Annotated in this window: 60 protein-coding genes (1 of these 60 running past the window's edge); 36 read left to right on the top strand and 24 right to left on the bottom strand. The window is 40.1% G+C overall.

Annotated elements, in window-relative coordinates; translation table 11 throughout:
- The 3 genes from RFX69_RS17005 to RFX69_RS16995 form a co-directional block, all read left to right on the top strand.
- Nucleotides 1-78, top strand: the end of a protein-coding gene (locus tag RFX69_RS17005; RefSeq protein ID WP_002045665.1) for an amino acid ABC transporter ATP-binding protein. It extends 654 nt beyond the left edge of the window; the window shows 78 of its 732 coding nt (coding positions 655-732); the start codon falls outside the window, past its left edge; it ends in the stop codon at nt 76-78.
- A 30-nt stretch (nt 79-108) separates the two neighbouring features.
- The gene (locus RFX69_RS17000; RefSeq protein ID WP_215763618.1) at nt 109-969 is read left to right on the top strand and encodes a transporter substrate-binding domain-containing protein; all 861 of its coding nucleotides are present in this window, start codon (nt 109-111) and stop codon (nt 967-969) included.
- A gap of 83 nt (nt 970-1052) precedes the next feature.
- Nucleotides 1053-1919, top strand: coding sequence for a cysteine ABC transporter substrate-binding protein (locus tag RFX69_RS16995; RefSeq protein WP_000209982.1), 867 nt, complete (start codon nt 1053-1055; stop codon nt 1917-1919).
- Between the two features lie 50 nt (nt 1920-1969).
- Here RFX69_RS16995 and RFX69_RS16990 read toward each other — a convergent pair whose 3' ends face one another.
- Together RFX69_RS16990 and RFX69_RS16985 are read right to left on the bottom strand one after the other, a co-directional pair.
- The gene (locus tag RFX69_RS16990) at nt 1970-2089 is read right to left on the bottom strand and encodes a hypothetical protein (RefSeq protein ID WP_002114211.1); all 120 of its coding nucleotides are present in this window, start codon (nt 2087-2089) and stop codon (nt 1970-1972) included.
- A gap of 75 nt (nt 2090-2164) precedes the next feature.
- Nucleotides 2165-3100: a LysR family transcriptional regulator gene (locus tag RFX69_RS16985; RefSeq protein ID WP_215763617.1), complete on the bottom strand. Its 936-nt coding sequence runs from the start codon at nt 3098-3100 to the stop codon at nt 2165-2167.
- Nucleotides 3101-3191: 91 nt separating this feature from the next.
- Here RFX69_RS16985 and RFX69_RS16980 point away from each other — a divergent pair, with 91 nt between their 5' ends.
- The gene (locus RFX69_RS16980) at nt 3192-3830 is read left to right on the top strand and encodes a LysE family translocator (protein ID WP_289332396.1); all 639 of its coding nucleotides are present in this window, start codon (nt 3192-3194) and stop codon (nt 3828-3830) included.
- 462 nt (nt 3831-4292) lie between these two features.
- Here the strand turns inward: RFX69_RS16980 and RFX69_RS16975 are convergent, their stop codons facing one another.
- The 5 genes from RFX69_RS16975 to RFX69_RS16955 form a co-directional block, all read right to left on the bottom strand.
- The gene (locus RFX69_RS16975; RefSeq protein WP_289332395.1) at nt 4293-6254 is read right to left on the bottom strand and encodes a family 2A encapsulin nanocompartment cargo protein cysteine desulfurase; all 1962 of its coding nucleotides are present in this window, start codon (nt 6252-6254) and stop codon (nt 4293-4295) included.
- Entirely contained in the window at nt 6229-7161 is a 933-nt protein-coding gene (locus tag RFX69_RS16970; RefSeq protein WP_001107594.1) for a family 2A encapsulin nanocompartment shell protein, read from the bottom strand. The genes RFX69_RS16975 and RFX69_RS16970 overlap by 26 nt, the downstream gene beginning before the upstream one ends.
- A 240-nt stretch (nt 7162-7401) precedes the next feature.
- Entirely contained in the window at nt 7402-8343 is a 942-nt protein-coding gene (gene epsC / locus RFX69_RS16965; RefSeq protein WP_086230959.1) for a serine O-acetyltransferase EpsC, read from the bottom strand.
- 18 nt (nt 8344-8361) lie between these two features.
- A complete protein-coding gene (locus RFX69_RS16960; protein ID WP_215763614.1) occupies nt 8362-8871 on the bottom strand; it encodes a rhodanese-like domain-containing protein in 510 nt (169 codons plus the stop codon).
- 238 nt (nt 8872-9109) lie between these two features.
- Entirely contained in the window at nt 9110-9847 is a 738-nt protein-coding gene (locus RFX69_RS16955; protein ID WP_215763521.1) for an SDR family oxidoreductase, read from the bottom strand.
- Between the two features lie 125 nt (nt 9848-9972).
- Here RFX69_RS16955 and RFX69_RS16950 point away from each other — a divergent pair, with 125 nt between their 5' ends.
- Entirely contained in the window at nt 9973-10893 is a 921-nt protein-coding gene (locus tag RFX69_RS16950) for a LysR family transcriptional regulator (RefSeq protein ID WP_289332418.1), read from the top strand.
- 37 nt (nt 10894-10930) lie between these two features.
- On the opposite strand, the gene yghU is transcribed toward RFX69_RS16950, so the two are convergent.
- The 3 genes from yghU to RFX69_RS16935 all read right to left on the bottom strand — a co-directional run bounded on the left by yghU (nt 10931) and on the right by RFX69_RS16935 (nt 13476).
- Nucleotides 10931-11791, bottom strand: a complete 861-nt coding sequence (yghU, locus tag RFX69_RS16945) for a glutathione-dependent disulfide-bond oxidoreductase (protein ID WP_031993581.1) — start codon at nt 11789-11791, stop codon at nt 10931-10933.
- Nucleotides 11792-11824: 33 nt separating this feature from the next.
- A complete protein-coding gene (gene yfcF, locus RFX69_RS16940) occupies nt 11825-12451 on the bottom strand; it encodes a glutathione transferase (RefSeq protein WP_289332419.1) in 627 nt (208 codons plus the stop codon).
- Nucleotides 12452-12570: 119 nt separating this feature from the next.
- Nucleotides 12571-13476, bottom strand: coding sequence for a LysR family transcriptional regulator (locus RFX69_RS16935; protein WP_000949916.1), 906 nt, complete (start codon nt 13474-13476; stop codon nt 12571-12573).
- Between the two features lie 110 nt (nt 13477-13586).
- Between RFX69_RS16935 and RFX69_RS16930 the strand changes: the two genes are divergently transcribed.
- Nucleotides 13587-14018, top strand: coding sequence for a CidA/LrgA family protein (locus RFX69_RS16930; protein ID WP_289332420.1), 432 nt, complete (start codon nt 13587-13589; stop codon nt 14016-14018).
- A gap of 13 nt (nt 14019-14031) precedes the next feature.
- The gene (locus tag RFX69_RS16925; RefSeq protein WP_001028713.1) at nt 14032-14721 is read left to right on the top strand and encodes an LrgB family protein; all 690 of its coding nucleotides are present in this window, start codon (nt 14032-14034) and stop codon (nt 14719-14721) included.
- A gap of 7 nt (nt 14722-14728) precedes the next feature.
- Here RFX69_RS16925 and RFX69_RS16920 read toward each other — a convergent pair whose 3' ends face one another.
- Nucleotides 14729-16219: a PLP-dependent aminotransferase family protein gene (locus RFX69_RS16920; RefSeq protein ID WP_289332421.1), complete on the bottom strand. Its 1491-nt coding sequence runs from the start codon at nt 16217-16219 to the stop codon at nt 14729-14731.
- Nucleotides 16220-16333: 114 nt separating this feature from the next.
- Between RFX69_RS16920 and RFX69_RS16915 the strand changes: the two genes are divergently transcribed.
- Both RFX69_RS16915 and RFX69_RS16910 read left to right on the top strand, forming a co-directional pair.
- On the top strand, nt 16334-16969 hold the full coding sequence (locus tag RFX69_RS16915; protein WP_078209019.1) for an FMN-binding negative transcriptional regulator: 636 nt from the start codon (nt 16334-16336) through the stop codon (nt 16967-16969).
- Nucleotides 16970-17011: 42 nt separating this feature from the next.
- Complete coding sequence (locus RFX69_RS16910; protein ID WP_280041196.1) at nt 17012-17605, top strand: GNAT family N-acetyltransferase; 594 nt, start codon at nt 17012-17014, stop codon at nt 17603-17605.
- A gap of 7 nt (nt 17606-17612) precedes the next feature.
- On the opposite strand, the gene RFX69_RS16905 is transcribed toward RFX69_RS16910, so the two are convergent.
- Nucleotides 17613-18800, bottom strand: a complete 1188-nt coding sequence (locus tag RFX69_RS16905) for an MFS transporter (protein ID WP_289332422.1) — start codon at nt 18798-18800, stop codon at nt 17613-17615.
- A 9-nt stretch (nt 18801-18809) separates the two neighbouring features.
- Nucleotides 18810-19484, bottom strand: a complete 675-nt coding sequence (locus RFX69_RS16900) for a cupin domain-containing protein (protein WP_272242024.1) — start codon at nt 19482-19484, stop codon at nt 18810-18812.
- 184 nt (nt 19485-19668) lie between these two features.
- Between RFX69_RS16900 and gcvA the strand changes: the two genes are divergently transcribed.
- The 10 genes from gcvA to madM all read left to right on the top strand — a co-directional run bounded on the left by gcvA (nt 19669) and on the right by madM (nt 27997).
- Nucleotides 19669-20583, top strand: a complete 915-nt coding sequence (gene gcvA, locus RFX69_RS16895; protein ID WP_289332423.1) for a transcriptional regulator GcvA — start codon at nt 19669-19671, stop codon at nt 20581-20583.
- 108 nt (nt 20584-20691) lie between these two features.
- Nucleotides 20692-22371: a malonate decarboxylase subunit alpha gene (gene mdcA / locus RFX69_RS16890; RefSeq protein WP_031963802.1), complete on the top strand. Its 1680-nt coding sequence runs from the start codon at nt 20692-20694 to the stop codon at nt 22369-22371.
- Nucleotides 22371-23255, top strand: a complete 885-nt coding sequence (locus tag RFX69_RS16885; RefSeq protein WP_215763513.1) for a triphosphoribosyl-dephospho-CoA synthase — start codon at nt 22371-22373, stop codon at nt 23253-23255. The genes mdcA and RFX69_RS16885 overlap by 1 nt, the downstream gene beginning before the upstream one ends.
- Before the next feature lie 2 nt (nt 23256-23257).
- Nucleotides 23258-23557, top strand: coding sequence for a malonate decarboxylase subunit delta (locus RFX69_RS16880; RefSeq protein WP_215763512.1), 300 nt, complete (start codon nt 23258-23260; stop codon nt 23555-23557).
- Nucleotides 23550-24401, top strand: coding sequence for a biotin-independent malonate decarboxylase subunit beta (locus RFX69_RS16875; protein WP_215763511.1), 852 nt, complete (start codon nt 23550-23552; stop codon nt 24399-24401). The genes RFX69_RS16880 and RFX69_RS16875 overlap by 8 nt, the downstream gene beginning before the upstream one ends.
- On the top strand, nt 24398-25225 hold the full coding sequence (mdcE, locus tag RFX69_RS16870) for a biotin-independent malonate decarboxylase subunit gamma (RefSeq protein WP_289332424.1): 828 nt from the start codon (nt 24398-24400) through the stop codon (nt 25223-25225). The genes RFX69_RS16875 and mdcE overlap by 4 nt, the downstream gene beginning before the upstream one ends.
- Entirely contained in the window at nt 25216-25824 is a 609-nt protein-coding gene (locus RFX69_RS16865; protein WP_272355203.1) for a malonate decarboxylase holo-ACP synthase, read from the top strand. Before mdcE ends, RFX69_RS16865 begins: the two co-directional genes overlap by 10 nt.
- Nucleotides 25825-25837: 13 nt before the next feature.
- A complete protein-coding gene (mdcH, locus tag RFX69_RS16860; protein ID WP_289332425.1) occupies nt 25838-26767 on the top strand; it encodes a malonate decarboxylase subunit epsilon in 930 nt (309 codons plus the stop codon).
- A 56-nt stretch (nt 26768-26823) separates the two neighbouring features.
- The gene (madL, locus tag RFX69_RS16855; RefSeq protein WP_224991694.1) at nt 26824-27240 is read left to right on the top strand and encodes a malonate transporter subunit MadL; all 417 of its coding nucleotides are present in this window, start codon (nt 26824-26826) and stop codon (nt 27238-27240) included.
- Nucleotides 27233-27997, top strand: coding sequence for a malonate transporter subunit MadM (gene madM / locus RFX69_RS16850; RefSeq protein ID WP_289332426.1), 765 nt, complete (start codon nt 27233-27235; stop codon nt 27995-27997). Before madL ends, madM begins: the two co-directional genes overlap by 8 nt.
- A 37-nt stretch (nt 27998-28034) precedes the next feature.
- On the opposite strand, the gene RFX69_RS16845 is transcribed toward madM, so the two are convergent.
- From RFX69_RS16845 to RFX69_RS16825, 5 genes are all read right to left on the bottom strand, one after another.
- Complete coding sequence (locus RFX69_RS16845) at nt 28035-28967, bottom strand: LysR family transcriptional regulator (RefSeq protein ID WP_289332427.1); 933 nt, start codon at nt 28965-28967, stop codon at nt 28035-28037.
- Between the two features lie 97 nt (nt 28968-29064).
- Nucleotides 29065-30483: a PLP-dependent aminotransferase family protein gene (locus RFX69_RS16840; protein WP_289332428.1), complete on the bottom strand. Its 1419-nt coding sequence runs from the start codon at nt 30481-30483 to the stop codon at nt 29065-29067.
- A gap of 98 nt (nt 30484-30581) precedes the next feature.
- Nucleotides 30582-30716 (bottom strand): hypothetical protein, encoded by a 135-nt coding sequence (locus tag RFX69_RS16835; RefSeq protein ID WP_000749814.1) that lies wholly within the window; start codon nt 30714-30716, stop codon nt 30582-30584.
- A 14-nt stretch (nt 30717-30730) separates the two neighbouring features.
- Nucleotides 30731-31735, bottom strand: coding sequence for a cytochrome d ubiquinol oxidase subunit II (gene cydB / locus RFX69_RS16830; RefSeq protein ID WP_000566431.1), 1005 nt, complete (start codon nt 31733-31735; stop codon nt 30731-30733).
- Nucleotides 31728-33173: a cytochrome ubiquinol oxidase subunit I gene (locus RFX69_RS16825; RefSeq protein ID WP_289332429.1), complete on the bottom strand. Its 1446-nt coding sequence runs from the start codon at nt 33171-33173 to the stop codon at nt 31728-31730. The genes cydB and RFX69_RS16825 overlap by 8 nt, the downstream gene beginning before the upstream one ends.
- Nucleotides 33174-33826: 653 nt before the next feature.
- On the opposite strand from RFX69_RS16825, the gene RFX69_RS16820 reads away from it, so the two are divergent.
- The 4 genes from RFX69_RS16820 to RFX69_RS16805 all read left to right on the top strand — a co-directional run bounded on the left by RFX69_RS16820 (nt 33827) and on the right by RFX69_RS16805 (nt 39290).
- Nucleotides 33827-34645, top strand: a complete 819-nt coding sequence (locus tag RFX69_RS16820) for a hypothetical protein (protein ID WP_289332430.1) — start codon at nt 33827-33829, stop codon at nt 34643-34645.
- A 118-nt stretch (nt 34646-34763) separates the two neighbouring features.
- Nucleotides 34764-36059 (top strand): acyl-CoA dehydrogenase family protein, encoded by a 1296-nt coding sequence (locus tag RFX69_RS16815; protein WP_289332431.1) that lies wholly within the window; start codon nt 34764-34766, stop codon nt 36057-36059.
- Between the two features lie 178 nt (nt 36060-36237).
- Nucleotides 36238-37629, top strand: a complete 1392-nt coding sequence (locus tag RFX69_RS16810; protein WP_079548475.1) for an LLM class flavin-dependent oxidoreductase — start codon at nt 36238-36240, stop codon at nt 37627-37629.
- A 194-nt stretch (nt 37630-37823) separates the two neighbouring features.
- Nucleotides 37824-39290: an MFS transporter gene (locus RFX69_RS16805; RefSeq protein WP_000107054.1), complete on the top strand. Its 1467-nt coding sequence runs from the start codon at nt 37824-37826 to the stop codon at nt 39288-39290.
- Between the two features lie 61 nt (nt 39291-39351).
- Here the strand turns inward: RFX69_RS16805 and RFX69_RS16800 are convergent, their stop codons facing one another.
- On the bottom strand, nt 39352-40536 hold the full coding sequence (locus tag RFX69_RS16800) for a hypothetical protein (RefSeq protein ID WP_228414285.1): 1185 nt from the start codon (nt 40534-40536) through the stop codon (nt 39352-39354).
- A gap of 442 nt (nt 40537-40978) precedes the next feature.
- Between RFX69_RS16800 and tauA the strand changes: the two genes are divergently transcribed.
- From tauA to tauD, 4 genes are read left to right on the top strand one after another with little or no spacing between them, the layout of a single operon-like run.
- Nucleotides 40979-42019, top strand: coding sequence for a taurine ABC transporter substrate-binding protein (gene tauA, locus RFX69_RS16795; protein ID WP_000651495.1), 1041 nt, complete (start codon nt 40979-40981; stop codon nt 42017-42019).
- 9 nt (nt 42020-42028) lie between these two features.
- Entirely contained in the window at nt 42029-42823 is a 795-nt protein-coding gene (locus RFX69_RS16790) for a taurine ABC transporter ATP-binding protein (RefSeq protein WP_000114471.1), read from the top strand.
- Complete coding sequence (gene tauC / locus RFX69_RS16785; protein ID WP_001092652.1) at nt 42820-43689, top strand: taurine ABC transporter permease TauC; 870 nt, start codon at nt 42820-42822, stop codon at nt 43687-43689. Before RFX69_RS16790 ends, tauC begins: the two co-directional genes overlap by 4 nt.
- An 8-nt stretch (nt 43690-43697) precedes the next feature.
- A complete protein-coding gene (tauD, locus tag RFX69_RS16780; RefSeq protein ID WP_289332432.1) occupies nt 43698-44579 on the top strand; it encodes a taurine dioxygenase in 882 nt (293 codons plus the stop codon).
- Nucleotides 44580-44644: 65 nt separating this feature from the next.
- Here the strand turns inward: tauD and RFX69_RS16775 are convergent, their stop codons facing one another.
- Together RFX69_RS16775 and RFX69_RS16770 are read right to left on the bottom strand one after the other, a co-directional pair.
- Entirely contained in the window at nt 44645-45379 is a 735-nt protein-coding gene (locus tag RFX69_RS16775; RefSeq protein ID WP_289332433.1) for an aspartate/glutamate racemase family protein, read from the bottom strand.
- Nucleotides 45376-46845: an NCS1 family nucleobase:cation symporter-1 gene (locus tag RFX69_RS16770; RefSeq protein WP_289332434.1), complete on the bottom strand. Its 1470-nt coding sequence runs from the start codon at nt 46843-46845 to the stop codon at nt 45376-45378. Before RFX69_RS16770 ends, RFX69_RS16775 begins: the two co-directional genes overlap by 4 nt.
- Nucleotides 46846-47242: 397 nt before the next feature.
- On the opposite strand from RFX69_RS16770, the gene RFX69_RS16765 reads away from it, so the two are divergent.
- A complete protein-coding gene (locus RFX69_RS16765; protein WP_289332435.1) occupies nt 47243-47992 on the top strand; it encodes a GntR family transcriptional regulator in 750 nt (249 codons plus the stop codon).
- 38 nt (nt 47993-48030) lie between these two features.
- On the opposite strand, the gene RFX69_RS16760 is transcribed toward RFX69_RS16765, so the two are convergent.
- Entirely contained in the window at nt 48031-48921 is an 891-nt protein-coding gene (locus RFX69_RS16760; RefSeq protein ID WP_000375416.1) for a LysR family transcriptional regulator, read from the bottom strand.
- A gap of 195 nt (nt 48922-49116) precedes the next feature.
- Here RFX69_RS16760 and RFX69_RS16755 point away from each other — a divergent pair, with 195 nt between their 5' ends.
- From RFX69_RS16755 to RFX69_RS16745, 3 genes are all read left to right on the top strand, one after another.
- Complete coding sequence (locus tag RFX69_RS16755; RefSeq protein WP_001043291.1) at nt 49117-49803, top strand: hydrolase; 687 nt, start codon at nt 49117-49119, stop codon at nt 49801-49803.
- A gap of 109 nt (nt 49804-49912) precedes the next feature.
- On the top strand, nt 49913-51787 hold the full coding sequence (locus tag RFX69_RS16750) for an amidohydrolase (protein WP_289332436.1): 1875 nt from the start codon (nt 49913-49915) through the stop codon (nt 51785-51787).
- 56 nt (nt 51788-51843) lie between these two features.
- Entirely contained in the window at nt 51844-52005 is a 162-nt protein-coding gene (locus RFX69_RS16745) for a DUF1427 family protein (RefSeq protein ID WP_000784879.1), read from the top strand.
- A gap of 69 nt (nt 52006-52074) precedes the next feature.
- Here the strand turns inward: RFX69_RS16745 and arsC are convergent, their stop codons facing one another.
- Complete coding sequence (gene arsC, locus RFX69_RS16740) at nt 52075-52503, bottom strand: arsenate reductase (glutaredoxin) (RefSeq protein ID WP_289332437.1); 429 nt, start codon at nt 52501-52503, stop codon at nt 52075-52077.
- 84 nt (nt 52504-52587) lie between these two features.
- On the opposite strand from arsC, the gene RFX69_RS16735 reads away from it, so the two are divergent.
- Nucleotides 52588-52917, top strand: a complete 330-nt coding sequence (locus RFX69_RS16735; RefSeq protein WP_000610147.1) for a metalloregulator ArsR/SmtB family transcription factor — start codon at nt 52588-52590, stop codon at nt 52915-52917.
- Between the two features lie 104 nt (nt 52918-53021).
- Nucleotides 53022-54056, top strand: coding sequence for an ACR3 family arsenite efflux transporter (gene arsB, locus RFX69_RS16730; protein WP_289332438.1), 1035 nt, complete (start codon nt 53022-53024; stop codon nt 54054-54056).
- Nucleotides 54057-54146: 90 nt separating this feature from the next.
- Here the strand turns inward: arsB and RFX69_RS16725 are convergent, their stop codons facing one another.
- Nucleotides 54147-55049, bottom strand: coding sequence for a LysR family transcriptional regulator (locus RFX69_RS16725; RefSeq protein WP_000886383.1), 903 nt, complete (start codon nt 55047-55049; stop codon nt 54147-54149).
- Between the two features lie 101 nt (nt 55050-55150).
- On the opposite strand from RFX69_RS16725, the gene RFX69_RS16720 reads away from it, so the two are divergent.
- The 3 genes from RFX69_RS16720 to ahpF form a co-directional block, all read left to right on the top strand.
- Nucleotides 55151-55711: a chromate transporter gene (locus RFX69_RS16720; RefSeq protein WP_215763564.1), complete on the top strand. Its 561-nt coding sequence runs from the start codon at nt 55151-55153 to the stop codon at nt 55709-55711.
- Nucleotides 55711-56232: a chromate transporter gene (locus RFX69_RS16715; RefSeq protein WP_000501458.1), complete on the top strand. Its 522-nt coding sequence runs from the start codon at nt 55711-55713 to the stop codon at nt 56230-56232. Before RFX69_RS16720 ends, RFX69_RS16715 begins: the two co-directional genes overlap by 1 nt.
- A 176-nt stretch (nt 56233-56408) precedes the next feature.
- Nucleotides 56409-57671, top strand: a 1263-nt coding sequence (gene ahpF, locus RFX69_RS16710) for an alkyl hydroperoxide reductase subunit F (RefSeq protein ID WP_309169486.1), incomplete at its 3' end; no start/stop codon positions are given.

Raw genomic sequence — 57671 nt, 5'->3', positions numbered from 1 at the left:
CAGGCTTCACCAGAAGAATTTTTTGAACAGCCGAAGACAGAACGAGCGAAAGCCTTTCTAAATATTTTGTCGTACTAAATTTTTATTATTTGAATCATGAGGAAGTGAATGTTTAAACGTAATTCAATAAAAATATTAAGCAGTCTTGCCGTTGCTGCGGTTTTATTAACTGCATGTAGTAAAACACCATCAACTGAACAGGCAAGTAATAGTCAAGAAGACCATTCTTTAGAACAAGTCAAAAAAAATGGAGTTCTACGCGTTGCTGTTTTTGCCGATGATCCGCCGTTTGGTTATGTAGACAGTGCTGGTAATAATCAGGGCTTTGATGTGGCTCTAGCAAAACGGGTGACTAAAGACTTGCTTGGTGATGAAAAGAAAGTTGAGTTTATTGTGACTGAAGCTTCAAATCGGGTGGAGTTTTTAAAATCAAATCGTGCCGATGTGGTGTTCGCGACATTTACGGTAACTCCTGAACGCAAAGAGGTTGTTGATTTTGCCGAGCCTTATTTAAAAGGTGCTTTTGGGATTGTCTCGCCTAAAGCCAAGCCGATTACAGACATTGCCCAGTTAGAAGGTAAGACCTTAATTGTAAATAAAGGCACAAGTTCGGATACCTACTTTACCAAGCATTATCCAAAAGTGAATTTACTCAAGTTTGAAAGAAACTCGGATGCCTTTAAAGCCTTAACAGATGGTCGTGGTGACGCGATTTCACAAGATAGTACCTATGCTTTGGCATGGGCCGCGAAAAACCCAAGTTATGTTGCAGGTATACAGTCTATTGGTGATCAAGAGTTTATTGCACCGGCAGTTAAAAAGGGCAATACCCAATTATTGAATTGGCTCAATACTGAAATTAAGCAGCTCAGAACAAGCGGTGAAATCAAGAAAATTTATGATGAAACCTTGAAACCAATTTACGGTGACTCGGTCAATCCAAATGTGTTTTTAGATGTAGGCCAATAGTTTTCGATATCGCTAGAGCAGTGGCTAAAAGTAGGCGTTGCTATTTTTAAATAAGACTTTTACAAGAACGATAGGGTGAAATAATGACAACATTAACATTTCAAAACGTGAAGCATATTTTAGCTGCCTCTTTACTGAGTTTAGGTTTAGTTGCATGTGATAAAGGAACTCAATCTACTGAAAAAACGGCCGATACCACACAAACTACGTCAAGTATTGAACAGATCAAAAAGAATGGTGTGGTACGAATTGGCGTATTTAGTGATAAACCGCCGTTTGGATATTTAGATGCTCAAGGTAAAAACCAAGGCTTTGATGTAGAGATTGCCAAGCATGTTGCTAAAGATCTGCTGGGTGATGAAAACAAAGTTGAGTTTGTTTTAACTGAAGCGGCTAATCGTGTTGAATATTTAAAAGCAAATAAAGTGGATATAATTTTTGCAAACTTTACCGTTACACCTGAACGTAAAGAAGTGGTCGATTTTGCTAAGCCTTACCTAAAGGTTGCTTTGGGCGTAGTTTCTCCTAAAAGCCATCCGATTACTGATGTGGCTCAACTTAAAGATAAAACTTTGTTGGTAAATAAAGGTACAACGGCTGATTCATTCTTCACCAAGACTCATCCTGAAATTAAACTACAAAAGTATGAACAAAACACTGAAACTTTTGATGCTTTAAAAGATGGTCGTGGTGCTGCGCTTGCCCATGATAACTTGCTGGTTTTAGCATGGGCTAAAGAAAATCCAAATTACACCGTTGGCATTACCAATTTAGGTGAGCAGGACTTAATTGCACCAGCAGTGAAAAAAGGCGATAAAGAGTTACTGGACTGGTTGAACCAAGACTTAGAGAAACTGGCAAAAGAAGGCGTGATTCATCAGGCTTATGAAAAAACCTTAAAACCAGTCTATGGCGATACGATTAATCCAAAAGATCTATTGGTTGAGTAATCGTGCTAATAACCTCTAAAGATCAGGACTCTAGATAGTATTTACTCGAGCTAAGATTCATCTACAGCCTGCCCATAATTTATAAAGATAATGTTTTTGCAATATTTTTTATAGATGTAAACAGTGGTCAGGTTCTGTAGATGAGAAAGTTTTTTGGTTACTTTTTTCAAAAAAAGTAACAGAATTAGCTGATTGCTTTAGAGATTAAAGGTAGGATTCCATCGTGCTAATTCTTTGACTTTATATTACTTTAAATTAAATAAAGTCGGCTCTGCTGCTAATTTATCTGCCAAATATTGAATCAACACACTTAATTTAGGCGGGACATGCCGCGTCGGTGGATAAAGTAACCACAGCCCGCCACTATAATAGGTCTTAAAATACCAATCTGGTAAAACCTGAACTAAGGTACCTTGTTGTAGAGCATGGCGTGCAACGAAGTACGGCAAGCTCGCAATACCTAAATGCTGTAATGCAGCACTCAAACGCACACCCGTATGATTTGCTGCATAACGCCCACGCACAGCCACACTGATCGATTTGTTTCCTTGCTGAAATTTCCATTTTGAGTCACTGGCTTGTTCACCCAAGTAAATACATTCATGCTGCTTTAAATCATGAGGATGGTTCGGTGTGCCATGCTTGGACAAATATTCAGGTGTAGCACAAACCAAGTGATCAATATCAATCAGCTTTCGACCCATAAGGCCACCCGGTGGTTGTTCTGTAATTCGAAGTGCTAAATCTACTCCATCATCAATCAGGTCTACATAGCGATCTTCTAAAAGCATTTGTATATCAATTTTCGGGTAGCGTTCTAAAAACTCGGGTAAATGCGGATGAATCATAAAATGTCCCACAGCTTTCGGAACACTCAAGCGAATAACACCTTCGGGTTCGACATGAAATTGGACCGAACTTTCCATGACTGCTTGTGCAGCATTCACCATATCTAAACAACGTTGATAAACCTGTTGTCCGCTTTCACTTAAGCGAAGTTTCCGCGTAGTTCGATAGAGTAAGCGGGTGCCTAAAGCACGTTCTAATCGAGCAATCGCGCGGCTCACAGCAGAAGGTGTTGTACCAAGCTGGCGTGCAGTTTCAGAAAAGCTTTCCGACTCGACAACCTTAACGAAAGTCGCCATTTCATTTAACAGAACCAGACTTTGATTTGTGCTCATGAGGCAAAAGTTATTTGGATTTTGATTGGATTATCGCGTCTAAAAAATCGCAATACAATCTTTTAAGTGATTTTCAGGAAACTAAATTGTTATGTGGCAGTTGTATGGACATGAGTTTTTAACGCTAGCTCTTATTCACTTTATGGCGGTGATTTTACCGGGACCAGATTTTGTGATTACGGTAAGGCAAAGTGTACGTTATGGCTATTTAATTGGATGTCTGACTGCAATTGGTATTGGTGTCGGAATTTCAGTACATGTGTTTTATACACTTGTTGGTATTGGCTTTTTGATTCAGCAAAGCGAATGGCTCATGTCACTGATCAGAACAGCGGGGGCAGCTTACTTAGTGTATTTAGGATGGCAGTGTTTACGTAGCCAGCTGAATACTAATATTGAAATTAATGGCCAAGCAGGTAGTGACACGTTGAGTTTATTTAAAGCTTTTACGATGGGTTTTCTTACCAATGCGTTAAATCCAAAAGCCACCATCTTTTTTCTGGCAATTTTTACAACGATTGTAAGTACAACCACACCAATGAAAGTTCAGGTTTTTTATGGTGTGTGGATGTGTATGGTCAATGCCATCTGGTTTATGGTGGTGAGTGTACTGTTTGCACAGCCTATCGTACGTAAAAGATTTTTGGAGTTTGGGGTTTATTTTGAGAGGGTGATGGGAGTGTTGTTGATTGGGATTGCGTTGAGATTGATTTGGAGTTTGTTTAATTAAGTTGGATATCTATTGATATTTCCTCAGGTTAAAGTCATCTGCAAGTTTTTAGACTAGCACAACGGAGCCCATACTTGCATTTGCTAGTGCTAAATTTCATCCACAGCCTGCCCATAATTTATAAAGATAATGTATTTGCAATATTTTTTGAAAAATGAAAACAGAGAACAGGTTCTGTGGATGAGAAAGTTTTTGGTTACTTTTTTAAAAAAGTAATGGAATTAGCTACTTTCTTTGGATTTGAAAACAAGACTCCGCCGTGATAAGCACTTTAAATTTTTTAGATTATTAATGACTTTTAGCTCGAGCCGAAGGCTAACCTAGAAATCGGATCTAAAGTAATAAGACTCCGCAGTGATAACTACTTTGACTTATTACATCTATAAATGATTTTTGAGCTCAAGTAGTTTTAATAAATAATCCATAAAAAAGACCGCTCGAAAGCAGTCTTTTTTAATAAATTTAATTGCTACGTCTATTACGTGTCAGTTGATGTAACACCGACACCAATAAATCAATTTCTTCAGTCGTATTATAAAAAGCCAAAGACGGACGCACGGTCTGTTCTACACCAAAACGACGTAAAATTGGCTGTGCACAGTGGTGGCCAGAACGTACTGCAATACCATGTTGATTTAAAGCTTTACCGACTTGTTCGGTTGAATAGCCTTGTAAAGTAAAGGACATCACACTGGCTTTGTGATGTGCCGTTCCGATCAGGCGTAAACCTGACACACTGCTCAGTGCATTTTGACCATATTCGAGTAGATCATGTTCATAGCGAGCAATGTTATGAATGCCTAGACTTTCTACATATTCAAGTGCAGCACCTAAACCGACAGCATCGGCAATATTTCCAGTTCCAGCTTCAAACTTATTCGGTGCAGGTTGGTAAACTACTTGTTCGAAGGTCACATCCTGAATCATGTTACCGCCGCCTTCCCAGACAGGCATGCTTTCAAGTAGTTCTGGTTTTGCATAGACCGCACCAATGCCCGTCGGCCCAAACACTTTATGTCCAGAGAACACAAAAAAGTCTGCATCAAGAGCTTGTACATCGGTAGGAATGTGCGAAACAGATTGAGCACCATCAACTAAAACACGTACACCTTTGGCATGTGCAATTTTAATGACTTCAGCAACAGGTGTGACTGTTCCTAAAGCATTCGAAACTTGAGTAATCGACAGCAGTTTAGTGCGCTCATTAATCAGTTTTGGCAACTCTTCTAAAATAATCTGGCCCGTGTCATCCACAGGAATGACTCTTAATTTCGCTCCAGTTTTTTTAGTGAGTTGATACCAAGGCACAATATTGGCATGGTGTTCTAAGTGAGAAACGATAATTTCATCACCTTCACCAATATTTTGCTCACCCCATGTTTTTGCAATCAGGTTAATGCCTTCGGTTGTTCCTCGAACAAAGATAATTTCTTTAGAAGAGAGTGCACCAATGAATCGGGCAACTACATTTCTTGCATGCTCATAGGCATCGGTTGCACGAGCCGCTAACTCATGGGCAGCACGGTGAATATTTGAGTTTTCATGCTGATAAAAATAAGCAATTCGATCAATCACGCGCTGCGGTTTTTGTGTAGTGGCTGCATTATCAAACCAGACCAAAGGTCGACCGTTGACGCGTTCCTGTAAAATTGGAAAATCGCGACGTATGGCATGCACATCGAGTGGTTGAGCACTACTTGCTACAAAAGTAGGTTGCGACGGTTGATAGTGACTATAACTTTGTCCAGTTTGAGGCAAGTCTAAAAAGTAAAATGCAGAGCTTGCTGAACTTTGGGGAGGCGTGTTCGTTGCAAAACGATCTTCTGTCAGTAAGGACTTTAGCTGGTCACCATGTGGCAACTGAAAAGACTGCGCAACCGAATAATTATCTTCAACACCTTTAACAGATGGTTCTGTTGCATTGGGGGCAGAAAAATCATTTAAAAAATAATAAGGTGATTCACCTGCACCAGTGGGTAAGCTGGGTTCAATGCGTGGTACGTTGGGTTCACTATGAGCAGCTTGTGGTAAATGTGGTTCAAATGGTGGGCGTGGCAAATTAGCTCCACCAACCACAGGCGCAGACGCTACAATTCGGCGTTCAGGGTAGTCGGGCAAATTTGGAATATGCTCAGGATATTCCGGATTGAGACTTTTCTGAAAGGCGATATTGGGCGCACGACCACTGAGTGCAGAAAATGGTTCACCCGGTTGCGGTGGGTGCGGTGGCGCTCCGACAGGTAAGTCCAAGTTAAGGCCCGATGGAGAAGTCGAACTGCTTGAGCTTGGCACTGCTGAAAAAAACTCATTAGCAAGTCGAGCAATGGTGGACTCATCGGGGAAGTTGGCTGGTGGGTTAGCACCAGTCACTTCAGGCCCCGTTGAACTACCTTGCAGATTACTTGTAGTTAACTGGGTAGTCATGATATTTGTCCACCTCCACATCATCTAACACTGCCAAAGCATCGTCTGTTAATACTGCAAGTGAGCAATATAACGAGATTAGATACGACGCAATCGCATTACGGTTAATTCCCATAAAACGTACTGAAAGCCCCGGTGACTGTTCACCCGCAAGACCCGGTTGGAACAAACCAACAATCCCTTGACGCTTTTCACCAACACGAAGCAGCAAGATTTTAGTTTTGCCATCTTCTACAGGAATTTTATTTGATGGAATAAGTGGAATTCCGCGCCATGTAATGAACTGCGAACCAAACAGACTAACTGTTGGAGGCGGTACACCACGGCGTGTACATTCACGGCCAAATGCTGCAATCGCATCAGGGTGTGCTAGGAAAAATCCCGGTTCTTTCCAGACTTTACGTAGCAAATCATCTAAATCATCTGGCGTCGGTGGGCCATTTAAAGTCGAAATACGTTGGTCATCTGTCACACTTGCTAGTAAACCGTATTCAGGGTTATTGATAAGCTCACTTTCTTGACGTTCTTTAATGGTTTCAATGGTTAAGCGAAGCTGTTCTTTAATTTGGTCATGTGGGCTGCTGTAAAGGTCGGCAACACGTGTATGCACATCTAAAACAGTAGATACACCATTTAGAAAGTATTCGCGTGGCTCTGGGTCATAATCAACAAAAGTTTGAGGTAAAGTTGCTTCATCACGTTGTGTGCAAGCCACCTGAATATCATCGGTATTATTGACACGGTTTAGGCGATAAATACCTGCTTCAACAGGAATCCATTGAAGTAAGTGAGTCAGCCAGCGGGGAGTAATTGTAGAAAGCTGGGGAGCTGTTTTAGTTGCATTGGCCAGTTGACGGGCCGCATGGTCCCCAAGTGCAAGTTGGGCTTTGTCTGTATTTTTCGCCATGAATCATTTTTCCTTATTACATTGGCTTTTTGAAAATAAAAATTCTAGGATGTATATAAACTAGAATTAGTTCTGGTTTTAAAATTAAAATCGCGTTATAAATTTTTTAAATACTGAGCTTATTAATGAGTTATCTATTTTCTAAATAAAAATATATTTAAACTAGAAATAAGCATTTTATTAATCTGCACGTTCTTTGTTTATTTCTCTCCTTATCTATTTATTTCACATCTATAGTTTTTAACCAGCAATATGATTTTTTTGATAAGACTCATTCGGTGACTGTAAAATCTGGCTACCTGCAGCAACACTATGGGTTAGCCAAACATTCCCCCCAATAATTGACCCTCGGCCAATGGTAATACGGCCTAAAATAGTGGCACCTGCATAGATCACGACATCATCTTCAACAATCGGATGGCGTATATAGTCTTTTTTCAAACCACCATCATCATTGGTTTCAAAGCGTTTTGCTCCAAGGGTCACGGCCTGATAAATACGAACGCGTTCCCCAATCACACAAGTCTCACCAATCACCACACCCGTACCATGATCAATGAAAAATCCTTTACCGATTTGTGCACCTGGATGAATATCAATACCTGTTGCAGAGTGAGCCAACTCCGAAATAATGCGTGACAATAAAGGCACTTGAGCATAGAGCTGATGGGCAATTCTGTGATAAATAATCGCAAATATGCCCGGATAGCAGAGTAATACTTCGTCTACACTATGTGCTGCTGGATCACCTTCATAAGCCGCCCGCACATCACCGTCTAAAAGGCGCCGTATAGAGGGCAAAGTGTTGGCAAAATCCTGCACAATAGTTTGAGCAAGTTCTTGTGGCTGCTGCACTGGGCTTGAATGACTCAAATGTCGTTTCGCTTCATAATTTAAAGCCAGTTGTACTTGAGCATGTAAAGCTGTTAGTACCCGATTTAAAGTATAGGCAATATAAGAATCTTCAGTTTCCTGACGTAAGTCGGCAGGGCCTAAACGCATTGGAAATAAAATCCCGCACAGGTCATCTAAAATGGCCTTTAAAGCTTCTTTAGATGGAAGTTCACGGCCCCCAAATTCTTTGGTCCTGTGTTGCTGCTGACGCCAGTCATGCCTTGCTTGTTGTAAACCTTGTACAACCGCATTAATGTTCCATTGAGTCACAAGCTTTCCTTGATTCACTGAAAATTGATTGAAGTATTAGTCTTGTTGCCAAGGAAGTTGGTGGATGCGCCAGCCATTTTTCTGATTACGCTGTTGCTGTTCATTTAGATCACCTTCAAAGCCTTCAAGAACGTTATAAATGTGTTCAAAACCTGCATTAAATGCGGCTTCGGCAGCTTGTGCTGAACGGTTGCCACTACGGCATAACAAAAGAATGGTTTTGTCTTTACCAACTTTTGATTCAAGTTCTTTTAAAAAGCGTGGATTACGATTAAATGACGTGCCTGTTGCCCAAGCGACATGAATACTTTCAGGGACATAACCCACAAATTTACGTTCTTCATTAGTACGCACATCAACTAAAACGGCTTCTCCTTGTTGTACGAGTTGCCATGCGCCAACAGGTGATAAACTGCCACTAAAATTTAGTTCGTGTTCTTGTGCATATTGCTGCGCTTTAGCAAGAATATCTTCGGCCGAAAAGGATGTATTTGAACCATTTGAGATAAAACTTTGTGGAGTTTCAGTATTTAATTTAGCGTTCATTGAATATATCCTTATCTTTGATTCAGATTGTTAAGGTTCAATTTACGCGGTTTTAAATATAAGCAAAAATAAGGAATATCTATTTATATATATTATTTTGATAAATAAGAGCGGTGAATATTTTATATAAAACAGTATTAGTTAATCTTATAAAATTATTAAAATAAAATAAATTTAAGAAATTTTATTATTTAGTAAAAAACCGTACAGATTAAAATAATCCGCACGGTTTTTAAAATTAAGCAAATCCACCATTTACACGAATGACTTGAGAGTTTACCCAGCGCCCATCTGGACCAGCCAGCATGGCCACTACGTCAGCAATTTCGTTAGGTGTTCCGATTCGTTCCAATGGAGCAAGTTTTGCAATAGCCGCCACTTGCTCTTCAGTTTTTCCATTGTAAAAAAGGTCAGTGCCTGTCGGGCCGGGCGCAACGGCGTTTACAGTAATATTGCGTCCGCGTAACTCATTTGCTAACACATGTACCAAACCTTCGACACCTGCTTTTGAAGCAATATAAGGACCATAAGCCGGAAAAGATTTGGCAATTACACTGGTTGAAAGCGCAATAATCCGGCCACCATCTGGCACTGTTTCGGCCGCATGCGCCAATATTAAAAACGCGCCACGTAAATTGGTATGAATCACTTTATCGAAATCTGGCAGGCTTTCAGGTGTAATTTTTGCCATAGGCATAATACCGGCACTATGAACTACCACATCTAACCGACCGTTAATGGCCTTTGCTTCTTGAAACAAACGGCTCACCTCATGTTCATTTGCAACGTCCGCTTGAATAGCTGAGGCTTGACCACCTTGCTCAATAATATGTTCTACAGTGGCTTGGGCATGCGCTTTATTGCCAGCATAATTAATAATCACATAAAAACCATCTTGAGCTAAACGTTCTGCAATAGCACGGCCAATACCACGTGATGCACCAGTAACCAGAGCTGTTTTTCTTGAAATATTCATTTTTAGATTGCCTATTTGATTAAGTATGGCTTATTTTAATAATATAGAAATATGGGATAAATCATCAAAATTGGATAAGATAATTCCATATAAATTAATAATAGGTAGGGTTAAAAGATAGCACCATGGACAAATTTGATACCTTGCAACTTTTTACCCGCATCGTAGAGCTGGGTAGTTTTAGTCAGGCAGCCGATCAGCTAAATATCCCACGTGCTACTGCAAGTAATGCCATTAAGGAGTTAGAGAATAACTTACAGTGCCGTTTGCTAGAACGGACGACTCGGCATGTAAGGCCATCACTAGATGGACAGGCATTTTATGAACGCTGCATACAAATATTATCGGAACTTGATGATGCCGAATCATCTTTACGCAAAGTAATTGCTCAGCCCCGTGGTTTATTACGTGTCGATTTATCAGGCGCACATGCAACTAAAATTGTTTTACCCAATATCGATCAATTTCACGAGTTATACCCCGACATTGAACTGGTAATCAGTACGGGTGACCGCTTGGTTGATCTGATTAGGGAAGGTATAGACTGCGTGGTGAGAGCGGGACGTTTGGATGATTCCACTTTAATTGCTAGACATTTGATCGATATGCCGCAAGTGATTTGTGCAAGTCCTGACTATTTAAATAAACATGGAACGCCAGAGCAACCAGAAGATTTATTATCACATTATTGTGTCAATTTCTTTTCGACATCAGGCGGGCGGAATTATCCATTTGAATTGATGGTGAATGGCAAAAAACAAGATTATTTTTTGAAAAGCTGGATCGCGGTAAATGACGCTGAAAACTATGTATTATCTGCCTTACAAGGGGCTGGCTTAATTCAAGTACCGCGCTACCATGTGGCAAATGAATTAAAAAATGGACGTCTAGTTGAGGTTTTATCTGAGTGGGAAATTCCGAAGATGTCAGTTTCTGCTTTATATCCGCAGCATCGGCAGCTCTCGCCACGCGTACGAGTTTTTGTAGCTTGGCTGAGTGAGTTATACACGAGTTATTTTGCCAACTTTGAATACCCGCAAAAATGAAATATCTTGCGGGTAAGTCAAAAACTGAATGATATTTTTAAGACTGATTCTGTAATTTATCTTGAGTCTTGGTCTCAAAATCACTTGCATCATGTCGTTCATGCAACTGCGTAGCTAAATCACCAAAGGTACGATTTACCATACGGCCACGTTGTACCGCAGGGCGCGCTAAAATCGCATCTGCCCAACGTTGAACATTTTTATATTGATCGACACCTAAAAACTCCGCGCCGTTATACACCCAGTTTTTAACAAGACCGCCATACCAAGGGAACGCTGCAATATCAGCGATGCTATATTCAGAACCAGCCAAATATTCGTTTTTTGCCAGATGCTGATCTAATACATCAAGTAAGCGTTTTGTTTCCATGGCAAAGCGGTTAATCGCATATTCAATTTTAACAGGGGCATAAGCATAAAAATGTCCAAAACCACCACCTAAGTAAGGTGCACTGCCCATTTGCCAGAATAACCAATTGAGGCATTCAGTACGTGCAGCGATATCAGTCGGAATAAACGCTTTAAACTTTTCAGCCAAGTAAAGCAAAATTGAGCCAGATTCAAATACTCTTAATGGCGGTTTTTGGCTATGGTCAACCAATGCTGGAATTTTAGAGTTGGGATTAATTTCTACAAAGCCACTGCCAAATTGCTGTCCTTCACCAATTTTAATCAGCCAAGCATCATATTCAGCATCTTTATGTCCTAACGCTAAAAGCTCTTCAAGCAAAATAGTAACTTTTTGACCATTAGGCGTTGCTAAAGAGTAGAGTTGGAGCGGATGTTTCCCTACTGGAAGTGTATGCTCGTAACGAGCACCTGAGGTAGGTTGGTTTAAATCGGTTTTCTCTCCAGTCCATTGCCAAACTTGTGGAGGAATATAGTTTGAATCACTCATTTTTTATCTCATGTTTGGTGTAAATATAAGGATTTATTTATGTCGCAAGGCAAGCCATTTTTGTACAGACGGACGTTGCCATTGCTGTAATGCATAGGTTTTTAAACGCTGTGGTACAGCATCACCATTTTGAATAAGGCGTTGCAACATCAGGGCAAGTTCAGCATCCACAATGCTCCATGAACCAAAAAGAAATTCCGCATCAGACGCAAGAAGTTTTTCTGCAACAAAGAAAAGTTTCTCGGCTGCTTTTTTGCCTTCTTCTGAAAGTGGAGTGGACTTGGGCTGAATAAAAATAACATCGGTTGGTCGTTCAGTTCTTAATGCCACCAAGTCTGATCTGAGCCATGCTTGAATTTGTCTTGCTCTTGCGCGAGCTTGAATATCTTTTGGATAAATAGCTGTGTCTGGATAAAGCTCTTCAAGATATTCCAAAATGGCGGAGGATTCTGATAAGGCAAAATCGTTATGTTCAAGTACAGGCACTTTGGCAGTTAATGACTTTTCTACGAAAGATGTTTCAAACTGGCCTTGCTGACCTAAGTTGATGGTTGCTATTTCAAATGGAATTTGTTTTTCGTGTAGTCCTACAAAAACTGTAAATGCATAGGGACTTAGAAATTGTGAATCTGTATACAGCTTAAAATGCTCGTTATTCATTGTTATTGTCCGTGTGATAAACAGATGGGTCTAGTCTAAGTGAGCTAAGCCAAGATTGGGTAGCTTTTTTGTGGAGAAGCTTTATCGGTTTTTGAACTAAGTTATTTCAGTGGTCAACGTTAGGGTTTAATGTGCTGAAAATGTTGACGAACAATGCTAAGCCAAGCTTGTACCGCTGGTGAGGCAGGAAGATTCTTTTTCCAAGCCATCACTAAGTGCCACTGAATATTTGGTTTTTCGAGTGGCACTGCTGCAAATAAACTAGGGTCAAGCATGTCGGTATAATATTGAGGGAGAAGCGCAATTCCCATACGTTGTAACACCATGTCTGCCAAAAGGTGCCATTGGCTGGTACGGCAAGCAATGGTTGGGTAAAAACCATGCTGCTTACAAGCATCGAGAATAATACTGTTTAAAGAGAAATTTTCAGGAAACATTAAAAATGATTGGTGTTGTAGCTCTTCTAGATTTATTTTTTTGCGGGTTGCCCAAGTTGCATCACGACGTAAAAGTACCATTAAAGGGTAGTTACATAACTCGATGCTATTAAAAGTTTGTTCATCAAAAGGCTGCAATAAAACACCAACGTCTAGCTCATTATTGAGTAAAGCCTGTTCAATACCGCGTGAACCCACTTCCATAAAAGCCAATTCAATATCTGGCCATTGACGATGAAAGTCAAACAGCGCTGTTGTTAGGAGCTGGGAACCTAAAGGTGGAACGCCAAGTTTTAAAGTACCTGTTTTTAATTGTTGATAGTTTTCTATCTCAAGAAAGATGTTTTGCTCTGCCTGAAGAAGCTCGACCGCATGTTGATAAATACGCTCTCCAATTTCGGTTAATTCAATTTGTCTTTTTCGTCCATGATCGGGTTTGACCAAAAGCTGTACCTGAAGTTGCTCTTCGAGTTGTTGTAATATTTTACTAATGGTGGGCTGAGTCAGATATAACTCTTCAGCAGTACGGGTAAAACTTTTAGTTTTAACCAAAGTAACAAAGCACTGTAATGATTTTAGAGAAAGCATAATAAAGAATAGATTATTCAATTTTGGAATAATATTAACATGAATAATTCATATTTAGCAGGTTTAACCAAGCTAGCATAATAGTGTAGTTAACCATTTAATTTCGAAAAATGAGTATTGAATCTGCTTCTGGAACACCCTCACAACCATCACTGTTCGTGTTAGTTAAACAAATTCTCATTTTGGCTGGTTTTTGGTGGATCGGATATCTCTTACACCAAAAACTCGGTGTGCCTGTCTCGGCAGGTATTTTAGGTATGTTTTTATTGCTTTTATGCCTGTTCTTTAAAATTATCAAAATGGATCAGGTGGCAATGGGAGCAACTGTGGTTTTAGGTGAGCTATTACTGTTTTTTGTGCCTGTAGTCGTTGCCGTTGTCCAGTATAAAACCCTGTTTATGACCGAAGGATGGCAAATCGTCTTAAGCATTGCGGTTGGAACCATTTTAGTCATGTTAAGCACTTCACTGACTATTCATTATTACAATCGTTTGAAGGCTTACTTACAGGCTAGAAAACGTCTTCAACATAAGCATATCTAAAGAGCATAATGACATGAATATCTGGTCAATTCTTTGTCTCATCTGGACTTTGGTCGCTTATGTTGTGGCAAAGCGAATCTATCAAAAACATCCAAAACTTTGGTTATCACCCGCAATTAGCGTGCCTGTACTTACCATCATTTTGATGACGATTTTTGGAATTTCATACCAAACTTATTCAGAAGATACCCAGTGGATTGTTAATTTATTAGGTCCTGCAACGGTAGCTTTCGCTATACCGATTTATCGCTATCGGGAAACGATTCGTAAAAACCTCGGAGTTCTTACGATTGCGATTATTGTCGGCATGAGTGTAGGCGTGATGACTGCTTATAAAATGGCGCAGTGGTTCCACTTTAGCCCTGAAGTCACTAACAGTTTGATGGCACGTTCTATTTCAACACCTTTTGCCATGATTTTAGCAGAAGATATTCATGGTTCGGCAGCATTGGTTTCCCTATTTACCGTTATTACCGGTTTGGTCGGTATGATTTGTGGCGATGCAATTTTAGCGATTACTAAAATCCGTTCTAATGTGGCCAATGGGGCGGCCTTTGGTAATGCAGCGCATGGTTTTGGTACAGTTAGAGCACAGCAGCGCAATAGTGAAGAAGGTGTAATTGCCAGTTTAACCATGGTCATTGCAGGTATTTTAATGGTACTCATTGGGCCATTTGCCATTCATCTATGGTTGCTGTTGTAGGCCTTATCTAAAAAGGCCTGTCATATTGTTGAATAATCTTTGATAATTTTTTGATAGCTTGTTGCATCAGTTCGGGTTCAAAATCCCCTAAACCGACAATCAGACCCGAACGTTGCTGTTCTTTTGAAAATGTCGGTGAAATTGCTTTAATGGCAATACCTGCATCGACTGCCGAGCTTGCAACGTCAATATCATTAATATGCTGAGCAAGCCATACCACCATGTGCATGCCTTGATCGCCCGGTTGTAACCAAGCAAGCTCTTGAGGTATGTATTTTTCAATCAAGCCAATAATGTATTCACGGACTTCCGCATAGACATTCCGAGTCCGTCGGATATGCCGCTCTAAATAGCCTTCTTGAATAAAAGCAGCCAAAACATGCTGGTCGGCAGCAGGCGGGTGTCTATCAATTAAGACTCTAAGCCCACAAAAAGGAGCTACCAGTTCTTTAGGCAACACTGCATAGCCAAGCCTAAGCGATGGAAATAAGACTTTGCTGAAAGTCCCAAGATAAATCACTTGGTCGGGTGCCATGCCTTGTAACGATGGGAAGGGCTGTCCGTTATAGCGAAGTTCACTGTCATAGTCATCTTCAATGATCCATGCTTTTTGCTGTTTTGCCCAAGCTAATAACGCGGTGCGTCTTGCTAGACTCATTGGCATGCCCAGTGGATATTGGTGAGATGGGGTTACAAACGCAGCACGCGCTTGTTTAGAAAGCTTAATTCCGGTTTCAACCTGAATGCCTTCTTCATCAACAGGAACACGTACCATACGAATATTTTGTACAGCATGCTCAAAAATAGCCGTTGTACCGCGATAAGCAGGATCTTCAACCCAAACTTCATCTTTCGCCTCAAATAAAATTTGGCTGCAAATATAAAGTGATTGTTGAATGCCGGGCGTAATCACAATTTGTTCAGGTTCGCAGTGGACAGAACGTGACCGTCGTACATAGTCTGCTATAGCAATTCTTAGTGATAATACACCTTGAGGTTCACCATATCCTGAAGGAACACCTGCACCCCGTGATCTATATTTATTACCAAATTTACGCCAGATATCACTTGGTTGAGTACGACCGACGGGGACAGATACTGCAAAAGGAACATGGGGAAGTGGCTTAAATTCATCAAGCACTTTGGCATAAGAACGTGCCGATTTGGTCAAAGATATCGAGTTAGGTTTATTTTCTTTTGATGAACGTTGTATTACAGATGTTTTAACCAAAGCATGAGACACATAAGTGCCAGTTCGTGGTTGAGAGTCAAAAACACCTTCAGCTAAAAGCTGATCATAAGCTTCGATAATCGTTCCGCGAGCGACCCCAAGTGTTTGAGCCAGTTCGCGTGAAGAAGGCAACGGATCGCCGGGCTGTAAATCACCACTTTGTACAGCTTCGCGTAAAGCTTGAGTCAGTTGAGCACTTATCTTTCCTTGGCTTTTATCAATCTTTGCAATAGACGGAAGTTCCACAACTTTTGCCATTCTTGCCATAATTCTGGTCTACTTAAAAAAATACAAAGTGGTTCTTTTTAATAAACCACAGAAACCAGAAAATTTACAACACAAAATATAAATAACCCTGATATTTACAGTGAGGTTTTAGCCATGTATATCCCTGATGATTTTGCAGAAAACCGTTTGGATGTATTGCATTCTCTTATTACAGAACATCCGTTTGGGGTGCTTTTTACGCATGGAAGTAATGGCTTAGATGCAAATCATCTTCCATTCGAGTTGCAAGCAAATGAAGGGAAATTTGGCATGCTACATGCCCATGTGTCACGAAATAATTCTGTTTGGCAGGACATTAAAAATGGAGATGAGGTACTTGTCGTGTTCCAAGCTGGCGATGCTTATATTTCACCAAACTGGTACCCATCCAAACATGAACAGCATAGACAAGTACCCACATGGAACTATAGGGTTGTGCATGCATATGGCAAAGTGACGATTCGAGATGATGAGCGTTATGTTCGTGGTGTGGTGGCTCGCTTAACCCGCACCCATGAAGCTTCTCAACCTGAACCATGGAAAATGTCAGATGCACCAAAGGATTATCTTGAACCGATGTTAAAAGCCATTGTAGGTATCGAGATTGAAATTACCAAGCTGCAAGGAAAATCAAAACTCGGGCAAAACAAAGAACGCCGAGACATTTTAGGCGCAGCAGATGGCCTATTGAAATCTGGTCATCAAACTATAGCGAATGCCATGTACAGTGTGGCTGAGTTAAATAAATAATTTTGAAAATATAAAAGCTTAAGATCAATTGAGGAGATAAAGATGTCTTTGACTACACCTGTTGAATTAGTGGGTGAGCACGTTATTTTAAAGCCGCTAGATGTAACTCAAGCTGAAGCGCTCAAAGAGGCCGTTTGCGATGGGGAGCTCTATAATCTTTGGTATACCCGTGTGCCAAGACCTGAACAGATGACTGCTGAAATTGAAAGACGTCTTGATTTGCAAAAATCCGGCTCTATGTTGCCTTTTTATATTGAAGACCGAAAAACGGGACGAGCGCTGGGCATGACAACACTCATGCATATTGAAGAAGCGCATCGCCGTGTAGAAATTGGTTCGACATGGTACCGCAAATCTGCACAGCGTACGCCTGTAAATACTGAGTGTAAAAAGCTATTGTTGGCTCATGCATTTGAGACTTTAAAGTGTATTGCGGTTGAGTTGCGTACATCTTCTTTAAATGTTCAAAGTCAAGCCGCGATTGTACGCTTGGGTGCAAAGCTAGACGGTGTGCTAAGAAGCCATCAAATTGTGAAAGATGATATTTTGCGGGACACTCATGTTTACAGTATTTTAAAACATGAGTGGCCTGCGGTCCGTCAAAATCTAGAATGGCTATTGAGCAAACCGCGTTAAAAAGAATTTAAACAAACTGCTTTTCTCTTTTTTGGCTTAGCCAGAAGAGAGAAGCTGCGGCAATCACCAACCATGGTATTAACGCTATATTCATTGCTTTCCAGCCGAATAAATCCAGTAAAGCACCTGCACTAAACGAACAAATCAAACCGACAACAAAAACGGTCATATCGTTAATGGCTTGGGCCTTGGCTTTTTCAGCCACAGAATAAGTTCCTGTGAGTAAAGAAGTACTGCCAATAAATAAAAAGTTCCATCCCACACCCAATAAAATTAAAGATATTGCAAAAGATGTGAACTGAATACCTGAGAGAGCAAATCCGATATAGCAAGCAAATAATAAAAGACCTGCAAACATGATTTTAAGCACACCAAAGCGAGCGATTAAATGTCCAGTAAAGAATGAGGGTAAAAACATACCAAGTACATGTAGTTGAATGACTGTCGTAATTGACCCAAGTTCATGGTGTGAATGTCGCATGGCAATGGGTGTTGCGGTCATACCTAAAATCATAATGCCATAACCTGTGACGGCACCAAACAGAGCAACTAAATAGGTCGGTTGAAAGACAATCTGTTGCCATGGACGACCAGCAGTAAAGTCAGACTTTTGCTCAACTGTATCAGCTATATGTAAGCTAGATAAAATGCCCATTGCCACAAGTGAGATGATACTAATAATTAAAAATGAACCGATATATTCTAAATGCTGGAATAAGGGTCCACCAAAACGGGCTAAAGTCGGACCAATCAGTGCTGCAACAATTCCACCTGCCATCACCAAAGAAATAGCGCGTGAGCGGAACGCATCATTTGCCACTTCACTGGCAGCAAAACGGTAAAACTGAGCAAAGGATTGATAGGCCCCGACACATAGCGTACCCAGAGCCAGAAGCATGAGTGAACTATAAAAAATACCAATTGATGCGATAATGCCGCCGAGCACACCTAAAAAAGCACCGAATAGAAAACCGTTACGCCGTCCAATATGTGCCATTAATATTGAGGCAGGGAACATCATTAAAGCCGTACCCAAAAACATAGATGCGATGGGCAGCGTTGCAAGTGTTGGGGTATTTGCAATATTTGCCCCAGCCAAGCCACCAATGGTCATGACCATGACAGAAACGGTTTGGAAAAGGGATTGGGAACTCGCCAAAATTAATACTTGGCGGTGCATAGTATTTTGAAGCATAAAGAGCCTTTAATTATATTCCGCAATGGCTGAGGCTAGGTGTCCAGTTTTTACATAAAGAGAAGCGCCAGACAAACCAGCTTGAAAATAGGCAAGTGTTTTTGGAGGTAGGCGTATCCATGTTCCAGCGTCAAAAACCATTTCTTTATCAACCAACTGACCTTGGGTAATCAAAATTTCGATTCCACCCTCAGCTTCTTCAATAAAAAGTTGCTGCGGCTTGAGTTTTTCTAAATAAGTGTGTTCATAACTTGCATCAATTAATGTGCAAATTAAACGCGAATCTATTTTTTGCCATTGTGCTGGGTCGTTGGTATTGATTCGTAAAGCTTGAGTTTCTGACATAGGAATTTGCATAAGTTTGACAAAAATCAATGTACCTTCTTCACTCGATGGTTGGTGTACTGACTGATGGGGACTCCGTAAATACCATCCAGCGGAGTAGTGCAGATTTTGATTTTCAGTAAATACGCCTGAAAGTACGAGGATTTCTTCACCATGATGATGTCGATGTTCAGGGAAGGTTGTATGGGGCGCATATTTCACCAAACTGGTTGCACGAGCTATTTCATCGCCAATACGATCGAGCATGACACGATCAACTTCCCCACGGGGAGATTTCACCCAGTGATAGTCTTCAGGTTTGATAATCACAGCCTGTGAAAAATCGGCATGGATCAACATGACTACTCTCCTCCTAAACGCAATTCTCTTTATTCAATAACAAAATAAATAAAGTGAGTGAGCAAGCCTACTCAAGATGTAAAAATTTAATCGTTATGAAGAGATTACAGAGTATTTTAGAAATAAAGATTTATAAGTACAAATGAGATAATCTACTTACCCAATAAAGAAAAACTTTAGCGCTATGAATTCACCAGTTTATTTGAATGCACTTCGTGCTTTTGAAGCCAGTGCACGACACAAAAGTTTTTCTGCTGCAGCAAAAGAGTTAAATGTTACTCCGGCCGCAGTGGGGCAATTGGTACGTACACTCGAAGATTGGTTAGGCTTTCCGTTGTTTCATCGGCAAACTAACGGTAAAAATCGGCTGGTCGCTACTGAACTGGCTGAATCGGTTTTACCGGATATTCGTGCGGGTTTTGATAAGCTCACTTTGGCTTTAGAAAAATTAAAGCAAGATTCTCTATCAGGTGTGCTTAATATTGCGGTCAGTCCAGCATTTGCTGAAAAATGGCTATTACCAAGAATTGATCATTTTCAAAAACAATATCCAGATATTGATATTCGTTTAGACATTAACCTTAAAGCCGTAGATTTTTTAGAGCAAAAAGTCGATGTGGGTGTCAGATATGGTCAAGGACAATGGCAAGGTTTAGAAGCCGTTAAACTTATGGATGAAGAGGTTTATCCCGTATGTTCGCCTACATTTTTAAATGAACATTCATCGCTTTTAACGCCGAACGATCTAAAGAATATCACTTTAATTCATGATCTTTCGATGGAAAAACATCAACAATTTCCGGGGTGGCAATCTTGGCTAAAAAGTGTAGGTTTGAATGACATTAATATTAGCCGTGGTATGCAAATCAACAGTTCATCTGCAGTTTTACAGGCTGCAATGGAAGGACATGGTGTTGCGTTAGCGCGTAGTGTTATGGTGCAAAAAGATATACAAACCGGACGTTTGATACGATTATTTCCTCAAATTCATTTCTCTTCGTCATTTTCTTATTATTTGGTGTACCGACCAGAGTATGCAAATTTGCCTAAAGTCAAAATCTGTCTAGATTGGTTTTTTGAAGAAATTCATCGAATATAAATTAATCATTAACCTGAGGTTAATAACTAATGATGTAGGTTGATTGATCGAAACTCCATAACGCGTTTTTATAGATTCAGAACAAAACTGCGATCTATAGGTAAGCACATGGAAGGATCAGTTCAGAATAAAGAACGGTTATGGACAAAGCGGCGTCATGCCAAACAATTAAAACTAGAGATGGCAAACCAATATACCGATGGTGTGGTGATTCCAACTCAAGACATTATTAAAGTTTTGGAAACCTTAATTACACCGGGTGACAAAGTTGTACTCGAAGGGAATAACCAAAAGCAGGCTGATTTTTTATCGCGCTCTTTGGCTCAAACCAATCCAGATATTTTGCATGATTTGCATATGATCATGCCAAGCGTAGGGCGTTCAGAACATCTTGATCTGTTTGAAAAAGGTATTGCGCGTAAGCTCGATTTTTCTTTTGCTGGCCCACAAAGTTTGCGTATTAGTCAGTTAATTGAAGATGGTTTACTAGAGATTGGTGCGATTCATACCTATATCGAGTTGTATTCACGTTTGGTGGTTGATCTTATTCCAAATGTAGTGCTCTCAGCGGGCTTTATGGCAGACCGCCAAGGCAATATCTATACAGGTCCAAGTACCGAAGATTCTCCAGCACTTATTGAACCTGCTGCTTTTAGTGACGGTATCGTGATTGTTCAGGTCAATGAACTGGTCGATGACGTCTCAGAGTTACCCCGTGTCGATATTCCTGCTTCTTGGGTTGATTATGTGGTGGTGGCGGATCAGCCATTTTATATCGAACCGTTATTTACTCGTGACCCGAAACACATTAAGCCAGTGCATGTGCTTATGGCGATGATGGCAATTCGCGGAATTTATGAAAAGCATAATGTGCAATCGTTAAACCATGGTATTGGTTTTAACACTGCGGCAATTGAACTGATTTTACCGACCTATGGCGAGTCTCTAGGTTTAAAAGGAAAAATTTGCCGAAACTGGACACTGAATCCGCATCCAACTTTAATTCCAGCGATTGAAACCGGTTGGGTTGAAAGCGTGCATTGCTTTGGTACCGAACTTGGTATGGAAAAATATGTTGCAGCTCGTCCTGATGTGTTCTTTACAGGTCGTGATGGCGCTTTACGTTCCAACCGTATGATGTGTCAGCTTGCAGGTCAGTACGCCGTTGATCTATTTATTGGTGCAACTTTGCAAGTTGATGGCATGGGCCATTCTTCGACTGTCACCAAAGGTCGTTTAGCTGGTTTCGGTGGTGCACCAAATATGGGGCATGATCCACGCGGACGTCGTCACGATACACCTGCATGGTTAGATATGCGTTTGCAAGGTGCCAATGAAACCGAAACTTATTTGGCACGTGGTAAAAAGTTAGTTGTTCAAATGGTGGAAACCTTCCAAGAGGGTGGTAAGCCAACTTTTGTAGAACGTCTTGATGCGATTGAAGTGGCTAAAACCGCAGGTTTGCCTTTAGCCCCGATCATGATTTATGGCGATGATGTGACCCATTTACTGACCGAAGAAGGCATTGCTTATCTATATAAAGCAAGCAGCCAAGAAGAGCGCCAAGCCATGATTGCTGCGGTAGCAGGTGTGACCAGTATTGGTTTAACTCAAGACCCAAAAACGACAGCGCGCTTGAGACGTGAAGGTCTGGTGGTATTCCCTGAAGATTTAGGTATTCGCCGTACCGATGCCACACGTGAACTTTTAGCGGCGAAAAATATTGCCGACTTGGTGACATGGTCAGATGGCTTATATCAACCACCTGCAAAATTCAGGAGTTGGTAATGATGGCACAAGTTCAATATCAAACGCTCAGCGATGGTCAGCTTTTGGCAAGTTTAGCAGTCAAAGCGTTAATTGATGAAGTTAATCTGACACCGAAACCAGCTTTGGTCGATCGCCGTGGCAGTGGTGCACACAATGACCTGACTTTGGAGTTAATGGAGCGCTCTGCGAAAAGTTTAGGACCCATGTTTGAAGCGATGGCGCAAGCAGCAAAGCATCATGGAAAAGTCTGTTTAGCTTTGCGTGAAGACATTGGAGAAATTGGCCGTCAAGGTGAAAAGACCATGATGTTGGCAACAGATGGTGTAAATACACACCGCGGTGCAATTTGGGCCTTGGGTTTAATGGTTACCGCAGCAGCATTAGCGCACACGAATCAACAGTACTTTTCTGCTGTTGAGCTATGCCAGTTAGCAGGCCAGATTGCTCAGTTTGAAGATCGTTTTATTCCAAAGCAGGCTTTAAGTCATGGTCAGCAAGTACAAAAGAAATTAGGCATCTTAGGTGCCAAAGAACAGGCTCAGCAAGGTTTTCCAACCATTGTAAATTTTGGCTTAAAGCAACTTTATCAAAGTCGTAGTAAACCTATGAAAGAAGAGTTCGCTCGATTAGATGCCTTACTTGCCATGATGACAGATTTGACCGATACCTGTGTGCTTTATCGATCTGGAACATCTGGTTTAAAGCGTATGCAACAAGGTGCTCAGCAAGTATTGGATTTGGGTGGCAGTTCAAGCTTAGAAGGTCGACGTGCTTTGCATCTTTTAGAGATTGATCTGCTTCGGATGAAAGCTTCTGCAGGTGGTGCCGCAGATTTGTTGGCAGCAACACTATTTGTAGATCGTGCTGAGCAGTCATCCGGAAAAAATAAAAAGGGATTTTGATTATGGAAACACTTCATTTTGAATTTGTGGCCACAGAGCCACCTGTAAAAAAAGCACTAGTAGGATGTGTTGGCTCGGGTGATTTAGAAATTTTGATGGAACCCGGTGAAACTGGAAAAGCTTCTATTCATGTAGTGACTTCGGTAGATGGCAGTGCAGCACGTTGGCACAATCTTTTCGAACGGATTTTTGCTGCGCAAATACCACCAGCCGTCAATATTGATATTCATGACTTTGGTGCAACTCCCGGTGTCGTTCGCTTACGTCTAGAACAAGCATTGGAGGAAATTGCTCATGACTGATATTCAGAGTTTGTTAAATAAACAAGATTTTATTGAACTTGGCGCAAGAGAGCGTGCCAAAGCATTCTTAGATGCTGGTTCTTATAAAGAATTACTCGACCCATTTTCACGTGTTATGTCGCCTTGGCTCGTTAAGCAAAATATTGTCCCGCAAGCCGATGATGGTGTAGTGATTGCAAAAGGATCTATTCAAGATCGCCCAGTGGTTCTAATTTCTATTGAAGGCTTATTTCAAGGCGGAAGTTTAGGCGAGGTAGGCGGAGCTAAAATTGCGGGTGCCTTAGAACTTGCAGTTGAAGACAATCTGAAAGGGATTCCAACAGCGGCAATTTTACTGTTGGAAACGGGAGGTGTTCGCTTACAAGAAGCAAATCTGGGTTTGGCTGCAATTGCTGAAATTCAGGCTGCAATTGTGAACTTACGTCAGTATCAACCCGTCATTGCAGTGGTTGCAGGCAGTGTAGGGTGCTTCGGCGGGATGTCAATTGCGGCTGGTCTATGTAGCTATATTGTAATGACACAAGAAGGACGTTTAGGCTTAAATGGCCCGCAAGTGATTGAACAAGAAGCTGGTGTACAAGAATATAACGCCAAAGATCGTCCATTTATATGGAGTATTACTGGTGGTAATCAGCGTTTCGCTAGTGGTTTGGCAGATGCTTATGTTGACGATGATCGCCAGAAAATTCGTCAGCAAGTCATCGATTATTTAACTCAAGGGGTGCCACAGCAGCATCGTAGTTCAAATTACACATTCTATTTAGAAAAGCTGCAACAAGTTGATACTGCTGAGCAGATTACCCCAGCACAAGTTCAAGCTTTGTATCAAGGAGAGCAAGCATGAATATCGCCGTTGATACATTAAAAACATCTACTCGTGGTGCACATTGGTTTAAAGCACTTACGCAGGGCTTTAAAACAGTTGAAGGTTTTCCAGCTTCGATTTGGGTGGCTGATGGTCAGATTGATCAGCAAGCAGTGCGTGTGATTGCAGTTGTGCAAGACAGCGATAATCTGTTCCCACGGGCAAAACAAGGAGAAGTTGGACTCTTGGAAGGCTGGGGCTTGGCAAAAGCAGTCGATGATGTGATTCAAGCCGATGCACAGGCTGAAACTAAACGCGGTATTTTATGTCTGGTTGATGTTCCAAGTCAGGCCTATGGGCGCCGCGAAGAATTATTAGGTATTCATCAAGCTTTAGCGGGTGCAGTAGATAGCTATGCTAGAGCTAGATTGGCAGGTCATCCAATTGTGAGTTTATTGGTTGGTAAGTCGATGTCTGGTGCTTTCTTGGCGCATGGATACCAAGCCAATCGTATTATTGCCTTAAAAGATTCAGGTGTTATGGTGCATGCAATGGGTAAGGAATCTGCTGCACGCGTTACTTTACGGTCGGTTGATGAGTTAGAGCAATTGGCATCAAGCATTCCGCCAATGGCTTATGACATTGAAAGTTATGCCACGCTTGGTTTGTTATCTGAACTGTTATCTGTCGAAAACCCTGAACAACCGACAAACGAAGATCTTTTGTTAGCGAAGCAGGTGGTTGCTCGAGCATTTAAAGAAATTAATGCTGATCAATCTAGAGGATTGGAACAAAGACTTCACGGCCAAAACCGTCAAATGTCTAAAAAAGTCCGTGAATTATTGCGTGAGCAATGGTCATGAAACTTAAGCTCGAAGCCCATGATTTACTGTGGGGCATGACGGTCGATTGCTTGGCCGATGATGCTCCATATTGGGTGAAAGAGGTATTGCAACGAGGTGATCCTGTTGTAGTTCGACGGGCAATTACTCCTGTAGATCAGGTGGCTGTGGGTGTAAGAGGACAATTTCGCTATCAACGATATGCAGCTCAAATGCCACGATCTGCAATTAGCAAACAGCTTAAGCCAGAAGCGCTGACTCACGTAGATAAGCAACAGTTTGAGCACTTGGCAGAACGTTTACAGAGTATTTCCAGCATTATGAAAAACTTTTCAGGATGTTGGGGATATACAGGAAGTTTTGGGTTTGAACTGGCAACGGGCATTAAAACAGTAAACGGGCAAAGTGACATAGATTTGTTGATTCGAGCTGAACAACCTTTTGCTAAAAAGCAAGCGATTGAGCTACTCGAAAATTTTCAGCAAGTAGGGCTGAATGTGGATGTACAGCTACAACTTCCACAAGGTGGTTTGGCGTTAAAAGAATGGGCTGGGAACAGTGGAAAAGTTCTATTGAAACGTCCTGACGGTGCTGTTTTAGTAGAAAACCCATGGAATTAGGGAAATAGATATCATGGCTTCAATTTGGGTATATCCAGGGCAAGGTGTGCAACGAAGCAATATGTTGCACGACTTACCTCAAACAGCTCTGGTTAAAGAATACCTTGAGCGTGCATCGGATGCACTCAAAGAAGATGTCTTGATGCTAGATAGTCCGGCTGCATTGCAGTCGACACGTTCAGTACAGCTGTGTTTACTGATTTCTGGTGTGGTGAGTTCTGCACTATTAACTGAGGAAAACTTAACACCTGATTATGTAGCGGGTCTATCGATTGGTGCATGGTCTGCTGCAGTTGTAGCAGAAGTTTTAGCCTTTGAGGATGCTGTTCGTTTGGTTGCCTATCGAGGTGAACTCATGCAAAACGCCTATCCAGCGGGCTATGGCATGACGGCCCTAATTGGTGCAGACCGTGCAGCTGTTGAAACATGGGTGAAACAAATTAATGAAATAACGCCACAGGTTTTTGTCGCAAATGTTAATGCACATAACCAGATCGTTATTTCAGGAAGTTTTAAAGCCATGAACCAAGTTGCGGTTTTGGCAAAGCAACAGGGCGTGGTGGCAAAAAAATTAGATGTATCGGTGCCATCGCACTGTGAATTATTAAGTCAGCAAGCAAAGCAACTTGCAGCGTTTATGGAGGGAGTGACTTTAAAGCAGCCTAAAATACGTTATTTAAGTGGTACAACGGCTCGTACGCTTAGCAGGCCAGAACAGATTGGTGATGACTTGGCTTTTAATATGAGTCGAACTGTAGATTGGGAAAGTACCATCCAAGCTGCATGGGAGCGAGGTGTAAGGTTACAGATCGAAGCTTTACCAGGAACGGTACTAACTACACTTGCACGCCGAACATTTAAAGAAGGAACCGTGTTGTCATTTCAAGGGACACGTATAGACAGCATTCAGATTGCGATGCAAAAAGAGCAGCAGAATTATTGATCTTTTTGAATCTGATTTACAAAAGCATAAATGATCCAAGGATATGAGGGATTGTCATGATTATATATGGAGTTGGTTTACTCGCACTTTGCACCTTGGTGGGTGTTATTGTCGGCGATTTATTGGGCGTTTTATTAGGTGTAAAGTCCAATGTTGGTGGCGTGGGTATCGCCATGATTTTACTCATTTGCATACGGTTATGGATGGAAAAACGCGGTGTCATGACAGTTGAAACCGAAAAAGGCGTTTCATTCTGGGGCACTATGTATATTCCTGTTGTTGTTGCCATGGCAGCACAACAAAATGTAGTTGCCGCTTTATCTAGTGGTCATATGGCACTGTTTGCTGCTGTAGTTTCAGTTGCAGTTTGTACACTCACTATTGCTGGTTTAAGTCGTTATAACAAAGCAAGCCCTTTACCGAAAGAAGAGGACACAGCCTTAAACCGAATCGGAGGTAAAGTTCATGGTTGAATTATTATTAAAAGACTTAACACATTTAGGTTTAATTACAGCTTTTGCTTTAATTGCCCTAATTATGTGGCTGTCGACCAAGCTCTCTAAATATTTAACCAACGGACGAGTGCATGTTTCAGCAATTGCGATTGTAATTGGTTTGATTTTGGCGTGGTTTGGCGGAAAAATGACAGGTGGTGAAAAAGGCTTGACCGACCTTGCACTTTTTACAGGTGTAGGACTCATGGGCGGTGCAATGCTTCGTGACTTTACTATTGTAGCCACAGCATTTGAAGTACAAGCGACTGAGGCCAAAAAAGCCGGATTTATTGGTGCCTTCTCTTTATTTCTTGGGACCATTTTGCCATTTATTGTCGGTTGTATATTTGCGTGGATTTTTGGCTATCGTGATGCGGTAAGTATTACCACAATTGGCTCAGGTGCAGTAACCTATATTGTGGGGCCAGTGACGGGTGCGGCCATTGGTGCGAGCTCTGAGGTTATGGCGCTTTCAATTGCAACGGGGCTGGTGAAAGCAATCTGTGTAATGGTTTCAACACCACTCACTGCGAAATTTATGGGATTAGACAATCCACGTTCTGCCATGATTTTTGGTGGTTTGGCAGGAACGGTAAGTGGCGTGTCAGCTGGTCTGGCAGCGACTGATCGCCGTTTAGTGCCTTACGGTGCACTTACGGCAACTTTTCATACGGGCCTTGGTTGTTTGATGGGACCTACCGTTTTGTTCTTCGCGGTTAAAGCTTTAGTAGGTTAATAATTAATTTAATACCTAGCTCAAAAGACCGTTGTTATTAGCAACGGTCTTTTTTATTTTTGAAATTAGAGGCAAACATACGACATTCAGCAATCAGAGCAAGTAAGTTTGGGTCGCGTTCTTTACTTTTTAAAAAGACCAGACCAATTTCTTGCTGCATATGATATTGCTGTTTTAGTGGAATAAGTTTAACTGAACTTTCATAAACCGCAGAAATACGGCCAGGTAATAGTGCAAAACCTACGCCTGAGCTAACCATACTAATTAGGGTAAAGATATCATTGACTTGTAAAGCAACTTTAGGCGAAAAGCCTGCTTTTTTAAAAATAATATCGCTGTCGTTATGAGTGGCAAAACCCTTGGTTAAAGTTAAAAAAGTTTCTTCTTTTAAAAGGCTTAAATCAATATCTTTAAACTCGGCATATTTAGAATCTTTGTTGACGGCCAGAAAGATATCATCTGAAAACATCGGCAAAATTTCAAACTCATCATCTTGAGTGGTTTCATTTAAAGCTACAATGATTGCATCCAGCTCAGTTGCTTTGAGCTTTTTCACCAAATCCTGATTTGAACTCAGCAACAGTTGTATATCAAGCTCACTACGTCTGAGTTTGAGACCGCTAATCACATTTGGAATCGTATTTACAGTCAAAGAATAAAGAGACCCTAAATGTAAAACCTTGGCTGCAAAGCCAGCGGCTTCTCTGGTTTTATTTACGGTAATAAAAATGTCTTGTACGATTTTTTGCGCCCGTTCTTCAAATACATAAGCACTTTTTAAAGGAATGAGGTTACGGCCTTCATTTTTAAAAAGAGGACAACGTAAAGCGCTTTCTAAAGAGTGTAGTGCTTTATGAACACTGACATTACTCAGTTGCATTTCTGCCGCGGTTTTAGACAAGTTGCCACAGCGCATAAAGGCCAAAAAAATCTGTATTTTTTTAAGAGTCAGTTCTTCATCTATTTCCATATTAACATCCAGATATTCTTACCCTTAAAATCGCGCTTTAAGATGAAACTATCATAAATTAAATACTTTAAAATTGTGCTTAGGTCGAAGCATCACTTTACAGGCATGCTTCGACCCTTTCTTGAATAGTTTTGATGACTTGATCTAAAGCAGCTTGAATTTTTTCGTTCCACTCAAAAGAACAATTGATTCTTAAATAATGCTGCTGTGCGGGTAAGACATTAAAGAGTGGGCTTGGCGCAACACCAATATCTTGTTGGATGAGTTCTTCATAAATTTGCATGCTATCGAGTTTATGAGGCAATTTAACCCATAGAAAATAACCGCTTGGGTAATAATAAATTTCGCAGGTCGCGGGCAGATGTTGCTTCAAATAGTGGTAAAAGTGCTTTTTATAACGTTCAAGTGAAAGTCTAAGTGTGCGCAAATGCTTTTCATAATGATGATGAGACAAGAACTCAACCAAGGCATTTTGGATAAGTGCATTCACTGAAATAGTACTCATGAGCTGCAAGTGTTGGATATGGTCCGAAAATTTACCCGCATAGACCCAACCTACCCGAAAACCAGCCCCTAAAGTTTTAGAAAATGAAGAGCAGTGCAGTACCAGATTTTGTTGGTCAAAGTACTTCATCGAAAGTGGTTTTTGCCCGCCATAATAAAGCTCTTCATACACATCATCTTCAATTAAGTAAATTTGGTGTTCATGAAGCAGTTTGGCAATTTTATATTTAATCTCATCACTGACCGTAAACCCAATCGGGTTGTGGCTGTTTAACATGAGCCAACATACTTTAATTGGATATGTATGAATAACCTGTTCAAAAGCCTCTAGGTCAAAACCATGTTGTGGATGTTCGGGAATGGTAATGACCTTAAGCCCTAAACGTTCAGCAGCCTGCCAAGCACCGTAAAACACGGTTTGTTGCAATAGAATATAGTCACCCGGTTTAGCAACTGCTTGTAAAGAAAGATTGAGCGCATCTAATCCTCCGGATGTAATGACAATGTCATCTGGATCGGTCTGTATACCTTGCATACAATAGCGCTGAGCAATCAGTTTTCTTAACGCTAAATTACCGGGAGGTAGGCTTGCTGTCTGGTCATAGCTTTGTCTTTGCCGTGCAAGTTGCCCCATAATTTGAATAAGTTTGGGAGCAGCTAAAAGTTGACTATCAGGAAAAGCTGAACCAAAAGGCACAACAGACTCATGTTGAATCGATTTAAGATATTTAAAAACTAAAGAATTAATTTCAATTTTAGAATTAAGTGAAACGACCGAATATTGTTCCAGTGGTTTTAGTGCAATTTGCTCGGCAACAAAATAGCCAGACTTTTCCTTTGAATAGATCAGACCTTGTGATTCAAGCTCCTGATAAGCATTCATCACAGTCATTAAACTAAAACCAGAACGTTGGACCTGATCTCTTAATGAAGGTAATTTCTCATGTGCATTTAAAGTGCCGCTTTCAATAAGTTGGCGAATGCTATGGGCGAGTTGTTCTGATTTATACATGTATGGGCTGCACGAAATAACAAAATAAAAGATGCACTGAACCAATAATAAATGCCGCTTGCAGAATCTACAAACGGCATTTGTTTATAAGGATGGGTTTACTTTAAGTAAGGGGCAGCATAAATCAATATCACTTTAAACAAACCCGCAATCACAGCTAAGGCTAAAAAACCACCAAGCCATAACAGAATAAACCATTGGGTTTGACTGAGTTTAACTGACGACTTTTTCATAACACCCCTGTACCTTAATGATAACCTTCATCACCTACACGAACTTTGTCACGGAATACCCAGTAAGACACAATGGTGTAAGTAATAATGATTGGAATCAAAATAAGCGCACCCACTAAAGCAAACATTTGGCTGGAATGAGGCGCTGCCGCTTGCCAAATCGTAACTGATGGTGGAATGATATTTGGCCACAAACTAATCACAAAACCAGTAAAGGCAAGGAAGACCAATGCCAAGGTATATATAAATGGTTTGTGGTCTTGCTGTTTTTTACATGCCGATAAAATCAGGCCAACAAATAGTAAGACCAAAATAGGCACTGGACTAAAATAAAACAGATTTGGTAAAGAGAACCAGCGATCTGCAATTTCGGGGTGTGTTAACGGCGTATATAAACTGACGGCACCAAAGATAATGAGCAGCGCAATAATTAACTTTGGCATCAGCTCATACATACGTTGCTGCAAGCCTTTTTCAGTTTTTAAAATGAGCCAACCACAGCCTAAAGTGGCATACATGGCAACTACACCAATACCTGTGAAAATGGAGAATGCAGTAAGCCAGTCAAAAGGGCCACCGGCAAAAATACCGTTTTCGGTTTTAATCCCTTGAATATAGGCCCCTAAAATAATCCCTTGGAGGAAGCTCGTTAAAACCGAACCCCAAATAAAAGCTAAGTCCCAAAGGTGTTTGGTCCGATGAGCTTTAAAACGGAATTCAAAAGCAACCCCACGGAAAATTAAGGCAATTACCATGAAAATAATAGGTAGGTAGAGCGCAGATAAAACCGTTGAATAGACTAGCGGGAAGGCTGCATACAGGCCAGCACCCCCAAGTACCATCCAGGTTTCATTACCATCCCAGACAGGAGCGACGGTATTCATCATCACGTCACGTTCTTGGCTATTCTTAATGAACGGGAACATAATTCCGATTCCTAAGTCAAAGCCATCCATGACCACATAAATTAAAACACCTAAACCGATAATACCGACCCATATTAAAGAAAGATCAATCATGACGGTTCTCCCTAGAGTTTTGTTTGCTGTCAATATTTTCATCAACTGCACTAAGTGGACGCATCGGTGTTTTAAAGTGTCCTACGCCGCCTGCTTCCATATTTGGCGTGTCGATAAATACAGGGCCTTTATTAATGAGTTTTAAGGTGTAGTAAATTCCACTACCAAAAACGATGGTATACACCACCACAAAAATAAAGAGACTTAGACCCACCTGATCTGCCGAAACAGTATGCGATAAACCATCTTTGGTTCGCATAATGCCATATACCACCCAAGGTTGACGGCCTACTTCGGTAGTGATCCACCCAGCCAGCATTGCCACATAACCTGCAGGCCCCATCACTACAGCAAATTTATGAAACCATGATGTTTCATACAGTTTTCCTCTTTTACGTAACCAAAGAGCAATGAGTGATAAGGTGACCATAAGGACGCCAAGACCCACCATGACACGGAAACTCCAGAAAATAATGGTCGAGTTTGGACGGTCTTCAGGTGCGAATTCTTTTAAGCCAGTCACTTGCCCATCTAAACTGTGAGTCAAAATTAAGCTACCCAAATATGGAACGCCCACTTCAAAGTGATTTCGTTCTTCTTTCATATCCGGAATGGCAAATAACAGTAGCGGCATAGGCTCGTTATGATTGGTTTCCCAGTGACCTTCCATTGCAGCAAGTTTGGCAGGCTGATGCTCACGAGTATTTAAACCGTGGTTATCACCAATCACCACTTGTAAACAAGAAGTCACAAGCACCATCCATAAACCCATCGAGAATGATTTTTTCACCAATTCATCACGACGGCCTTTCACCAAGTGCCAAGCAGATGTCCCCACTACCAATAAAGATGAAACCAAGAAGGCAGCAGCACCCATATGTGCAAAGCGGTAAGGGAAGGACGGGTTGAAGACAATAGCTAGCCAGTCTTTTGGCACAATAATGCCATTTTCGATGGCAAAACCTTGCGGCGTTTGCATCCAGCTATTGGACGATAAAATCCAGAACATGGAAATACATGTTCCGATGGCAACCATAAGCGTTGCAAAGAAATGGGCTCTAGGACCAACACGGCCCCAACCAAATAGCATGATTCCTAAGAAACCCGCTTCTAAGAAGAAGGCACTCAAGACTTCATAGGTAAGTAAAGGACCAGTAATGCTTCCTGCTACTCGTGAAAACTCACTCCAGTTGGTACCAAACTGGTAACTCATCACGACACCGGAAACAACTCCCATACCAAACGCAACGGCAAAGATCTTAATCCAGTATTTAAATAGATCTTTATAAATAGGGTTTTGCGTTCTTAACCATTTCCATTCCAAAACTGCCAAAAAACAGGCAAGTCCAATAGAGGTGGCCGGAAAAATAATATGGAAGGATACTGTAAAAGCAAATTGTATTCGTGCTAATTCTAAAGCGGTTAGACCGAGGCTCATAAACTTTCCCCCTGTGAACTAGCTGATGATGATTAAATGATTTAAATACTTAATTTCAGGCAAAAAAGTACTTTGGCAATTAGGCTTACTTCTGTGATAAATGTTCTTAGCAAGTAAAGTGCCAACAGGGTAAAGCAACATAATTGCTTGATATTTCAAGAGAATAGAACGATTGATTGTTCTCAATCTGTTAACAAAGTTTAGGCTTGATGTTGCATTTGTAAAAATACATGTTGCATTGAAACATTGATGAAATATCTGGCGATATGCAATAGATCGTTTCATGAAAACTACCTACCTTAAGAAGTTTTCTTAATCATGCACTCACTGTATTTGTATATGTAGATACAGAAATTTTTTATAAAACTATAACAGTTAAACCGTGTTTTGATAGCGTGCTATAGTTTTTTTTCAATCATCTGTAGCTATATATCCAGTCCTCTAAAGTTCAAAATAAAAATGAACAGGATTTACCGCCAACCTAAATCAACTTTCAAGACATAATGTGAACGCTGTTTTAGATTTTATATAAGTACATGATAGTGTTCTTCTTTTCTATTCCATTGTTGTTTTGTGTAGGGTCTGGTTGTTGCGTGTTTCTTAAAGACCTAAGTGTAAGTGTAACGCTTCTAAAATAGCTTGGATGTTAAAAAATGTTTATCACTTCTCAACTGAACATTATTCATAAAATTATTAAAAATCAGTCTATTTCCACCTTGGTAATAGATCAGTTGGAACAGATTTATGTGAACCTTGAAGCAACCTTACTTAGAGCGAAAGTACTCAGGGATTTTTCTAAAACTCAAACCGTGTATTTAATTCAGTCTCACATTGAGCCACAGCAAAGCAGTTTGGCTTATCTATTCTCGCCATTTATTTTTGCGAACTTAAACAAAGCAGCCATTTATACAACCCCGGCGACTCCACTTGTGCTAACTATCCTTAATAAATACTATCAAGCTGACAAGAAGGCCGTATTTAAGGTAGACGAAGTTTTAGAAAGCCTAAAAATATATCTAGATTTAGAATTAATGGAGATGGGAGAGACTGACTTTATTTATTTAAATTTAATCAAAGCATTGTGTCGAAGTGATATCTCTACAGTCTTTTTAATAACCCATTTAGAGCTTGATTTAGAAGCGTTAAAGCAACTTGAACAGTTCTTAAAAATAAAAATTCATTGGGTAAAAGTCGTAAAAGATGAGGGTCTAAAAGACTTGGATCAGTTGGATATGCGTAAATTATTATTTAAAAATAAAGATGAAGCGTATGTACAGTTATGTGCTCTGTTTGCTCAAATGAATGCAGCACTAGTCTGCCTATGCGATATCTTTACTGCCAGTCAAATGACACACTTAATTGATGACATGTTTTACTCAGAGCATATTTTCGAAAAACTTTCTGTCTATTCAGAATATATGCAAACCTTATTGCAAAGTCAGCATAGTCTTCACAAAAAACAAATTGCTTAGCAATGCCATGCTTTTGGTTGGTGTTATATCAAGATTGAATACTGTTATAAAAAAATAATCGTTTTCATGTGAAATAAATATTTTATGGTAAAAGCAAAGCAATATTGGTTTTACTTACATGACAAATTTAAATTTTGAGCATCATCTCGGTTCATTAACTCACGCTGCACTAAGTCATGCTTCAATCATTTCGCGGGTATGGGGTGAAGGACCTTCTGAACGGTATGATGAATTGGCAAGTAACTTCAGACCGACTTTTGCCCGTATTAAAGAAGGGGCTTTAATCCGTGAGCAGCAGCATATTTTGCCGTATGAGCAACTTCAGTGGCTCAAAGATATTGGCTTTACACGGTTACGACTTCCAAAAACTCATGGGGGCTTTGATGCAACCATTCCTGAACTATTTGCATTGCTCATTGAACTTGCAGAGGCCGACTCAAACTTACCGCAAGCTTTGCGTGTGCATTTTGGTTTTACAGAAGATGTCTTGGTAAGTAAAGATAAGACATTCCAGCAGCGTTGGCTTAACCGAATTGCCAATGGCGAAACAGTGGGTAGTGCATGGTCTGAAGGTGGGAAAGAGTCAATCGATCAGTTTGAAACTCACTTATATCGAGACAGTGATGGAAAAATTCGCGTTAAAGGCAAAAAATACTACACCACAGGGAGCCTATATGCAGACTGGGTGGATGTTGGGGTAACAGATTTAAAAGGAGAGTCTGGCTCAGTTGTTGTTCGCCGTGAAGATGAAGGTGTCGAAATTGTCGATGACTGGAATGGCTTTGGACAGCAACTCACCGCAAGTGGTACGGCATATTTCCACGATGTATTGGTTGATGAAGCTGAAATTTTACCTGACGATGACCGTTTTAAATATTCAGCGGCTTACTATCAACTGGTCCAACTGGCAATCATTACAGGTCTAGGGCGTGCTGCAACCTATGATGTTTCTCAAGCTGTTGCTAAACGTACCCGAAACTACACGCATGCGAATTCCCAGTTTGTAAAACAGGATCCGCAAATTTTACAAGTAGTAGGACAAATTCGTGGTGCGGCTTATAGTGCAGGAGCGATTGTTGAAAAAGTTGCACAAAGCTTACAGCGTGCTTACTTGGCTGCATTTCAAAATAATGAGCAGCTTGAAGAAGAACAAAATGCACTTGCCGAGCTTGAAAGTGCGCAGTCTCAAACGGTCATTACCGATCTAATTTTAAATGCTTCCACGATTTTATTTGACGCTTTAGGTGCTTCTGCAACAGACAAAGATTTAGGTCTAGATCGATATTGGCGTAATGTAAGAACTTTATCTTCACATAACCCAAGAGTATTTAAAAATCGAATTGTAGGTGATTTTAGTGTGAACGGAACATTACCACCTTATCAATGGCGAATTGGTGAAGTTGCTAAACAATAAATTATAGTTTTAGATATTAAGCTGCTATTTTGAGTGGCTTAATATTATTTTTATTTCTTAAAATAAATTATAAAAAAACTATTAGAATAAAATCATATTTTGTTTGGGGTATATATTATAAAGAAAATATAAAAATTGCTTTAGTATAAAAATTAAATAAAATGCTGGTTGATATTTTATGACTAAGAGAATTAGTTTTAATGCTTTTGAAATGAATTGTATTGCCCACCAATCTCCTGGATTATGGCGGCATCCTCAAGATCGATCTGTTGAATATAAAGATTTAGAATATTGGACAGATTTAGCGCAAATTCTTGAGCGTGGTTTTTTTGACGGTATTTTTATTGCAGATGTGCTTGGTATTTATGACGTTTATCATCAAAGTGCTGAACATGCTTTAACAGGTGCAGTACAAGTTCCAGTCAATGATCCGCTACAGATTGTGCCAGCGATGGCAGCCGTCACAAAGCACTTGGGTTTTGGTGTCACGACTTCTATTTCCTTTGAACATCCTTATCCTTTTGCTAGACGTATTAGCACGCTAGACCATTTAACCAAAGGGCGAGTCGGTTGGAATATCGTGACGTCTTATTTGGAAAGTGGTTCGAAAAACTTGGGCCTAAAAACTCAGGTTAATCATGACAATCGTTATGATATTGCTGATGAGTATTTAGAAGTCCTTTACAAACTTTGGGAAGGTTCTTGGGAAGAAGGTTCGGTACTTCGTGACCGCGAAAATGGTATCTTTGCTGACCATAAAAAAGTGCATCCGATTCAGCACGAAGGTAAATACTTTACTGTACCGGGCATCCATATTTGTGAGCCATCACCGCAGCGAACGCCAGTACTTTATCAAGCAGGCGCATCTTCACGCGGGCAGAAGTTTGCCAGTCAAAATGCCGAGTGCGTATTCATCGCAGCGCCGTCTAAAATTGCCACTAAAAAAGTGGTGCAGGGCATTCGCCAAAAATTGGCTCAAGAAGGCCGCGATCCGTACTCAGTTAAAATTTATGCACTTTTGTCGATTGTCACTGATGAAACCGATGCAAAAGCACAGGCTAAGTTTAAAGAATATCAAAGCTATGGAAGCTACGATGGGGCATTAACATTGCTGTCTGGCTGGTCTGGTGTCGATTTTTCACAATATCAACCCACCGATAAAGTTGAATATATTCAAACCAACGCGATTCAATCTTTATTAGACTCTTATGTAAATGCAGATCCAGAACGTGTCTGGACCATTGAAGAAATTGCAAACTGGAACAGTTTAGGTGGTAATGGACCAGTATTGGTGGGATCTGCAGAAACCGTTTCGGATGCTCTAGAGCAATGGGTTGAAGATACCGATGTCGATGGCTTTAACCTTGCCTATATTTTGGCGCATCAAACCTTTGCTGATGTGGTCGAATTTATTGTGCCGGAGTTGCAAAAACGAGGGGTTTATCAAACTTCATATGCACAAGGAACTTTAAGAGAAAAATTATTTGGTGCTGGGCCATATTTGCCTGAAAATCACCGAGGTGCAAAATATCGTAATCTAAAAGAGTTAAAACTTGCTGAGGCGAGTTAAATATTTTGGAAAGTCTTTAAATAAATAGCTGGTTAATGCCAGCTTTAATTTTTTCTTTTTATATCGATTTTACTGCTGAGTTAATAATGAAAAGATAATTCTATAATTTAGATTAAAACATCAGATTAATTTGTTTTTGTATGGTGTGAATAATCATTATTTTGTTTCTGTGATTAAAATACAGGAATTATTAAGTGAGCACACAAGAACTCGATCATAACCACCGTTATGAAATTAAATCTCCCGATGATGTTTCACAATTAATTTCCAAATTTGCAGGGAAGGGTAAATCGAATAAAGTTATTTGGTTGGCACTGATTGGAGTATTTATTGATGCCTATGATCTAACAACGCTCTCTTTCGGTATTGAGCAAGTCATCTCAGAGTTTTCTTTAAGCCCTGTCATGACTGGTGTGGTGGCTTCAGCAATTGTCTGCGGAACCATTGTGGGTAACCTGATTGGTGGTTGGCTGACAGATAAAATCGGCCGTTATCGGGTCTTCATGGCGGACATGGTGCTGTTTGTTATTGCTGCAATTGTCGCGGGCTTTGCACCAAATGTTTGGGTTTTGATTTTAGCAAGATTCATTATGGGAATTAGTGTTGGTATTGATTTGCCTGTCGCAATGTCATACTTATCTGAGTTTTCCAAATTTAACGGTAGTAGCAACAAGGCAGCGCGTTTAGCCGCATGGTGCCCAATGTGGTATGCCGCTTCTTCGGTGTGTTTTGGCCTAGTTCTGGCGCTTTATTTTCTTTTACCACCAGAGCATAGCAACTGGTTATGGCGAGCATCTTTAATTTTTGGAGCAGTGCCAGCGTTACTCATTATTTTTATTCGCGGTAAATATTTAACTGAGTCACCAATCTGGCTTGCAAACCAAGGCGATTTAAAAGGTGCAGCTCAAGTTCTACAAGAATCCTATGCAATTCATGCAGTCGCTACAGTTGAAAAAGTAGAAAGAACTGCTGAAAAGAAAAAGCGCGAGGGTTTTACAGTTTTATTTAATAAAACCTATTTGCCAAGAACTATTGTGGCCATTGTGATTCATATTTCGGTGGCATTTCAGTACACGACCATTGCTTTCTTTTTACCTTCTATTTTAACGCGTTTCTTTCATACCGATGTCTTGACGACCATTACCACCACGCTTGGACTTAATTTACTATTTGCATTTACGGGTGGGTTGTTAGGGGTATTTGTTGCCAGCAGATTTAAATCTCGTCATGTATTGCTTACAGGCTTTTTACTCCAGTTTATTGCCCTGATTGCTTTGGCATTCATTGGTGAACCCGGTAATAGCTTTTTACTCTACACCGCAATTGGTATGCTCGGTTTGTGGCTTTTTGCCGAAGGCTTTGGACCAGGGGCACAAATGATGGTTTATCCAACTATGGCTTATCCAGCTTCGATTCGTGGCGTTGGGGTTGGCTTTAACCGTGCGGTAACAGGTGTTGCTCAAGCGATTGCTTTGTTTGTTTTACCGATCTGGATGGCGGGATATAAAACCGATGTTTATCTGATTATTTCTATCTTTGCGTTTATTCCTTTAATTGTGATTGGACTACTAATTAAGTTTGAGCCTACCGCCCAAGATGTTGATGTTATTGATGAAGATAAAACAGAACTTCCTCTCAATAATTCACCAGTAATCGACTAGAGTAAAAATAAATATCTAGATAAAAATAAAGGCCAACAGATGTTGGCCTTTATTTTTAGAATTAGAAGTAATAAGCAAAAATCACAAATGCTTTTTTATTCCATTTATCATTGCTTCCACCAGCCGCAAGGCCTTCACTGTCTCCTAGATATGGATCGTGTTTACCCATCAGCAACTCCGCTTGTACTGTCAATTTTTGATAGTTAAACGCAATGCCGGGAATAAAACGGGTGGAGTCTTTGAAGCCATCTTGCTCTTTTCGATAAGAACTATAGTTCAAGTACGGACGAACAGAGGTAATTGGGCCAAACTGCTGAGGAAATAAATAGCTCAGTTCGGCTGAATAAATCTGACCTTTGGTTGCCGAGTTAAATGAATAATCGAAACCGCCCAAAGTCAGATGATTTTTATATTGGGTGTCGGCATTATCAATGTCTTGATAACCAGCCAAAAGCTGTAAATTCCATTGATTATAATTGGTATTGCTAAAAACCGAATAAACTTGGCGATCGCCATCTTGTCCTGAACGCTTATTTTCAATGGTGGAATACCATGCAGAAGCACCCAGTTGGGTAGAGAAATTTTCTTGGCCTAATACGTTCTTAAAGGTATGAGCACCACGAACTACAATCGAGTTCTTTTCTTTGGTATTAGTGCCTTGCGGTACAGAGTCATCTGCATTGACAGGGTTGATACTAAATCGACTCGAGTCTTTGCTTTTACCTCTATAAGTGCCACCATCGGTAGGATAAAAGGCGAGTTGTGCTTCATTGATTCCATCATTGAAATCATATTTCACCCCAAGGTTGTGTACATCTTCCCAACCAGCACTATTCGCAATACCTAAATAATAAGTATTTCCCCAAAAGCGGCCCAAGCCAAAAGGAACGGGGTTTAAGCCAGCAATAATTTTACTGTTGTCATTAATTTTATAACCCATCCATGCATCGGTGAGCCAATTGGCATCGCCTAAACGTCCATAATATTCATAAACCCGATAATCTAGGCGGCCAATCCATTTCGGGGAGTTGTAATCTAACCATAAGACCGCGTCATTAAAAGAAAATTTACTGGTAGTGGGATCAGAGTCAAAATCATAAATATATTTAGCCCGAACAGTACCACTTACTTTAAGTTCACCTTCTTCAGCATTGCCAAAGGTAAGCGCTGCATGACTTGAGAGGCTGAATGTAAGCAAAGACGTTGTAATTAATGTTTTTGTCAAAATTTGAGAATGCTTAAACAAAAGAATTTTTCTCCTCTTAAAAATAAAAATTAAATTTGCGTCATGTATAAACCAGAAAAAGATTTGTCCAAATCTCAATATTTGCAGAAGTTTTAAGATAAAAAGATAATAAAAATCTGTGCGTTATAAAAAATCTCGAAAATTAATTAGATGCAAAACTCTGGGTATAGAGACAAAAATAAAAATGATGAAATATGAGTAGGATAAAATAATTAAAAGGGGGATGTCAGGGTCTTCTAATCATATGATTTGGGAATATCGTTTTTAATTATTGATATATAAGTAATTTAATTTTACCACTAATCTGTAAGTTTGCTTGAAATTTGCTTTTTACCAAAAGATAAAAACTTATGAAGAAAAGTTATTTATAAAAACCAGATAAGCAACTCATATTTTTTTATTTTTCATTATAAGGCCAGCTGCATACCATGAGCTTATATTATTGAAAGATCATGAAATTATGAGCACGAAGACCAAACCGTTGATTATCACGGCAATTGTTATAGTCGCAATTGTTGCATTTATCGTATGGCAAAATAAAAAAGACAATAATACAAGTGCTTCAGTTCGTGACAACAAACCTGTCGTGATTGCTTATCAAACTGGGGTTGACCCAAGCAAAGTTGCACAGGCGAATGGAGACTATGAAAAACATAGTCAACGTACTATTCAATGGAAAAAATTTGATGCGGGTTCAGATGTTGTCAATGCGCTTGCTTCAGGTGATGTGGTACTTGGTAATATTGGTTCAAGCCCACTTGCTGCCGCGGCAAGCCGTAATTTACCGATTGAAGTATTCTTAATTACTTCAAAACTTGGTGCATCTGAAGCACTCGTGGTGAGTAATAAATCAGGCATTAAAACTCCTCAAGATTTAATTGGCAAAACCATTGCTGTACCGTTTGTTTCGACAACCCATTACAGCCTTTTGTCTGCACTTAAACATTGGAACATTCCAGAAGACAAAGTAAAAATTATTAACTTGCGTCCACCTGAAATTTCAGCTGCTTGGGAACGTGGTGATATTGATGCTGCCTATGTGTGGGAACCTGCTTTAAGTAAAGCCAAAGCATCTGGTACGGTTTTAACCGACTCAAAACAAGTCGGTGAATGGGGTGCTCCAACTTATGACTTATGGGTTGTACGTAAAGACTTTGCAGAGAAAAATCCTGACTTTTTGAAAGCTTTTGTCCAAACCACACTTGAGCAACTCGAAAAATATAACCAAGACCCAGCCGCTTACGTTAAAGATGCTGATAACGTGCAAAAAATTGCGCAGCTCACAGGTTCCGATGCAAAAGATATCCCGCTTTTATTAAGTGGAAATATTTACCTTGACCACGCTCAGCAAAAACAAACGTTAGATGGTGAATTTGCGCAAAATATTTTTGATACAGCGAAATTCTTAAAAGGTCAGGGCAAAGTCGATCAACTTAAAGCCGATTATAAAGGCAATGTGAATTCTTCATTTTTGCAGCCTTAAGGAGTTGTCATGAGTGTACTTGAAGCCAAACATATTCATCTGACTTTTCCTAAACAGCAAAAGCCAGTTTTACAAGACATTAACCTAACCATTGAAGAAGGTTCTTTAACCGTGATTTTAGGTGAGTCGGGTTGTGGCAAAACAACTTTGCTTAATATCTTGGCAGGGTTTCAAAAGCCGAGTTCTGGTGATGTGCTTGTAAATCATGAAGTCGTAACTGGACCAGATGTAACTCGTGCTGTTGTATTTCAAGATCACGCCTTACTTCCTTGGTTGAATGTTGCAGATAATGTTGGCTTCGCTTTGCAGTTAAAAGGTTTAAAGCGTGCAGAGATTGAGAAACAAGTGAGTGCAATTTTAAAAATTGTGGGTTTAAGTCACGTTGAAAAAGCCAATATCTGGGAACTTTCCGGTGGTATGAAACAACGTGTTGGTATTGCCAGAGCTTTGATCAGTCACGCGCCGTTTATTTTATTAGATGAACCTTTTGCCGCATTAGATGCTTTTACGCGTGAAAACATGCAGCAGTTAGTGCTCGATTTATGGATTCAACAAAATAAAAGCTTCTTTTTGATTACTCATGACATTGAAGAAGCATTATTACTCAGCAATCAGCTGGTACTAATGACAGCGCATCCAGGCAAGATTGTAGAAACTCTACACCTCGATTTTGCCCAACGGTACCGTCAGGGTGAGTCTATTCGCTCAATTAAATCGGATTCTCAATTTATTCAGCTCAGAGAACAGCTATTTGAAAGTTTAAGGGCACAAAAACAAAGCGGTAAGGAGGCGTTACCTACGTGAACACTAAAGATAACGTCTATGAATATGACAAAGCAGAGCTTAAACCTGAGTTAAATGTGCAAACAGAAAATGCTTCATTTCTATCGTTATTTTTTGAGAAGCATCGTACTTTGGCGGTCAGCATAATCAGTGTGGGAAGTGTAGTTGCACTCTGGTTCCTCATTACTGCTTTGCATGTTGTACCTGAACTGTTTTTACCGAGTCCACAGGCAGTCTGGCAAAAATTTATATCGGTCAGCCAAGAAGGCTTTATGAAGGCTACTTTGTGGCAACACTTGGCCGCTAGTATCTCGCGTGTGTTTTTGGCTTTGATTGCTGCCGTGGTGATTGGCGTACCATTGGGCTTATGGATGGGCCTGAACAAATGGGTTCGCGCTGTTCTAGATCCTTTAGTTGAATTATTACGTCCAATTCCGCCGTTAGCGTATTTGCCGTTACTTGTAATTTGGTTCGGTATTGGCGAAACCACAAAAGTACTTTTGATTTTCTTCTCGATTTTGGCGCCTGTCATCATTAGTAGTGCACATGGTGTTTTAAGCCATCAGCTAAATCGTGAACGTGCGGCATTGTCATTAGGGGCAAGTCAGTCACAAGTCTTTTGGCATGTCATTTTACCAACCGCTTTGCCTCATATTATTACCGGCATTCGTATTGGTCTTGGGGTGGGCTGGTCAACATTAGTTGCAGCAGAGTTGGTTGCAGCGGACCGTGGTATTGGTTTTATGGTGCAATCGGCAGCACAGTTCTTAATTACCGATACGGTGATTCTGGGCATTATTGTGATTGCGATTGTCGCAGTTAGTTTTGAGCTGTTTTTACGTTGGTTACAAAAACAGTTTTCTCCTTGGTATGGTCAGCAGTTGTAGTAAAGAAGATGAATACAGTAGTAGCAAACTTAAATATTGAAGTGATCAAGCCTACCATTGGCGCAATTATTCACGATATTGATTTGAATGCGTTAAATGAACAGACAACGCAACAAATCCAGCAGGCTTTGCTTGATCATCAGGTCATTTTTTTTCGAAAGCAACAATTAGCACCACAAGCACAAGCAGACTTGGCACGTAGTTTTGGTAGCTTACATGTGCACCCGATTTATCCTTCAATTGAAGATGTACCTGAGGTGATGGTGCTCGACAGTTGGAAACAAGATTTGCGTGACAATGAACTTTGGCACACAGATGTGACTTTTAGTAAAACTCCACCTTTAGGTTGTGTGTTGCAAGCTATTAAAATTCCACCTGTAGGCGGAGATACATTATGGTCGAGCAACACAGCAGCTTTTAAAGGGCTTCCGTTTGAGTTACAGCAAAAACTACGTGGCTTAACTGCAACCCACGATATTCGTCAGTCTTTTCCGCTTGAGCGTTTTGCCCATAACGAAGAAGAGCGTGAAAAGCTGTTGCAAACCTTTAAGCGTAATCCGCCAGTGGTTCACCCAGTGGTGCGTACTCATCCGGTCACTGGTGAGCCTTTGTTATTTGTAAGTGAGGGTTTTACAACTCGAATTAATGAGTTACCTGAACAAGAAAGTGAGCAATTACTTAATTTCTTGTTTGAACATGCGACCCAAGAGCAATTTCATTTGCGTTGGAAGTGGCAAGATGGTGATGTCGCGATTTGGGATAACCGTTGCACACAACATAAAGCATTATTTGATTACGGAGATGCTCATCGCATCATGCACCGCGCAACTATTAACGGTGATGTGCCATTTTATAAAAATGAACAACAGCCAGAGTTAGCCGAAGTTTAATTCTTTGATTTTGAGCTGTTTCAATTCCAACGCAGCGTTTTGAGTTGGAATTGAAACAATAACGCTTAGTGCATTCCAAATCCTGACAATATGCCAGTGTAATTTTTCACGGGAGGTGAGGCCCAATCGCCGACTTTGCTGGTTTTTAAATTTAACTGAACTAACATTTCAGCTTGTTTAACGGCTGCTGCAACGCCGTCAATAACGATCACACCTAACTCGTTTTGCAGTTTTAGGCACAAATCACTCATACCTGCACAGCCCAAAACAATTGCATCGCTTTTATCTTCTACTAGTGCTTTTTTGCACTCATCTCGTATGGTCCGATAAGCATCTGAGTTAGGAAGCTCCAACTCTTCAACTGCGATATCACATGCCCGAACATTTTTGCAAAAGGGTTGAGCACCATAGCGATGAGCCAGATGCCAGCTCATATTTACTGTGCGTTGTAAGGTTGTGACCACACTAAAACCAGTACTGACATAACTTGCAGTTCGCATAGCTGCTTCTGCAATCCCAATCACAGGAGCTGAAGTCATTTCACGAGCAGCATAAAGCGCAGGATCACCAAAACAGGCAATAATATAGGCATCTACATTTAGCTGTTCACCTTGGCGTATTTCTTCTAACACACCTACTGCACTTAGAGCTTCATCATAATAACTTTCAATTGTTGCAGGGCCCATTTGAGGACTCACTGCAAGAATTTGAGTACCAGAACCTGCGACTATCTTTGCTGATGCAGCAATTTTGTCTGTCATGCTTTGGGTGGTATTAGGATTAATAATTTTAATTTTCATTGTACTTTTACCTTAGTCATTGCTGATTTAGCATGGGCAAGCGGTTGGTTAAGAAATCGGTAAATGACAAAACCGAATCCCATCCCAATAAACCATGTGAAATTAGCCAGCCCAGACAGTTGTGGTAAAAGTACGCAGAGAATAGGAATTAATGAAGCTGGAATTAAGGCATAAAAGGCAGAGTGGTTATAACCATTTTTGTACCAATACAAGCCTTTAGTATCTAAAGTATATAAATCATCTACCACGATTTTTTGTTTTTTAACGAGGTAAAAATCGGCTAGTAATACGCCAAAAAGTGGACCGATAAATGCGCCTAAAATATCAATGGTGTAATGAATCACTTGAGGGTTATTAAACAGGTTCCATGGGGTAATGAAAATTGAACCTACTGCTGCAATCATTCCACCCATACGCCAGCTAATTTTGCTCGGTGAAACATTAGAAAAATCGAAGGCAGGTGAAACAAAGTTAGCGATAATATTAATCCCAATGGTGGCAATCATTAAGGTTAAACTGCCTAGAATCACCACAAAGGTGTTATCCAGTTTTCCAACCATCTCGACAGGGTCTGTTATAAGTTTTCCATATACTGGAAGCGTTGCTGCAATACACACTACAGTAAGTAAAGAAAAGCCTAAGAAGTTAATTGGTAAGCCAAGAAAATTCCCCATTTTAATCGCGTTAAAGCTTTTACCATAACGAGAGAAGTCGCCAAAATTCAGCATCGGCCCTGAGAAATATGAGACAACGAGCGCAATAGCACCAATCATGACTGGTACAACTGCAAAACCATCGTATTGAACCCCACTTAAATTTAAATCAATATTTTGCCAGCCAGCTTTCCAGATCAGCCAGACTGCCATCGCAAACATTACAACGTAGACAGCCGGACCCGCCCAGTCAATGAATTTACGAATACTGTCCATGCCAGACCAGAAAACAATCGCTTGCAGTAACCAAAGCAGCATAAAGCCAACCCATCCTAAATAGGAAAGCCCAAGAAAGCCGTAAGTTGAAACATCAGCATAGGCTGACCAGTCTGGAAAGAACTTTAAAATGACCAATAAAAAGGCACTGGAGGCTAAATAAGTTTGTATGCCATACCATGCGACAGCAATAAGACCACGGATAACGGCAGGGATATTTGCACCAAGCACACCGAAAGTGGCACGACAAATCACAGGATAGGGCGTGCCTGTTTGTTGGCTAGACTTGGCAATGAGATTTGTAAAAAACTGAACTATGGCAATGCCGATGAGTAAAGATAGAAGTACCTGCCAGCTATTGAGCCCGAGTGCAAAAAGGCTTCCAGCCATGACATAACCGCCGACGCTATGAACATCCGACATCCAGAAGGCAAAAATATTATAAGCGCCCCAAGTTTGCTTTTTTAAAGGAGCTAAGTCTTGATTTGTTAGTTTTGCATCATAAGAAGGTTTAATTATCGCTTCGGTATTATTCATCTTGAACACTCACTTCCCTATGTTGGGCGGGCACGTTCTTCAGCAGCTTGAAATACTGACTAAAAGAATGAAATTAAAATTGTGCACAATATGATATTTGGATTGTGCACAATTTATTGAGCAAAAGTTATGCCAAACTTGAGATGGAGTATTGATGAGTGATTTCGCTTGATACAATTTGGGAATATAAAGAGAGAGATTTATAAACTGAGACGTGCCTAATTTTTATAAAAAGCAAATAAATTTAGGTATATAAGTGGGTATTTATAAATTTAATATTGAATTGTTCAGCTCAGCATAGATAGTGTGAAAATGAGAGAAATATTTCCAAACGCTTAAGTTAAACTTACACTATTCAAAATAGATGAAGTTCTAAAAAGAGGAAACATTAATAAAAATGGAGAAATCAATGTCATCGAATGCACCAAAAAAAGCCGTAGAAATGAGCAATGATGAAATTGATGACCATATATATAACGCAATTGTAGATGCTATTTTAAATCGACAACTCGCTCCGGGCGCACGTTTAGTTGAAGCACCTTTATGCGAAGCATTTGGTGTAACGCGAGGAGTGTTAAGACGTGTTTTCGTCAAACTTGCACATGATAAGGTTATTGAAATTCAGCCCAATCGTGGGGCACTCATCGCAAAACATAGTGCAAATGAAACAAAAGAAGTCTTTGAAGCACGCAGCATGCTTGAAATCGCCACTGTAAAAAAACTAGCACAAAAGTCTCATCTCCTAGATTTTAGTGAGCTTCGGATTTTGGTAGAACAAGAGTCGGATGAGCGTTTAGCTGGAAATTGGGCCGAATGGATTAAGCTATCAGGTCAATTTCACCTAAAACTTGTCGAAGCTAATCAAAATTCGATCATGACCAGTTATTTGCAGACACTTATTGCGAGGACTTCGTTATTAATTGGCTTATATGAAATTCCAAAACATAATAATTGTTCGGCAGATGAACACCGTGCAATTTTAGATGCCATTGAACAAGGCGATGAAAAACGAGCAACGCAATTGATGGAAGAACATTTAGAACACTACGCAACCACATTTATTGAAGAAAACAGTACAGTATCTGCCGAGCAAAATTTATTAAATTTATTTAAAAATAAGAAAATCGAAATACCTCAAACGAATTAAAAATCTGGGCCAATTCCTGTGGAAAAGGCCCAGATTGGTTATTTTATGGGAATGATTTGATGTGTTAAAAAATCAATAAATAGTTTTACTTTTTTCGATAAAATCTTACGGTTTGGCCATGTGACATATAAGTGAAGTGGCTGACTGGTATAATCTTCCAAACATTTCTGTAACTTACCTTCTTTGTAATAAGGCTCTGCAATAAACTCTGGAAGAAAAACAATACCGTGATCTTTCAAACACATATCCAATAATAGTTCACCATTATTACACGTCATCACAGGGAAACAATTAAAAGACACTTCTTTCTGATCTTTTTGAAAAATCAATTTTTTATGTCGGCTATCTTGATAGTAAATTAGAAACTTATGTTCTTTAAGTTCTTCTAAAGAAGTAGGTAATCCATGTTGATTGAAATATTCAGGTGTTGCATATAAATAACGTTGATAGGTATTTAAAATTTTACTATTTGCCAAACTTGGCGCAGATCCATCTAAGCGTATGGTCAGATCAAATTTGTGTTGATTCACATCTAATAGCTGATCTGTCATAAACAAATCAATTTTAATACTGGGATATTTCTCAATAAAGTCTGAAATGATATGTTGAAGGAAAATGTTGCTAAAAGACATGGGCGTATTGAGCTTGAGTTCGCCTTCAGGATATTGCTGGTTATAGCTAATCTCGTAAGTTGCCCATTCAAATTCACTCAATATAACCTTGCAATGTTGGTAAAATTTTTCCCCACAACTGGTCAGATTCATTTGTCTGGTTGTTCGATTTAATAGCGTTGTTTTTAAATCATTTTCGAGGTAGCAAACACGTTTGGCTACCAAATCACGAGAAATATCGAGTGCTCTAGCTGCGCTACTAAAATTCCCATGTTCTACGACACTTACAAAAGTGGAAATACAGTCTAATCGATCCATGGATAACTAAAAATTAAAAAATATATATCCATGATTAAACTATAAAAATTAAAAAGCAATCATTGATTTGATTGTATCCATACAGGATACAGATTCGAGCTGTTTTGCTGTCTATGTTTTTACATTTTTATCTGTTTTGATAATAACCAGTAGGCAATTTTAAAAGCCTTATATAATGAATAATGGAGTTTAGACGTGAATAAATCACTTTTAGAACAACTATCACCAACCAATTGTCAGGTTATTTTTATTGATCATCAGCCGCAAATGGCTTTTGGGGTACAGTCAATAGATCGCCAAGTATTAAAGAATAATACTGTAGGGTTAGCAAAAGCAGCTAAAACATTCAATATTCCTGTCACGATTACGACAGTTGAAACTGAAAGCTTCTCTGGTCATACCTATCCAGAACTTTTAGACGTATTTCCAGATGCTCCACTACTAGAACGTACTTCAATGAATTCATGGGATGACCAAAAAGTACGTGATTCGCTTGCAAAAAATAATCGTAAAAAAGTGATTGTTTCAGGTTTGTGGACTGAGGTATGCAACAACACCTTTGCTTTTGGTGCGATGCTTGAAGGGGATTATGAGATTTATATGGTCGCGGATGCTTCAGGCGGTACATCAAAAGAAGCACATGACTACGCCATGCAGCGCATGATTCAGGCAGGTGTGGTTCCGGTAACTTGGCAACAAGTATTACTCGAATGGCAGCGTGATTGGGCACATCGTGATACGTACGATCAAGTAATGGCGATTGTACGTGAACATTCTGGTGCTTATGGTATGGGTGTGGATTATGCTTATACGATGGTACATAAGGCACCTGAGCGTACAACATCAAAACACGAAGTACTTGCACCAGTTCCTGCAAAATAAAACAGTACTGATTTAGGTAAAGGCATGTCTAGTATTCAATATTTAAGTGATATTAATACAGATATGCCTTTATTTTTTAGAACGATAATTCACAAGAATGGAGTTCAGAATGACCGACATAAACCTCATACTCATAAACGGTAAAATCACAACACTAGATCCTCAGAACCCTGAAGTACAAGCAATTGCGATTGCAGACGGTAAAGTCGTACGCACGGGTACAAATGATGAGGTTATGAAACTCGCAACACCAACAAGCAAAGTTGTAGACTTAAATCGCCGTCGCGTTATACCAGGTCTAAATGACAGTCATCTGCATATTATTCGTGGTGGCCTAAATTACAATATGGAATTGCGCTGGGAAGGTGTGCCATCCGTTGCAGATGCACTACGCTTACTTAAAGAGCAAGCAGATAATACGCCTGCTCCACAATGGGTCCGTGTAGTAGGTGGTTGGACTGAGTTCCAGTTTGCCGAAAAGCGTTTACCGACTTTAGAAGAAATTAATAAAGCTGCGCCAGATACTCCAGTATTCGTTTTACATCTATACGCTAGTGCCATGTTGAACCGAGCTGCCCTTGATGTATTAGGCTTTAACAAAGACACACCAGACCCACCGGGTGGCAAGATTGTAAGAGATGAAAAGGGTGAGCCAACAGGTCTGTTGCTCGCAACTCCATCCGCTATGATTTTATATTCGACTTTAGGTAAAGCGCCGAAATTGCCAGTTGAAGATCAAGTCAATTCGACTCGTCATTTCATGCGTGAGCTGAACCGATTAGGTATTACTTCAGCAATTGATGCAGGTGGTGGAGGTCAAAACTACCCTGAAGATTATGATGTGATTAAGCAATTACATGATCAAAATCAAATGACTGTGCGAATTGCTTATAACCTATTTGCTCAAAAGGCAGGCCAAGAGCTTGATGATTATCGTCGCTGGACAGAAATGACATTTCCGGGTGATGGTGATGAATTATTTAGAATGAATGGAGCAGGTGAGAACCTGACTTGGTCAGCGGGTGACTTTGAAGATTTCTATGAGCCACGTCCGGATTTACCAGAAAAAATGGAAGGTGAACTCGAAGCTATTGTAGAGCACTTGGGTGAAAAGAAATGGCCATTCCGTATTCATGCAACCTATGATGAAAGTATTAATCGTTTGCTCAATGTCTTTGAGCGCGTCAATTCAAAACAGCCATTTGCAACTCGATTTATTATTGACCATGCCGAAACTGTATCTGAGCGTAATATCGAACGTATTGGTGCGTTGGGCGGTGGTATCGCCATTCAACACCGTATGGCATATCAAGGTGAGATTTTCGTAAAACGCTATGGTGCCGAAGCTGCTCAAGCAACGCCACCAGTCAAGAAAATGTTAGAACTTGGAGTTCCTGTGGGTGCGGGGACAGATGCGACCCGTGTGGCCTCTTATAACCCTTGGGTGTGTTTGTATTGGCTGACTACAGGTAAAACAGTAGGTGGATTACCTTTGTATGATGAAAAAAATCTATTAGACCGTCAAACCGCCCTCAAACTCTGGACGAAAGGTTCGGCTTGGTTCTCAGGTGAAAAAGATATCAAAGGTTCACTCACAGCAGGGGAACTTGCCGACTTAGTTGTGTTGTCAGATGACTACTTCAAAGTTGAAGCAGAAGATATCCAGTGGATTGAGTCTGTACTGACTGTTTTAGGTGGCAAAGTGGTATATGCAGGGGCAGAGTTTAAGCAAGACGATCCGCCGTTACCTCCAGCATCTCCAACATGGTCGCCAGTAAAACGCTTCGGTGGTCAGTGGCGCTTATCTGAAAACCGTAATGCACCTTCCAATCAATCATTACAGTCACAAAGTGCATTGTGTGCATGTACTAGCAGCTGTGGTATGCATGGACACAGCCACGCTTGGATGCTTGACGTGCCTGTAAATGATAAGGACAAAAAATCTTTCTGGGGCGCACTTGGGTGCTCGTGTTTTGCATTTTAAATAAACCAGTATAGGACCTGCCTCATTAAATAGTTTGTTTCCTTAAGGTATGTACGATGAAAATGTACTTGTTATCTTTGGCTGTAGGGTTGCTTGTTGGTGTCTTATATTATGTTTTAAATGTTAAGTCACCAGCTCCACCTCTTGTTGCATTAGTCGGTTTATTAGGCATGGTAATAGGAGAGCAACTGCTTCCTTTTATCAAATCTTATTTTTAATCCGTTTCATTCAAAAAAAGCTAAACGGTGCCATGCCATTTAGCTTTTTATATTAATAAGTATCTTCAATTACTTTATACGACGGCCTTGCTCATCAATAATGATTTCACCATCTTGTTTTGCAAAATAGCCTAAGTTTTGTGAATCTAAAATGTCCAGTACAATCTCAGAAGGGCGGCAAAGTCGAGTACCTTTTTGTGTAACTACAAATGGGCGATTAATTAAAATTGGATATTGCACCATAAAATCAATTAACTGTTCATCGGTCCAATGGTCTTGTTCTATCTCTAAATCTTTATAGGGATCAATATTTTTACGAATTGCTTCACGTACAGTTAGGTTTGAATCCTTAATGAGTTGGATTAGTTCATCTTTACTTGGTGGTGTTTGCAAATATTCAATAACGATAGGTTCAATTCCTGCATGACGAATAAGCGCCAATGTGTTGCGTGAGGTTCCGCAAGCAGGGTTATGGTAAATCTTCACTAGCTCAGTCATGACAAATTTATCGATGAATTAAGATATTGCATTTATATATGGATATCCGTATATTTGCAATAACGAATATATTTTGTTGAAGATATGATCAACCAAGTCGATTTCTTTAAATGTCTATCTGACCAAACTCGGTTAAATATTCTTAAATTAGTTCTAAATAAACAAAATATTTGTGTCTGTGAGCTAACCGAACAGCTTGAGTTGAGCCAACCCAAAATTTCTAGACACTTAGCTTTGTTACGAACTCATGGCGTATTACTGGATGAAAGAAAAGGCCAGTGGGTCTATTACAGCTTAAATCCTGATTTACCTGTTTGGGCTTTAGATATTTTAAAGGTGATAGAAAATGACGAGAGTGGGACAAAAGTAAAACAACAAGATCAGTCTTTCATCACGACAACGTGTTGTGATTAATCTTCCTAGATTTCCGTCTTTAAAATTCAGATTTTCTTAGCATAAGTGCATAAGTCATTTGTGTGTATTGAGCAAAATTAATCAATTCTTTCTTCGAGTAGAACATGACTAAACAAGGACTTTCCTTTTTAGATCGAAACCTGACGCTATGGATTTTTATAGCAATGGCTTTAGGTTTAGCGATTGGAGTTTTCTTTCCTCAGGCATCTGTGTCTTTAAATGAATTAAGTGTAGATAACGTTAATATTCCAATCGCAATCGGTTTGGTTTTAATGATGTATCCGCCATTGGCAAAAGTGGACTATGCGGCTTTACCAGAAGTATTTAAAGATAAGAAAACCTTAACTTTATCGCTGGTACAAAACTGGATTATTGCTCCAGTTTTAATGTTTAGCCTTGCGATTGTTTTTTTGCATAACTATCCGGAGTATATGACGGGCCTTATTTTGATAGGCTTGGCACGTTGCATTGCAATGGTATTGGTCTGGAATGGCTTAGCTTGTGGTGACAACCAATATGTTGCAGCTTTGGTCGCCTTTAACAGTATTTTTCAGATTTTATTTTTTAGTACCTATGCATGGTTGTTCTTAACTTTCTTGCCACCGTATTTTGGTGTGGCAGGACAAGTGATTGATGTCAATTTCTGGACCATCACACATGCTGTTTTGGTGTATTTGGGTATTCCATTTTTAATGGGGTTTTTAACTCGTTTGATTTTAGTTAAATCAAAAGAGTTAGATTGGTATCAAACCAAGTTTTTACCAAAAATTAGTCCATTAAGTTTAATCGCATTACTCTTTACCATTGTTGCTATGTTTAGTCTAAAAGGTGGCGATGTGGTGAGTTTACCTTTAGATGTATTACGTATTGCGATTCCACTCACGATTTACTTTGTAGTGATGTTCTTTATTAGCTTCTTTATGAGTAAACGGATGGGGAATAATTATCCTCAAACAGCGGCAATTTCATTTACCGCGGCAGGTAATAACTTTGAGTTGGCTTTAGCTGTAGCTATTGCAACTTTTGGTTTAGCATCACCTGTAGCATTTACCACAGTGATTGGACCATTGGTTGAAGTCCCCGTTTTAATTTCACTCGTCACCGTTTCGCTTTGGTTAAAGAAAAAGTATTACTCTTAAAATCGTAAAATTTATTTGAACTATTTTTTGCTAAAAATGACTTTAAAAAGTGCCTTTATATAGGCATTTTTTATTGCCTAGCTTTTACACTTAGGTCATTGTAGGTAATAGTTTTTGCATGAGTTCAATGAAGTTTGACACTTTAGCTGAGTTTTCATTTTCTCGTGTAATTAAGTAAATAGGCGCATTTAGTTTTATCGAATCATCAAACTCGCGATAGACGATTTCATGGTCCCAAAAGTTATGCATTGAAGCGGGCACAATACTAATTCCAATACCGGCAGCCACTAAATTGAGGGTCGCAGTAGGGCGTGGCGCTTCTTGAATAATACGCGGACTAAAACCTGCCTGATAGCAGCTATATAAAATATTGTCATATAAGCCTTGCCCTGAAGAGCGACGGTATAAAACAAAATTTTCCTCTGACAAGTTACTTAAACTAATTTTTTTCTTCTGTGTAAGTGGATGGCCGATAGGTAGGGCCACCACCATTGGCTCGTCTAATATATGAAGATGCTTCAAACCAATATCTCGGCTAATCGGCGCTCTTAAAAATGCAATATCAAGTTTTTCTGAAATTAACCAGTCCAGTTGCTTTTGACTGCCTGCTTCTTCAAGTTTGGTTTGCACAGCAGGGTACATTTCCCGATATGAACGTAATACGAGTGAAATGAGCGGATGCAAACCTGCGGAACTTGTAAAGCCAATATTGAGTTGTCCAGTTTTACCTTGGCTAACATCTTGGACCAATTGGGGAATATGGCGGGCATGTTCTAATAAAAGTTGTGCTTCTTTAAATAATGCTAAACCCGCTTCCGTCGGTTCAATCCCGCGCGGTTGACGAATAAGTAACTGTGTACCGAGTTCTTGTTCAAGTTTTTTAAGTAAACGCGTTAAAGGTGGCTGTTGAATAAACAAACGGTTTGCTGCATGAGTAATATTTCTTTCTTCAACCACCACTACAAAGGCATGAAGCTTATATAAATCGAGCATAGGAATACCTTTAGAGTATGGTTAATGAAAATAAAAGCATTTGTAGATATATCATAAAAGTATCATTCTATCTTGGTCGGATAAAGTGAAAAGTAACGAAAATGAACCATGTTGAGATTGCCGTGCAGAAGGATACCGTTCCTACTTGCACAGAGTTATTTTTAGGTTTTTTAACATTAGGTTTAATTGGATTTGGTGGTGTGCTGCCTTTAGCCCGTAAAGTTATTGTAGAGCAAAGGCATTGGTTAAGCCCTGAAAAATTCACTGAGTTACTTGGTCTGTGTCAATTTTTACCGGGCGGCAATATTATTAATTTATCGGTTGCGATTGGCATGGAGTTTCGCGGTGTCCGTGGAGCAGTGAGCTCACTCATTGGTTTAATCTTCGCACCTACCGTAATTGTTGTACTTTTACATTATGTCTATGAGCAGTTCCAAGACAACTTAATGGTTAAACACCTTTTTGAAGGTTTAGGAGCAGCAGCAGCAGGGCTTCTGGTTGCCACAGGTCTGAAAATGCTTAAGCCTTTGTTATGTAATCCATTAGCAATCTGTGCTGTGGTAGCGGCAATTGTCAGCATTGCTTTTCTAAAAATTCCTTTACTTTTGACTATGCTGATTTTACTTGCGTTTTATTCAGCCATCATTTGGAGACGTGTGTAATGGGTGCCGTACTACTTACTTTAGCAATCATTTTTACTCAGTTGTCTCTTATTGCATTTGGTGGTGGGAATACGATTTTGCCCGAAATGCAACGTCAAGTAGTCGATATTCATCATTGGATGACGGCGCAAGAATTTAGTGCGTTGTTTGCCATGGCACAAGCTGCACCTGGTCCAAATATGATGATTGTACCTTTGGTAGGGTGGCATGTAGCAGGGTTGTCTGGGCTATTGGTGACGTCTACTGCTAAATTTTTACCGTCATCTCTTATTACTGTATTTGTGATGAGAGGCTGGTCAAAATTCAAAGATAAGAAATGGCGCCGTGTTTTACAGCTTGCTTTACAACCTGTCACTGTGGGAACGGTACTTGCCAGTGCTTGGATTATCTCTGAGGCAGCGGCAATAAATACTTTACTTGTCATTATGGTGGTGATTGCAACTTTATTATCTTTAATTAAGAAAGTTCATCCTTTGCATGTCTTGATTGCTGGGGCTGTATTTGGTGTGGTCTTACTCTAGTTTAACCAGTTTGCCGACCTGCGCTGGGATGAGTTCAGGTTGGCTTTTTTTATTGAAGAAATAATAAAATCTAAAAAACCGATCAAATATATAAAAACATACTGTTTTACCTATTCATTGTTTTAACGTACTATGCATCTATTGAAAGAATTTGGATGCATTGGAGTAAAAAACAGATGTTAGATCAAAACATTAAAACTCAATTAAAAGCTTACCTAGAACGTTTAGAAAGTCCAATCGAATTAGTTGCTGCTTTAGATGAATCAGATAAAGCTGCTCAAATTAAAGAATTAGTAACTGAAATCGCTGAGCTTTCTGACAAGGTAACAGCCCGTTTTGACGGTAACAATACACGTCGTCCAAGCTTTGGTGTGGCTAAAGCAGGTGAACAGCCTCGTGTATTCTTTGCAGGCTTACCAATGGGCCATGAGTTTACCTCTTTGATCTTGGCTTTGTTACAAGTGTCTGGCTATGCACCTAAAGTGTCGGATGAAGTTTTAAATCAGATTAAAGGCTTAAACCTCAAAGCCAACTTTGATGTATTCGTATCATTAAGCTGTCATAACTGTCCGGATGTGGTACAGGCGCTTAACCTGATTGCCATTTATAATCCGAACACCACTGCAACCATGATTGATGGTGCATTCTTCCAAGACGAAGTGGAACAACGCAAAATCATGGCTGTACCGATGGTATTCCAGGACAATGAACACATTGGTCAAGGTCGTATGACGCTTGAAGAGATTGTGGCAAAACTTGATACCAACTCGGCTGAAAAAGACGCAGCAGCACTCAATGCCAAAGATGCGTTTGATGTATTGGTGATTGGTGGTGGACCTGCGGGTGCAACAGCTGCAATCTATGCGGCACGTAAAGGCATTAACACAGGTATCGTGGCTGAACGCTTTGGTGGTCAGGTCATGGACACCATGGACATTGAAAACTTCACTTCTGTGCAAAAGACTCAAGGTCCTAAGTTTGCTGCCGAGATGGAAGCACATGTTCGTGAATACGATGTGGATATCATGAACCTGCAACGTGTCAGCAAAATCACTGGTGCAGACCAAACAGCAAATGGCTTGGTTGAAGTTGAACTTGAAAACGGTGCAAAACTTGAATCGAAAACTGTGATCCTTTCAACAGGTGCACGTTGGAGAGAAATGAATGTACCGGGTGAAGCTGAATACCGTACCCGTGGTGTAGCGTACTGCCCACACTGTGATGGTCCATTGTTCAAAGGCAAACGTGTTGCCGTGATTGGTGGCGGTAACTCAGGTGTTGAAGCAGCGATTGACCTTGCAGGTATTGTTGAGCATGTGACTCTGGTTGAGTTTGACACTAAACTTCGTGCTGACCAAGTCTTGCAAAACAAGTTAAACAGCTTGCCAAACACCACTGTGATTATGAATGCATTAAGCACAGAAGTGTTAGGCGACGGT

It is taken from the genome of Acinetobacter sp. 148, assembly GCF_031196675.1.
Lineage (GTDB): Bacteria > Pseudomonadota > Gammaproteobacteria > Pseudomonadales > Moraxellaceae > Acinetobacter > Acinetobacter baumannii.
Note: the sequence above shows the minus strand (reverse complement) of the source record. Positions and strands in the feature narration are given on the sequence as shown.

What these genes read in the sequence shown, in the direction of transcription:
- RFX69_RS17000 (WP_215763618.1), top strand. Translation starts at nt 109, where the DNA reads ATGTTTAAACGTAATTCAATAAAAATATTAAGCAGTCTTGCCGTTGCT.
- RFX69_RS16995 (WP_000209982.1), top strand. Translation starts at nt 1,053, where the DNA reads ATGACAACATTAACATTTCAAAACGTGAAGCATATTTTAGCTGCCTCT.
- RFX69_RS16985 (WP_215763617.1), bottom strand. Translation starts at nt 3,100, where the DNA reads ATGAGCACAAATCAAAGTCTGGTTCTGTTAAATGAAATGGCGACTTTC.
- RFX69_RS16980 (WP_289332396.1), top strand. Translation starts at nt 3,192, where the DNA reads ATGTGGCAGTTGTATGGACATGAGTTTTTAACGCTAGCTCTTATTCAC.
- RFX69_RS16975 (WP_289332395.1), bottom strand. Translation starts at nt 6,254, where the DNA reads ATGACTACCCAGTTAACTACAAGTAATCTGCAAGGTAGTTCAACGGGG.
- RFX69_RS16970 (WP_001107594.1), bottom strand. Translation starts at nt 7,161, where the DNA reads ATGGCGAAAAATACAGACAAAGCCCAACTTGCACTTGGGGACCATGCG.
- RFX69_RS16960 (WP_215763614.1), bottom strand. Translation starts at nt 8,871, where the DNA reads ATGAACGCTAAATTAAATACTGAAACTCCACAAAGTTTTATCTCAAAT.
- RFX69_RS16955 (WP_215763521.1), bottom strand. Translation starts at nt 9,847, where the DNA reads ATGAATATTTCAAGAAAAACAGCTCTGGTTACTGGTGCATCACGTGGT.
- RFX69_RS16950 (WP_289332418.1), top strand. Translation starts at nt 9,973, where the DNA reads ATGGACAAATTTGATACCTTGCAACTTTTTACCCGCATCGTAGAGCTG.
- yghU (WP_031993581.1), bottom strand. Translation starts at nt 11,791, where the DNA reads ATGAGTGATTCAAACTATATTCCTCCACAAGTTTGGCAATGGACTGGA.
- yfcF (WP_289332419.1), bottom strand. Translation starts at nt 12,451, where the DNA reads ATGAATAACGAGCATTTTAAGCTGTATACAGATTCACAATTTCTAAGT.
- RFX69_RS16935 (WP_000949916.1), bottom strand. Translation starts at nt 13,476, where the DNA reads ATGCTTTCTCTAAAATCATTACAGTGCTTTGTTACTTTGGTTAAAACT.
- RFX69_RS16930 (WP_289332420.1), top strand. Translation starts at nt 13,587, where the DNA reads ATGAGTATTGAATCTGCTTCTGGAACACCCTCACAACCATCACTGTTC.
- RFX69_RS16925 (WP_001028713.1), top strand. Translation starts at nt 14,032, where the DNA reads ATGAATATCTGGTCAATTCTTTGTCTCATCTGGACTTTGGTCGCTTAT.
- RFX69_RS16920 (WP_289332421.1), bottom strand. Translation starts at nt 16,219, where the DNA reads ATGGCAAGAATGGCAAAAGTTGTGGAACTTCCGTCTATTGCAAAGATT.
- RFX69_RS16915 (WP_078209019.1), top strand. Translation starts at nt 16,334, where the DNA reads ATGTATATCCCTGATGATTTTGCAGAAAACCGTTTGGATGTATTGCAT.
- RFX69_RS16910 (WP_280041196.1), top strand. Translation starts at nt 17,012, where the DNA reads ATGTCTTTGACTACACCTGTTGAATTAGTGGGTGAGCACGTTATTTTA.
- RFX69_RS16905 (WP_289332422.1), bottom strand. Translation starts at nt 18,800, where the DNA reads ATGCTTCAAAATACTATGCACCGCCAAGTATTAATTTTGGCGAGTTCC.
- RFX69_RS16900 (WP_272242024.1), bottom strand. Translation starts at nt 19,484, where the DNA reads ATGTTGATCCATGCCGATTTTTCACAGGCTGTGATTATCAAACCTGAA.
- gcvA (WP_289332423.1), top strand. Translation starts at nt 19,669, where the DNA reads ATGAATTCACCAGTTTATTTGAATGCACTTCGTGCTTTTGAAGCCAGT.
- mdcA (WP_031963802.1), top strand. Translation starts at nt 20,692, where the DNA reads ATGGAAGGATCAGTTCAGAATAAAGAACGGTTATGGACAAAGCGGCGT.
- RFX69_RS16885 (WP_215763513.1), top strand. Translation starts at nt 22,371, where the DNA reads ATGATGGCACAAGTTCAATATCAAACGCTCAGCGATGGTCAGCTTTTG.
- RFX69_RS16880 (WP_215763512.1), top strand. Translation starts at nt 23,258, where the DNA reads ATGGAAACACTTCATTTTGAATTTGTGGCCACAGAGCCACCTGTAAAA.
- RFX69_RS16875 (WP_215763511.1), top strand. Translation starts at nt 23,550, where the DNA reads ATGACTGATATTCAGAGTTTGTTAAATAAACAAGATTTTATTGAACTT.
- mdcE (WP_289332424.1), top strand. Translation starts at nt 24,398, where the DNA reads ATGAATATCGCCGTTGATACATTAAAAACATCTACTCGTGGTGCACAT.
- RFX69_RS16865 (WP_272355203.1), top strand. Translation starts at nt 25,216, where the DNA reads ATGGTCATGAAACTTAAGCTCGAAGCCCATGATTTACTGTGGGGCATG.
- mdcH (WP_289332425.1), top strand. Translation starts at nt 25,838, where the DNA reads ATGGCTTCAATTTGGGTATATCCAGGGCAAGGTGTGCAACGAAGCAAT.
- madL (WP_224991694.1), top strand. Translation starts at nt 26,824, where the DNA reads ATGATTATATATGGAGTTGGTTTACTCGCACTTTGCACCTTGGTGGGT.
- madM (WP_289332426.1), top strand. Translation starts at nt 27,233, where the DNA reads ATGGTTGAATTATTATTAAAAGACTTAACACATTTAGGTTTAATTACA.
- RFX69_RS16845 (WP_289332427.1), bottom strand. Translation starts at nt 28,967, where the DNA reads ATGGAAATAGATGAAGAACTGACTCTTAAAAAAATACAGATTTTTTTG.
- RFX69_RS16840 (WP_289332428.1), bottom strand. Translation starts at nt 30,483, where the DNA reads ATGTATAAATCAGAACAACTCGCCCATAGCATTCGCCAACTTATTGAA.
- RFX69_RS16835 (WP_000749814.1), bottom strand. Translation starts at nt 30,716, where the DNA reads ATGAAAAAGTCGTCAGTTAAACTCAGTCAAACCCAATGGTTTATTCTG.
- cydB (WP_000566431.1), bottom strand. Translation starts at nt 31,735, where the DNA reads ATGATTGATCTTTCTTTAATATGGGTCGGTATTATCGGTTTAGGTGTT.
- RFX69_RS16825 (WP_289332429.1), bottom strand. Translation starts at nt 33,173, where the DNA reads ATGAGCCTCGGTCTAACCGCTTTAGAATTAGCACGAATACAATTTGCT.
- RFX69_RS16820 (WP_289332430.1), top strand. Translation starts at nt 33,827, where the DNA reads ATGTTTATCACTTCTCAACTGAACATTATTCATAAAATTATTAAAAAT.
- RFX69_RS16815 (WP_289332431.1), top strand. Translation starts at nt 34,764, where the DNA reads ATGACAAATTTAAATTTTGAGCATCATCTCGGTTCATTAACTCACGCT.
- RFX69_RS16810 (WP_079548475.1), top strand. Translation starts at nt 36,238, where the DNA reads ATGACTAAGAGAATTAGTTTTAATGCTTTTGAAATGAATTGTATTGCC.
- RFX69_RS16790 (WP_000114471.1), top strand. Translation starts at nt 42,029, where the DNA reads ATGAGTGTACTTGAAGCCAAACATATTCATCTGACTTTTCCTAAACAG.
- tauD (WP_289332432.1), top strand. Translation starts at nt 43,698, where the DNA reads ATGAATACAGTAGTAGCAAACTTAAATATTGAAGTGATCAAGCCTACC.
- RFX69_RS16775 (WP_289332433.1), bottom strand. Translation starts at nt 45,379, where the DNA reads ATGAAAATTAAAATTATTAATCCTAATACCACCCAAAGCATGACAGAC.
- RFX69_RS16770 (WP_289332434.1), bottom strand. Translation starts at nt 46,845, where the DNA reads ATGAATAATACCGAAGCGATAATTAAACCTTCTTATGATGCAAAACTA.
- RFX69_RS16765 (WP_289332435.1), top strand. Translation starts at nt 47,243, where the DNA reads ATGGAGAAATCAATGTCATCGAATGCACCAAAAAAAGCCGTAGAAATG.
- RFX69_RS16760 (WP_000375416.1), bottom strand. Translation starts at nt 48,921, where the DNA reads ATGGATCGATTAGACTGTATTTCCACTTTTGTAAGTGTCGTAGAACAT.
- RFX69_RS16750 (WP_289332436.1), top strand. Translation starts at nt 49,913, where the DNA reads ATGACCGACATAAACCTCATACTCATAAACGGTAAAATCACAACACTA.
- RFX69_RS16745 (WP_000784879.1), top strand. Translation starts at nt 51,844, where the DNA reads ATGAAAATGTACTTGTTATCTTTGGCTGTAGGGTTGCTTGTTGGTGTC.
- arsC (WP_289332437.1), bottom strand. Translation starts at nt 52,503, where the DNA reads ATGACTGAGCTAGTGAAGATTTACCATAACCCTGCTTGCGGAACCTCA.
- RFX69_RS16735 (WP_000610147.1), top strand. Translation starts at nt 52,588, where the DNA reads ATGATCAACCAAGTCGATTTCTTTAAATGTCTATCTGACCAAACTCGG.
- arsB (WP_289332438.1), top strand. Translation starts at nt 53,022, where the DNA reads ATGACTAAACAAGGACTTTCCTTTTTAGATCGAAACCTGACGCTATGG.
- RFX69_RS16725 (WP_000886383.1), bottom strand. Translation starts at nt 55,049, where the DNA reads ATGCTCGATTTATATAAGCTTCATGCCTTTGTAGTGGTGGTTGAAGAA.
- RFX69_RS16720 (WP_215763564.1), top strand. Translation starts at nt 55,151, where the DNA reads ATGAACCATGTTGAGATTGCCGTGCAGAAGGATACCGTTCCTACTTGC.
- RFX69_RS16715 (WP_000501458.1), top strand. Translation starts at nt 55,711, where the DNA reads ATGGGTGCCGTACTACTTACTTTAGCAATCATTTTTACTCAGTTGTCT.